At 62.4% G+C, this 57,277-nt stretch carries 52 protein-coding genes and 3 tRNA genes (1 of these 55 cut by a window edge); 45 read left to right on the top strand and 10 right to left on the bottom strand.

Going from position 1 to position 57,277, the window contains the following annotated elements:
- The 9 genes from cobT to gdhA form a co-directional block, all read left to right on the top strand.
- Positions 1-23, top strand: the end of a protein-coding gene (gene cobT, locus ECTPHS_RS05710) for a nicotinate-nucleotide--dimethylbenzimidazole phosphoribosyltransferase (protein WP_008931744.1). It extends 1,039 nt beyond the left edge of the window; the window shows 23 of its 1,062 coding nt (coding positions 1,040-1,062); the start codon falls outside the window, past its left edge; the stop codon is at positions 21-23.
- 17 nt (positions 24-40) lie between these two features.
- Complete coding sequence (locus ECTPHS_RS05705) at positions 41-655, top strand: histidine phosphatase family protein (RefSeq protein ID WP_008931743.1); 615 nt, start codon at positions 41-43, stop codon at positions 653-655.
- Complete coding sequence (locus tag ECTPHS_RS05700) at positions 652-1,383, top strand: adenosylcobinamide-GDP ribazoletransferase (protein WP_008931742.1); 732 nt, start codon at positions 652-654, stop codon at positions 1,381-1,383. Before ECTPHS_RS05705 ends, ECTPHS_RS05700 begins: the two co-directional genes overlap by 4 nt.
- A gap of 90 nt (positions 1,384-1,473) precedes the next feature.
- Positions 1,474-2,880 carry a glutamate--tRNA ligase gene (gltX, locus tag ECTPHS_RS05695; RefSeq protein WP_008931741.1) on the top strand — a complete coding sequence of 469 codons (1,407 nt, stop codon included), beginning with the start codon at positions 1,474-1,476 and terminating at the stop codon, positions 2,878-2,880.
- A gap of 98 nt (positions 2,881-2,978) precedes the next feature.
- Positions 2,979-3,054, top strand: a tRNA-Ala gene (locus ECTPHS_RS05690).
- Positions 3,055-3,371: 317 nt separating this feature from the next.
- Positions 3,372-3,447 (top strand) — tRNA-Glu (locus tag ECTPHS_RS05680).
- Positions 3,448-3,740: 293 nt separating this feature from the next.
- Entirely contained in the window at positions 3,741-6,806 is a 3,066-nt protein-coding gene (locus tag ECTPHS_RS13935; protein WP_168044640.1) for a diguanylate cyclase, read from the top strand.
- 78 nt (positions 6,807-6,884) lie between these two features.
- On the top strand, positions 6,885-7,298 hold the full coding sequence (gene rnk / locus ECTPHS_RS05670) for a nucleoside diphosphate kinase regulator (protein ID WP_008931738.1): 414 nt from the start codon (positions 6,885-6,887) through the stop codon (positions 7,296-7,298).
- A 123-nt stretch (positions 7,299-7,421) separates the two neighbouring features.
- Entirely contained in the window at positions 7,422-8,771 is a 1,350-nt protein-coding gene (gene gdhA / locus ECTPHS_RS05665; protein ID WP_008931737.1) for an NADP-specific glutamate dehydrogenase, read from the top strand.
- Between the two features lie 82 nt (positions 8,772-8,853).
- Here the strand turns inward: gdhA and ECTPHS_RS05660 are convergent, their stop codons facing one another.
- A complete protein-coding gene (locus ECTPHS_RS05660; protein ID WP_008931736.1) occupies positions 8,854-11,451 on the bottom strand; it encodes a PEP/pyruvate-binding domain-containing protein in 2,598 nt (865 codons plus the stop codon).
- 195 nt (positions 11,452-11,646) lie between these two features.
- Between ECTPHS_RS05660 and ECTPHS_RS05655 the strand changes: the two genes are divergently transcribed.
- The 7 genes from ECTPHS_RS05655 (at position 11,647) to pufB (ECTPHS_RS05625) (ending at position 16,357) form a co-directional block, all read left to right on the top strand.
- Positions 11,647-12,072, top strand: a complete 426-nt coding sequence (locus ECTPHS_RS05655; protein WP_008931735.1) for a zinc-ribbon domain-containing protein — start codon at positions 11,647-11,649, stop codon at positions 12,070-12,072.
- A 174-nt stretch (positions 12,073-12,246) separates the two neighbouring features.
- Positions 12,247-13,113 (top strand): ferredoxin:protochlorophyllide reductase (ATP-dependent) iron-sulfur ATP-binding protein, encoded by an 867-nt coding sequence (gene bchL / locus ECTPHS_RS05650; RefSeq protein WP_008931734.1) that lies wholly within the window; start codon positions 12,247-12,249, stop codon positions 13,111-13,113.
- 46 nt (positions 13,114-13,159) lie between these two features.
- Positions 13,160-14,602, top strand: a complete 1,443-nt coding sequence (locus ECTPHS_RS05645) for a BCD family MFS transporter (protein ID WP_008931733.1) — start codon at positions 13,160-13,162, stop codon at positions 14,600-14,602.
- Positions 14,603-14,872: 270 nt separating this feature from the next.
- Entirely contained in the window at positions 14,873-15,022 is a 150-nt protein-coding gene (gene pufB, locus ECTPHS_RS05640) for a light-harvesting antenna LH1, beta subunit (protein WP_008931732.1), read from the top strand.
- 78 nt (positions 15,023-15,100) lie between these two features.
- Complete coding sequence (gene pufA, locus ECTPHS_RS05635; RefSeq protein WP_008931731.1) at positions 15,101-15,307, top strand: light-harvesting antenna LH1, alpha subunit; 207 nt, start codon at positions 15,101-15,103, stop codon at positions 15,305-15,307.
- A gap of 693 nt (positions 15,308-16,000) precedes the next feature.
- Positions 16,001-16,201: a light-harvesting antenna LH1, alpha subunit gene (pufA, locus tag ECTPHS_RS05630; protein WP_008931730.1), complete on the top strand. Its 201-nt coding sequence runs from the start codon at positions 16,001-16,003 to the stop codon at positions 16,199-16,201.
- An 18-nt stretch (positions 16,202-16,219) separates the two neighbouring features.
- Positions 16,220-16,357 carry a light-harvesting antenna LH1, beta subunit gene (gene pufB / locus ECTPHS_RS05625; protein WP_008931729.1) on the top strand — a complete coding sequence of 46 codons (138 nt, stop codon included), beginning with the start codon at positions 16,220-16,222 and terminating at the stop codon, positions 16,355-16,357.
- Between the two features lie 259 nt (positions 16,358-16,616).
- On the opposite strand, the gene ECTPHS_RS05620 is transcribed toward pufB (ECTPHS_RS05625), so the two are convergent.
- From ECTPHS_RS05620 to flgA, 4 genes are all read right to left on the bottom strand, one after another.
- Positions 16,617-17,327, bottom strand: coding sequence for a flagellar brake protein (locus tag ECTPHS_RS05620; RefSeq protein ID WP_008931728.1), 711 nt, complete (start codon positions 17,325-17,327; stop codon positions 16,617-16,619).
- A gap of 205 nt (positions 17,328-17,532) precedes the next feature.
- On the bottom strand, positions 17,533-18,018 hold the full coding sequence (locus ECTPHS_RS05615) for a flagella synthesis protein FlgN (protein ID WP_008931727.1): 486 nt from the start codon (positions 18,016-18,018) through the stop codon (positions 17,533-17,535).
- 2 nt (positions 18,019-18,020) lie between these two features.
- Complete coding sequence (flgM, locus tag ECTPHS_RS05610) at positions 18,021-18,329, bottom strand: flagellar biosynthesis anti-sigma factor FlgM (protein WP_008931726.1); 309 nt, start codon at positions 18,327-18,329, stop codon at positions 18,021-18,023.
- A gap of 101 nt (positions 18,330-18,430) precedes the next feature.
- On the bottom strand, positions 18,431-19,081 hold the full coding sequence (flgA, locus tag ECTPHS_RS05605; RefSeq protein ID WP_040405261.1) for a flagellar basal body P-ring formation chaperone FlgA: 651 nt from the start codon (positions 19,079-19,081) through the stop codon (positions 18,431-18,433).
- A gap of 280 nt (positions 19,082-19,361) precedes the next feature.
- On the opposite strand from flgA, the gene ECTPHS_RS05600 reads away from it, so the two are divergent.
- From ECTPHS_RS05600 to ECTPHS_RS05525, 16 genes are all read left to right on the top strand, one after another.
- Positions 19,362-20,294 (top strand): chemotaxis protein, encoded by a 933-nt coding sequence (locus ECTPHS_RS05600; RefSeq protein WP_008931724.1) that lies wholly within the window; start codon positions 19,362-19,364, stop codon positions 20,292-20,294.
- A 176-nt stretch (positions 20,295-20,470) separates the two neighbouring features.
- Positions 20,471-21,301 carry a protein-glutamate O-methyltransferase CheR gene (locus ECTPHS_RS05595; RefSeq protein ID WP_008931723.1) on the top strand — a complete coding sequence of 277 codons (831 nt, stop codon included), beginning with the start codon at positions 20,471-20,473 and terminating at the stop codon, positions 21,299-21,301.
- A 184-nt stretch (positions 21,302-21,485) separates the two neighbouring features.
- On the top strand, positions 21,486-21,884 hold the full coding sequence (gene flgB / locus ECTPHS_RS05590; protein WP_008931722.1) for a flagellar basal body rod protein FlgB: 399 nt from the start codon (positions 21,486-21,488) through the stop codon (positions 21,882-21,884).
- Positions 21,885-21,900: 16 nt separating this feature from the next.
- The gene (gene flgC, locus ECTPHS_RS05585; RefSeq protein WP_008931721.1) at positions 21,901-22,320 is read left to right on the top strand and encodes a flagellar basal body rod protein FlgC; all 420 of its coding nucleotides are present in this window, start codon (positions 21,901-21,903) and stop codon (positions 22,318-22,320) included.
- Between the two features lie 12 nt (positions 22,321-22,332).
- Complete coding sequence (locus tag ECTPHS_RS05580; RefSeq protein ID WP_008931720.1) at positions 22,333-23,010, top strand: flagellar hook assembly protein FlgD; 678 nt, start codon at positions 22,333-22,335, stop codon at positions 23,008-23,010.
- A 42-nt stretch (positions 23,011-23,052) separates the two neighbouring features.
- The gene (gene flgE, locus ECTPHS_RS05575) at positions 23,053-24,264 is read left to right on the top strand and encodes a flagellar hook protein FlgE (protein WP_008931719.1); all 1,212 of its coding nucleotides are present in this window, start codon (positions 23,053-23,055) and stop codon (positions 24,262-24,264) included.
- A gap of 15 nt (positions 24,265-24,279) precedes the next feature.
- Positions 24,280-25,020 carry a flagellar basal body rod protein FlgF gene (locus ECTPHS_RS05570; RefSeq protein ID WP_008931718.1) on the top strand — a complete coding sequence of 247 codons (741 nt, stop codon included), beginning with the start codon at positions 24,280-24,282 and terminating at the stop codon, positions 25,018-25,020.
- A 33-nt stretch (positions 25,021-25,053) separates the two neighbouring features.
- The gene (flgG, locus tag ECTPHS_RS05565; RefSeq protein WP_008931717.1) at positions 25,054-25,842 is read left to right on the top strand and encodes a flagellar basal-body rod protein FlgG; all 789 of its coding nucleotides are present in this window, start codon (positions 25,054-25,056) and stop codon (positions 25,840-25,842) included.
- Positions 25,843-25,903: 61 nt separating this feature from the next.
- Entirely contained in the window at positions 25,904-26,599 is a 696-nt protein-coding gene (gene flgH / locus ECTPHS_RS05560; RefSeq protein ID WP_008931716.1) for a flagellar basal body L-ring protein FlgH, read from the top strand.
- A 12-nt stretch (positions 26,600-26,611) separates the two neighbouring features.
- Positions 26,612-27,742, top strand: coding sequence for a flagellar basal body P-ring protein FlgI (locus ECTPHS_RS05555; RefSeq protein WP_008931715.1), 1,131 nt, complete (start codon positions 26,612-26,614; stop codon positions 27,740-27,742).
- A 15-nt stretch (positions 27,743-27,757) separates the two neighbouring features.
- Positions 27,758-28,753 carry a flagellar assembly peptidoglycan hydrolase FlgJ gene (gene flgJ / locus ECTPHS_RS05550; RefSeq protein ID WP_008931714.1) on the top strand — a complete coding sequence of 332 codons (996 nt, stop codon included), beginning with the start codon at positions 27,758-27,760 and terminating at the stop codon, positions 28,751-28,753.
- A gap of 67 nt (positions 28,754-28,820) precedes the next feature.
- Complete coding sequence (flgK, locus tag ECTPHS_RS05545; RefSeq protein ID WP_008931713.1) at positions 28,821-30,464, top strand: flagellar hook-associated protein FlgK; 1,644 nt, start codon at positions 28,821-28,823, stop codon at positions 30,462-30,464.
- Positions 30,465-30,466: 2 nt separating this feature from the next.
- The gene (flgL, locus tag ECTPHS_RS05540) at positions 30,467-31,381 is read left to right on the top strand and encodes a flagellar hook-associated protein FlgL (protein ID WP_008931712.1); all 915 of its coding nucleotides are present in this window, start codon (positions 30,467-30,469) and stop codon (positions 31,379-31,381) included.
- 153 nt (positions 31,382-31,534) lie between these two features.
- Positions 31,535-32,633, top strand: a protein-coding gene (prfB, locus tag ECTPHS_RS05535) for a peptide chain release factor 2 (RefSeq protein ID WP_141565269.1) whose coding sequence is annotated in 2 segments (ribosomal slippage) — positions 31,535-31,609 and positions 31,611-32,633 — 1,098 coding nt in all. Because the reading frame shifts where the segments join, the coding sequence is not laid out codon by codon here.
- Between the two features lie 46 nt (positions 32,634-32,679).
- Positions 32,680-34,176 carry a lysine--tRNA ligase gene (lysS, locus tag ECTPHS_RS05530; protein WP_008931709.1) on the top strand — a complete coding sequence of 499 codons (1,497 nt, stop codon included), beginning with the start codon at positions 32,680-32,682 and terminating at the stop codon, positions 34,174-34,176.
- Positions 34,177-34,183: 7 nt separating this feature from the next.
- Entirely contained in the window at positions 34,184-35,350 is a 1,167-nt protein-coding gene (locus tag ECTPHS_RS05525; protein ID WP_008931708.1) for a pyridoxal phosphate-dependent aminotransferase, read from the top strand.
- 49 nt (positions 35,351-35,399) lie between these two features.
- On the opposite strand, the gene pckA is transcribed toward ECTPHS_RS05525, so the two are convergent.
- Positions 35,400-36,983, bottom strand: coding sequence for a phosphoenolpyruvate carboxykinase (ATP) (pckA, locus tag ECTPHS_RS05520; protein WP_008931707.1), 1,584 nt, complete (start codon positions 36,981-36,983; stop codon positions 35,400-35,402).
- Positions 36,984-37,136: 153 nt separating this feature from the next.
- Here pckA and ECTPHS_RS05515 point away from each other — a divergent pair, with 153 nt between their 5' ends.
- Both ECTPHS_RS05515 and ECTPHS_RS05510 read left to right on the top strand, forming a co-directional pair.
- Entirely contained in the window at positions 37,137-38,924 is a 1,788-nt protein-coding gene (locus ECTPHS_RS05515; protein WP_008931706.1) for an ABC transporter ATP-binding protein/permease, read from the top strand.
- Between the two features lie 89 nt (positions 38,925-39,013).
- Positions 39,014-39,301, top strand: coding sequence for a hypothetical protein (locus ECTPHS_RS05510; RefSeq protein WP_008931705.1), 288 nt, complete (start codon positions 39,014-39,016; stop codon positions 39,299-39,301).
- A gap of 122 nt (positions 39,302-39,423) precedes the next feature.
- On the opposite strand, the gene queF is transcribed toward ECTPHS_RS05510, so the two are convergent.
- A complete protein-coding gene (gene queF / locus ECTPHS_RS05505; RefSeq protein ID WP_008931704.1) occupies positions 39,424-39,813 on the bottom strand; it encodes a preQ(1) synthase in 390 nt (129 codons plus the stop codon).
- Positions 39,814-39,917: 104 nt separating this feature from the next.
- Here queF and smc point away from each other — a divergent pair, with 104 nt between their 5' ends.
- The 5 genes from smc to ECTPHS_RS05475 are packed head-to-tail and all read left to right on the top strand — an operon-like array spanning position 39,918 to position 48,147.
- Positions 39,918-43,427 (top strand): chromosome segregation protein SMC, encoded by a 3,510-nt coding sequence (gene smc, locus ECTPHS_RS05500; protein ID WP_008931703.1) that lies wholly within the window; start codon positions 39,918-39,920, stop codon positions 43,425-43,427.
- A gap of 26 nt (positions 43,428-43,453) precedes the next feature.
- Complete coding sequence (gene zipA / locus ECTPHS_RS13930; protein WP_008931702.1) at positions 43,454-44,422, top strand: cell division protein ZipA; 969 nt, start codon at positions 43,454-43,456, stop codon at positions 44,420-44,422.
- Between the two features lie 15 nt (positions 44,423-44,437).
- Positions 44,438-46,474: an NAD-dependent DNA ligase LigA gene (gene ligA, locus ECTPHS_RS05485; RefSeq protein ID WP_008931701.1), complete on the top strand. Its 2,037-nt coding sequence runs from the start codon at positions 44,438-44,440 to the stop codon at positions 46,472-46,474.
- A gap of 43 nt (positions 46,475-46,517) precedes the next feature.
- Positions 46,518-47,342 (top strand): motility protein A, encoded by an 825-nt coding sequence (locus ECTPHS_RS05480; RefSeq protein ID WP_040405249.1) that lies wholly within the window; start codon positions 46,518-46,520, stop codon positions 47,340-47,342.
- Positions 47,299-48,147 (top strand): OmpA family protein, encoded by an 849-nt coding sequence (locus ECTPHS_RS05475; RefSeq protein ID WP_008931699.1) that lies wholly within the window; start codon positions 47,299-47,301, stop codon positions 48,145-48,147. Before ECTPHS_RS05480 ends, ECTPHS_RS05475 begins: the two co-directional genes overlap by 44 nt.
- 16 nt (positions 48,148-48,163) lie before the next feature.
- Here the strand turns inward: ECTPHS_RS05475 and ECTPHS_RS05470 are convergent, their stop codons facing one another.
- The 3 genes from ECTPHS_RS05470 to ECTPHS_RS05460 form a co-directional block, all read right to left on the bottom strand.
- Entirely contained in the window at positions 48,164-48,355 is a 192-nt protein-coding gene (locus tag ECTPHS_RS05470) for a PA3496 family putative envelope integrity protein (protein ID WP_008931698.1), read from the bottom strand.
- Positions 48,356-48,539: 184 nt separating this feature from the next.
- The gene (locus tag ECTPHS_RS05465; protein ID WP_008931697.1) at positions 48,540-50,426 is read right to left on the bottom strand and encodes a DEAD/DEAH box helicase; all 1,887 of its coding nucleotides are present in this window, start codon (positions 50,424-50,426) and stop codon (positions 48,540-48,542) included.
- 158 nt (positions 50,427-50,584) lie between these two features.
- A tRNA-Leu gene (locus ECTPHS_RS05460) sits at positions 50,585-50,671 on the bottom strand.
- A 124-nt stretch (positions 50,672-50,795) separates the two neighbouring features.
- On the opposite strand from ECTPHS_RS05460, the gene queA reads away from it, so the two are divergent.
- From queA to ECTPHS_RS05430, 6 genes are all read left to right on the top strand, one after another.
- A complete protein-coding gene (queA, locus tag ECTPHS_RS05455) occupies positions 50,796-51,839 on the top strand; it encodes a tRNA preQ1(34) S-adenosylmethionine ribosyltransferase-isomerase QueA (protein WP_008931696.1) in 1,044 nt (347 codons plus the stop codon).
- Positions 51,840-51,842: 3 nt separating this feature from the next.
- Positions 51,843-52,958 carry a tRNA guanosine(34) transglycosylase Tgt gene (tgt, locus tag ECTPHS_RS05450; protein WP_008931695.1) on the top strand — a complete coding sequence of 372 codons (1,116 nt, stop codon included), beginning with the start codon at positions 51,843-51,845 and terminating at the stop codon, positions 52,956-52,958.
- Between the two features lie 61 nt (positions 52,959-53,019).
- Positions 53,020-53,349 (top strand): preprotein translocase subunit YajC, encoded by a 330-nt coding sequence (yajC, locus tag ECTPHS_RS05445; protein ID WP_008931694.1) that lies wholly within the window; start codon positions 53,020-53,022, stop codon positions 53,347-53,349.
- Positions 53,350-53,389: 40 nt separating this feature from the next.
- Complete coding sequence (secD, locus tag ECTPHS_RS05440; RefSeq protein ID WP_008931693.1) at positions 53,390-55,252, top strand: protein translocase subunit SecD; 1,863 nt, start codon at positions 53,390-53,392, stop codon at positions 55,250-55,252.
- 13 nt (positions 55,253-55,265) lie between these two features.
- Positions 55,266-56,204, top strand: coding sequence for a protein translocase subunit SecF (gene secF / locus ECTPHS_RS05435; protein ID WP_008931692.1), 939 nt, complete (start codon positions 55,266-55,268; stop codon positions 56,202-56,204).
- Between the two features lie 218 nt (positions 56,205-56,422).
- Positions 56,423-57,277: RNA-guided endonuclease TnpB family protein (locus ECTPHS_RS05430; protein WP_008931691.1), on the top strand; the 855-nt coding region annotated here is incomplete at its 3' end.

Below are 57,277 nucleotides of genomic sequence, written 5' to 3'. Positions count from 1 at the left end.
CCCAGGTGGCGGAGGCGCACTGAAGGTGCCCTTGCCATCCATGCAGATTGATCTGATGCGCCACGGCCAGACCACGGGGGGCTTTGCCTTCCGGGGCAGCCTGGATGATGAACTCACCGACCAGGGGCGCGCCCACATGCAGGCGGGGTACGAGCGCCATGGCCCCTGGGATCGCATCATCACCTCACCCCTGCGGCGCTGCGCGGCCCCGGCCCGGGACTGGGCCGGGGCCGATGTCGTGCCACTGGCCCTGGAATCGGATCTGCGGGAGATGCATTTCGGTGCCTGGGAGGGGCGCACGGCAGCGGAACTGATGGAAACGGAACCGGAGGCCCTGGGCCGCTTCTGGGAAGATCCGCTCAACCACATCCCTCCCGGTGCCGAACCCCTGATGGATTTCCGGGATCGGGTACTGGCGGCCTGGCGACGGCTGTGTGACAGCGCGATGGGTGAGCGGGTGTTGGTGGTGACCCATGGCGGCGTGATCCGTCTGATCCTGCTGCATGTGCAGCAACGCCCCCTGTCGGATCTGTTGCGCCTGGAAGTGCCCCATGCCTGTCTCTATCGCATCACTTCGCCCGCGGGGGCAGGGCAGGGCGCCCAGGTCGTGGCCCTGGGTAACGAACATGGCCCAATCCGGGAGGGGGCGGCATGAAACCCTTTCTCGTGGCCTTGCGTTTTCTGACCCGATTTCCCGTGAGCTGGAACTCGCCCACCGATGAGGAAGTGGGCCGCTCCATGCTGTACTACCCCCTGGTGGGCCTGCTTATGGGGCTACCCCTGGCCGCGTTGGCGTGGGCGCTGGGGGAGGGCGTGCTGGCGGCGGCGCTGATCGTCACCGCCTGGGTGCTGTTGACCGGGCTCTTGCACATGGATGGTCTGGCGGATACCGCCGATGCCTGGATCGGTGGTCTGGGGGACCGGGAGCGGACCCTGGAGATCATGAAGGATCCCCGCTGCGGTCCCGCCGGTGTCACGGCCCTGATCCTGCTGGTGCTGGTGAAGTTTGCCGCCGTGTTCGAACTGCTGGCCCTGACGGGGGGCTGGATGGCCCTGATCCTGGCGCCCCTGCTGGGACGAGCCGCTATCCTGCCGCTGTTCCTGCTGACCGAGTATGTCCGTTCCGCCGGCATGGCCACGTTGCTGGCCCGGCATCTGCCGCGTCGGGGGGCGTGGCTGGTCACTGCGGGGGTGGCGCTGGCCGTCGTCATCCTGGGCGGCATGGCCGGCGTCTGGGCCCTGGCGGGCGCGGCACTGGTCTTCCTGCTCGGTCGGGCCTGGATGGTGCATCGCCTCGGCGGTACCACCGGGGATACGGCCGGGGGACTGATCGAGCTGGTGGAGGCCGGGGTACTGCTCGCCGTCGTGCTGGCCTTGCAATGAGAGGCGCCCTGATTGCAGGCAGCGGGTGAAGCCCCGCAAGTCGTCTGCTACTCTATGCCGCTTCCCATACATCCAAGCCAGAGTGACTCCATGAAAGTTCGCACCCGATTCGCTCCCAGTCCGACCGGTTATCTCCACATCGGCGGTGCCCGCACGGCGTTGTTTTCCTGGCTCTATGCCCGCAAGCACGGTGGCGATTTCGTCCTGCGCATCGAGGATACGGATCTGGCGCGTTCCAATGCGGAATCGGTGAATGCAATCCTGGAAGGCATGAACTGGCTGGGCCTGGAATACGACGAAGGCCCGTTCTACCAGACCCAGCGTTTTGACCGCTACAAAGAGGTGATCCAGCAATTGCTGGATACCGGTCACGCGTATTACTGCTACTGCACCAAGGAAGAGCTGGATGCCATGCGCGATCAGCAGATGGCGATGAAGGTCAAGCCGCGCTACGACGGCCGCTGCCGCCTGCGGGGCGAGCCCCGGGAAGGTGTCAGTCCTGTCATCCGCTTCCGTAACCCCGCCGAAGGCATTACCGTGGTGGACGACATGGTGCGTGGCCGCGTCACCTTCCAGAATACCGAGCTGGATGATCTGATCATCGCCCGTTCCGACGGCACCCCCACCTACAATCTCACCGTGGTGGTGGACGACTGGGACATGCAGATCACCCACGTGATCCGTGGCGATGATCACCTGAACAACACCCCTCGCCAGATCAACATCCTCAAGGCCCTGGGCGTGGAACCGCCCCGCTATGCCCATCTGCCCATGATCCTCGGTCCCGACGGCACCAAGCTGTCCAAGCGCCATGGGGCGGTGAGCGTGATGCAGTACCGGGATGACGGCTATTTGCCCCAGGCGCTGCTCAACTATCTGGTACGACTGGGTTGGTCCCATGGCGATCAGGAAATCTTCAGCCTGGACGAACTGATCGAGCTGTTCGACATCGCCGACGTGAATCATTCTGCCTCGGCCATCAATCCGGAAAAGCTCCTGTGGCTGAACCAGCACTACATCAAGACCCAGACCTCCGACTACGTGGCCCGGCAGTTGTCCTGGCACATGGGCCAGCGGGACGTGGATCCTTCCACGCCGCCGCCCTTGCGTGACGTGGTGGAGATCCTGCGTGACCGCGCCAAGACCCTGGTGGAGATGGCCGACCAGAGCGTGTACTTCTTCAAGGAGTTCGATGAGTATGATGAAAAGGCAGCGCAGAAGAACCTGACGCCTGATGCCCTGCCGGTGCTGCAGGCCCTGCATGCCGCGCTGGATGCCTTGGGAGAGTGGAGCGCGGAGCAGATCCACGAATCCGTAACTGGTGTTTCAGAAAGGTTACAAGTAAAATTGGGCAAGGTCGCTCAGCCGCTGCGTGTGGCGGTGACCGGCGGCTCGGTTTCGCCGTCCATTGATCAGACCCTGATGCTGATCGGACGGGAGCGAACCCTGTCGAGGATTCAGAAAGCTGCCGAATGGATCGCGTCGAAAAAAGTTTAAAAAAACTGTTGACAGCATCCTGAAGGATCCGTATAGTACGCAGCTTCTGAGGGGCATGACCAGCACGGCAACAGCGAAACAACGGTCATGGAACTTTCGGGGCCATAGCTCAGCTGGGAGAGCGCTTGCATGGCATGCAAGAGGTCGGCGGTTCGATCCCGCCTGGCTCCACCAAATTTCCGCTTCGGCGGGCCGGGTAGTGATTCGGCATGCATCGAATAGGTCAGTACTCGATGGTTGTTGGGGCACTGCTTACGTTGGCAGGCATGGTCGTCGGTTTCGGTGCGTTGTTTTACGGAACCGATGAGCTTGCAAAGTATTTTCTGTCTCTGGTGCCTTTGGGTGTTCTGATGGTATTCACCGGGTTGGTCACGGTGGTTTTGACAGAGCAGAGACACGAAAAGCGCCAATAAGAAGTTTAGCTGTAAGGCAGGCAGAGTAAAATAAAAGCTTTTTATTTTCCGCTGATCTGCTATAATGTTGTTTTCTTAGTCCCCATCGTCTAGAGGCCTAGGACACCGCCCTTTCACGGCGGCGACCGGGGTTCGAATCCCCGTGGGGACGCCATAAAAAGGCAAGGTTTCATCCTGATGGATGTTGATCCTGCCAAGGCAGTCAAACAAAAAGACCCCTTTAAAGGGGTCTTTTTGCGTCTGCGTGTCTGAAAAAAACTACCGCTCCTCCTTCATTCTCCGTACGGGATCTGTGAGCACGGGGTTTCTGCTAAAGTGTTGGTAAGTAAGACAGCTTTCCTACATGGCCGTGGAACCGAGGACCCCCGCATGTCCTTGCCAAGAGACTGGTTGCCCCTGCCTCCAGCATCCGCATCCGCCGTGCCTACCGCAAGCACGGACGATGAGGTGTCGTGGCCTGGATTGCCTGTTGCTGAGTTGATGGTGGATGACAGTGGACTGATCCTGCGGGGCAACGCGGCGGCCATGGCCCTGCTGTGGGGGTATGAGGACACGGATCTGCTGGTTCCAGCGCGGAATCTTGCGGATTTCCAGGTACCGCGGGAGGGCTGCGCGCTGATCAGGGATCTCATCTTCCAGGCCGGCAACGCCGGCAGTGTGCTGGTAGAGGATCTACTGTTCAGGAACGGGCAGGGGCGCCTGTTCCATGCCGATGTCCATGTGGCCGGAAGCCCACGCAATTCTTACGGGGCATCCGAATGCTCTCTCGTCACCCTGGCAGAGCGGCCTGCGCGATATTCCCATCAATGTGCCGGCAGTCCCTGGATGGAGTATTTCTACAATCTGCACTTTGTTGCCCTGGGCACGCTCGCCCCGGGGGATTACCGCTGGACCGCGGTGAACCAGCGTCTGGTCGAGATGTTAGGCCGTTCCCGAGATCAACTTCTGGGCATGACCTGGCAGGCGGTTTCCCTGGATGAGGGTCGGGAAGACGAAGTCCGCGAGTTTTCCCGTCTGATATCGGGAAACCGTGATCGATTCGAGCGCAACAACAGGGCTTTTGTGCGCGCAGACGGAAAGGTCGTCCTGGCATCCGTCTTCGTGCGCGTGGTACGCCAGAAGGACGGTGGACCCTGCGCCTATTTGGTTGTTTTGCAGGGCGGTCGGGAGGAAGGCGGTCAGGTTTTGCAGCAACGACTTGAGCAGTCACAGGACATGATGATTCGTGTGAATCAGGCCATTGTCCGCAATCATGATCGCAGGGCGCTGATCAATGCCGTGTGCGAGATCCTGGTGGGCCGGGGCGGTTTCAGCGCAGCGTGGATTGGCCTCTGGGAGACCGGCAATGCCGGCAAGCTGCGCCTGTTTGCCCGCGCGGGTAATGATGTGGGGGATATCGAACCTCATCAATGTTCGATGCGCTGGCTGACCGCGAGTGAAAACGAGGGTGTGCGGCGGGGTAGTACACCCCATATCGTGGTCGATAACCTCAGTGCCGAAAATGCCCGGTCACACGATGCCGAGGAAGCCATGGCGGCGGGGATGCGGTCATTGGCCAGGTTTGCCGTGACACCTTCGGGAATGGTGACTGGGACGCTGAATCTTTTCAGCACTGAACCACGTGCCTTTTCCGGCAGGACGGTGTCCCTGCTGCAGGAAATGGCGCGGGATCTCTCGGTGGCACTGGAGCGCCTTCAGGCCATGGAGTTGCTCAAGGCGGCCAACCGGGTGGTGGAGTCGAGCGCGGTGATACTGTGCCGTTGGCTGGCCGATCCGGGATGGCCGGTGGAGTTTATCTCTGCCACGGTATCCCGCTGGGGATACTCCGCGTCGGAGATGATGTCGGGTGAAAAGCTCTTCATTCATCTGGTTCATCCCGATGATCGGGAGCGTCTGGCCACCGAGGTGGAGCGGTACACACGGCAAGGGCGCAGGCAGTTTCGACAGCAATATCGCATTGTCACCAGAGCGGGAAAGATCTTGTGGGTCGAGGAGCACAGCGGGGTCGAATATGATGCTCGGGGCAAGTTGATTCGCTTCGAGGGCGTGCTGACGGATATCACTGAGCGCAAGCGACACGAGCAGCGCGAGGCGGGAAGGAATCGGGTACTTTCCCTGCTGGCCGGTGGCGCCGAACTGCCCGTGATTCTGGACTCTCTGGCTCGCAGTGTGGAGCTTGAGGATCCCGAGGTCCTGTGTCTCATTACCCTGATGGACGAGACGCAACAGCGCATGGTGCCGGGCGCGGCACCCAGTCTGGATGCGGATTTTCAGCGGGCGGTTTCAGATCATTTCGGTCACGGGGTTGTCGGGCCGCCGGCCTGTGGGTCGGCAGGTCGGCGACAGATCCTCATTTCGACCGACATTCAGTCGGATCCCCGCTGGGTCGGTCTCAAAGGGCCGGCCATGGAGCGCGGACTGGCCTCCTGCTGGTCGGTTCCGATCCCGTCATCACAGGGGGGGCTGCTGGGTCAAGTCAGCCTGTTTCGGCGCCGGATTCATAGCCCGTCTGAAAGTGAAATCCGTGCAATCCGAGAATTTTCCACTCTCGCCGCCATTGCCATCGAGCGCACCGGAAACCTGCAAACTCTGGAGGAAAATGCCGAACGCTGGCGTTTTGCCCTGGAGGCGGCTGGTGATGGCGTTTTTGACTGGAACGTGCAAGCCGATACCTTGATCCAGTCTCGCCGCTGCGGGGAGATGTTGGGATACTCACGAGATGAATTTGCCTGTCTTCGTTCCGAGGACTGGTTCCAGCGGGTGCACCCGGATGACTGTCATCATGTACGGGAGCATCTGCAGCGACATCTGGATGGCAATTCGGCTCATTATGAGACCGAGCATCGCGTGCGTGGTCGGAATGATGTCTGGCATTGGATCCTGGCCCGCGGTCTGGTGGTGAGACGTGATCCGGATGGGCGTCCCCTGCGTATGGTCGGCACCATTTCCGATATCACCGACCGCAAGCGCATGGAGCAGGAACTCAGGGAGATGGCGACCACCGACCATCTCACCGGGCTTGCCAATCGGCGTCATTTTCTCGAACGGATGCGGGAGGAGATCCTGCGAATGGACCGCAATCCCGATCACCAGGCCGCTGTCATGATGCTGGACCTGGATCATTTCAAGCGTGTGAACGACACCCATGGTCATTCTGCCGGCGACACGGTGCTTCGGCATTTTGCGTCACTGCTCCGCTATTGTCTGCGCAAGAGCGATTTTGCCGGTCGCATGGGGGGGGAGGAGTTTGCGGTATTGTTGCCGGATACCGATCTGCAGGCCACGGTCGCCCTGGCTGAGCGTCTTAGAAAACGCATTGCCCGAATCCCGGTGCGTGCTGACGAGCTGGAAATCCCGATCACGGTGAGCATCGGCATTACCGCCCTGTCAGAGCGTGACATCCTGCCGGATCATGCCCTGCAACGCGCTGATGAGGCCTTGTACCGAGCCAAGAATGCCGGTCGCAATCGAGTGGAAGTGAAGGATCTGTCCCTCGTCTCCAGGGGTTCCTGAGGCTGGGGGGCGAAAAATACGGGATTTCGGGATAGAATGTCCCGTCCTCTAATTTAAGGATGTTCAGAGTTCATCAGCGTGAATAGCAAACCCAATATCGTCCTCTCTTCGCAGGATTACGACAGGCTGGACAGCCTGCTGGCCTCGATTTCGGAAACTGCCTTTCCGGGTAAGGCGGCCTTGCAGGCCGAACTGGACCGCGCCGAGGTGCTCGATCCAGAGCAGATTCCGCCGACGGTGGTGACCATGAATTCCACCGTGCGTTTCGTCATGGACAGTACCGGCGAGAGCTTCTGCATGACGCTGGTCTACCCCAAGGACAGCACCGGGCAGGCGGACAAGGTGTCCATCCTGGCCCCGGTGGGTAGCGCGTTGCTGGGGCTGTCCGTCGGCGATCAGATCGAATGGCCCAGGCCGGGAGGCGGGGTCATCAGGGTCCGTATCGATGAAATTCTCTATCAGCCTGAAAGCGCCGGAGATTTCCATCGCTGAAGCTCTGATTTTCTAGTTCCGTATTGTGCTCGCCTCGTACGGGCACAAACGGCTCTCTTCAAACATAACCGCACTCCGTGCTCCGTCCCCTGGTCGAGCCCGGCTGTGCTGGAGAAATAAAATATGGCGGCAGGTCTCGATGAAAAGCTGGAACCCATTTATCAGGAAGTCTTGCGCAGAAACCCGGGGGAAACGGAGTTCCATCAGGCGGTTCGTGAAGTGCTGGAATCCCTTGGTCCGGTCCTGGTGAAGTATCCGGAATTTGCCGATCGCAAGATCATCCAGCTGATCTGTGAGCCCGAGCGGCAGATCATCTTCCGGGTACCGTGGCAGGATGACAAGGGTGTTACCCAGATCAACCGTGCCTTCCGGGTACAGTTCAACAGCGCCCTGGGACCCTACAAGGGCGGTATTCGCTTCCACCCTTCCGTCTACCTGGGCATCATCAAGTTCCTGGGCTTTGAGCAGATCTTCAAGAATGCCCTCACCGGCATGCCCATCGGCGGCGGCAAGGGCGGCAGCGACTTCGATCCCAAGGGACGTTCCGACGGCGAGATCATGCGTTTTTGCCAGAGCATGATGACCGAGCTGTACCGCCATCTGGGTGAGTACACTGACGTGCCGGCCGGCGACATCGGTGTGGGCCAGCGCGAAATCGGCTACTTGTTCGGTCAGTACAAGCGCATCACCAACCGCTATGAATCCGGCGTGTTTACCGGCAAGGGCCTGAACTGGGGCGGCAGCCGTGCCCGCAAGGAAGCCACCGGCTACGGCACCGTCTTCTTCACCGAGGAAATGCTCAAGGTTCGTTCCGATTCCTTCGACGGCAAGACCTGCGTGGTGTCCGGTTCCGGTAACGTGGCCATCTACGCCATGGAGAAGGCCATGTCCCTGGGTGCCAAGGTCATCGCCTGTTCCGATTCCAACGGCGTGATCGTGGACAAGGACGGTATCGATCTGGATCTGGTCAAGCAGATCAAGGAAGTGGAGCGTCGCCGCATCAGTGCCTACGCCGAAGAGAAGAAGAGCGCCAAATATCTGGAAAACGGCAATATCTGGAGTGTGCCCTGCCAGGTGGCGCTGCCCTGCGCCACCCAGAACGAGCTCAACGGTACCGATGCCAAGACCCTGATCAAGAACGGGGTCATCGCCGTGGCGGAAGGTGCCAACATGCCTTCCACCCCGGAGGCCATCCGCTTCTTCACCGAGGCCGGTGTCGCTTTTGGTCCCGGCAAGGCCGCCAATGCGGGCGGCGTGGCCACCAGCGCCCTGGAAATGCAGCAGAACGCCAGCCGCGATTCCTGGACCTTCGAGCACACCGAAGAGCGTCTGCGTGAAATCATGGTGGACATCCATCGCAACTGCCACCAGACCTCCGAAGAGTTCGGTGCCCCCGGCAACTACGTGGTGGGTGCCAACATCGCCGGCTTCGTGAAGGTGGCCGGTGCCATGGTGGCCATGGGCGTCATCTGATCCGTTCGTCCTGATCGGGTCGCAAGACCCCGGCCCCGGGTTCCTCGCGTGGGAACCCGGGGCTTTTTTTCATGTGCGGCGTTCAGATGCGTCTGAATGCACAGCACAGGATCTGCTGGCTGATGACATCCGCCAGAAGTTTCATGTCCAGGGCACGCACATCGTGGATCTCCACGGCCGCGAGTACGGTCTCGTCCAGGCCTTCTACCAGATCGGTATCAATCGCTTCCCGAACGGCCTGGTGGAGCCGGTCCGGCCGGTAGTCCGTATGGGCCTCCCGGGGACGGAGGGCCACATAGGCAATGCCGGATTCCACCAGATCCTGGAAGAAGTGGGAACCATAGGACAAATCCGGAATCACGCCGCCGCCCAGTTCGGCGACCTCGATCAGGACCGCCATACGGCTGATATCGGCAAAACGGATCGGCACGCCCAGTTCCGGCGTGCTGGTGCCCCAGCGTCCCGGGCCGATCAGCAGGGTAGGCTGGTCATCCCGATCCGACATGCGCCGGTTGAGTTGTCCCACCAGACGGGCCACGGTGTATTTTTGTTGCAGAGTCAGGGCGCTGTAGCGTTCACCATCCACGCGGATGATGCGTGCGATGGGTTGATCCAGACTGCCGCCCATGAAGTGCCCCTGGCTGCGGAACAGGATCGCGTCGGCATCGACGGTAGCGGGGATCCGGACCTGGTGGTTGCCGCCCTGGGTCTGCAGGGGGCGGCACTGCACCAGATTGAATGAAGGGCTGCCGTCCGCTCCCAGATGAACGGTGAATTCCACATCCACCGGATAGGCATACACCGACTCCAGTGTCTGTAAAAGCCCTTGAATCATGGACACGAAGGGCGTTTTCTCCAGCAGGGGTCTGAAAGTCAGCCGCCACATCGGTGGTCCACCCAGGCTTCGGGATTGCTCGCTGGCTTCCCGGTCCGGTTCCCCGCACCATTGCAGCACATGATCCATGTCCGCCTCGACCAGATCCCGCAAGGGGCGACTGAGTAGTTCATTGTCCAGCACGTCCAGGGTGTCCACCTTGTGCTGGCAGAAACGACCATCGTCGGCATGGGCAAAGGGCCGCTTGAGCGGGTGATCCAGGGCAATGATGCAGGCATGGTCGCCATCGTTGCGATCCACGGCCCGCGTACCCAGCCCCATGACCAGGCGTACCATGCCCGCCGCCGGGTCCATGTCCCGGTCCCAGGCAAAGATGTTGCGGGAAACACCGACGCCGGCGGCATCCGGCAGGTAGTGGCGGCCATGGTAACGGCCGTTGACCCGCTGCAGCAGCAGGGCCATGGGCTCCTCCAGGTCGGCAAGGCCCCGCTGGCTGCGGTAGACCAGGGCGTCTTCGCTCATGGCGCTGGCAAAGACCCGGCAGATGGCCTGTTCCAGGGCTTCGAGCCGTTCCTCCGGGGTGCCCTGGTTGACGCAGAAGACGCTGTCGTATTTGCCGGCGAAGGCATTGCCGAAGCCATCCTCCAGCAGGCTGCTGGAACGCACCAGGATGGGATACTGGCCGAAGTAGTCCAGCATCCTGGCCAGCTCCTCGCGGATTTCATCGGGCAGGCGACCATGGAGCATGCGCTCGTGCAGGGCCTGGCCCTCGCTGTAATAGCCGTCCGGCGTGCGCTGACGCATGATCCTGGGCCACCAGCCGTTATGTACCAGAAAGTAGTAGTAGACATCGGTGCCCAGAAAGAAGGAATCATGGGGTTCCAGATACCGTTCCCAGGTATCCGGGTTTTCCCGCCGCAGGATCTGTCGGGCCAGGAGCATTCCCACCGCCTTGCCGCCGATATGACCACTGCCGATCATGCGGGCACGGATGGCCATGAGATCTTCCAGGCTGAAATACCGGTGAGCCATGTCGAGGATGCGTTCGTCCCGACCCAGCATCACGCGGCACAGTCGTTCCACCTGGGCGGCTCGTCCGGCCTCGTCACCGGGGGTTTGCAGTTGTGCCGCGGCTTCCAGAAACAGGGCATTCCAGTAGTCCAGATGACGTTGCGGTTCCTGTACATGATCCCGCTCCAGGGCGGTCTGTACCCGGGTGGCATCGCTGCTGTCGATCACGGGGGAAAATCGGTCGTCCCGCCAGCGATGGGGCAGGAACAGGGTGGGCGAGTGGCGCTTCCAGACCTTGACCGGCTGGACATGACATTCCTCGCGGGTGCGGCGCACATCGATCAGGACCTGGGTCGTCCGCCGGATGCGGGCCACGGTGTGATGGGAATGGCGATGGCGCAGAAGACCGAAGTAGGCCACCGTGTCCAGCTCATACAGATAGGGGCAGACCACCTGGAAGAAGTTGCCCACCATCAGGTCCGTGGCCCAGGCGGAGAGCAGGTCGGAGAGACAGTCAAAGACATAGAAGGTTCCCCTGCCATGGTCGGTGATCAACTGGTAGACGTGACAGGTAAAAGCCTCGAAGCCGCACAGGGCATCCAGCTGCACGATATGGACATCGGGCCCGGCCTCCACCAAGGGGGCGTGGCGACCGAAGCGCAGGTAGATGATGGCGCGCCGGCGTTCCCGGGCCGCGGCAAGAAAGGGGTCGATGAAGCGCCGGTAGTCATCCATGTGGTCCACGCGCCAGACCACGTTGTCGCCGATGCGAAGGCTGTCGATCACGGCGTCCAGCCCCGCCAGTCCGGTGGAAACCCTGTTGTCCTGATTCATCAAGTCCTCTCCTGTTGATTGCCCTGCCAATGACCTGTGTCACACCGGTAAAGCCACTTGCCGCCCTGTGCCTATTCACCCGTTGCAGATCGCCTAGTATCATGGCTGGCTACGCCATCTGGCTCGGGTCGGATACACCGTTGTGTTTACCCAGCTGCCGGAATGCATGGCAATCAATTCTACAGGGGATCAGAAATGGCATTGATAGACTGTCCTGAATGCGGACGTCAGGTCTCGGACAAGGCGCCCACCTGCCCGGGTTGCGGTGCGCCCATTGCCCTGGAATCCGCCGAATCCACATCCTGGCAGGATACCGTCCAGGAGTCGGTCCAGCCCACCCCGGCACAGCAAGAGCCGGAGGTGGACGAGGAATGGCTGCGTGGCGAGCAGGAATACCTGGCCTTTACCGACCGGGTTCAGCGCCATCGCATCATGTCGGTGCTGCTGTTCTTCGGTGGCCTTAGCCTGGGTATGGGCATGAAGAGCTTCATGGGGACCAGTGGTGATGAAGGTCGCGCACTGGTCTTCTATATCGCTGATATCATGGTCTATGCGGGTATCATCTGGCTGTTCTACAACGAAGCCAGAAACCTCTGGTATCACCGCAAGCTAGGCGGTTGAAAAAAACCGTCCGGGGCAGCGTTTCTGCCGCACTGGTCCCGGCCCGGGATGGCCGGCAGGCCTTTTTTCCCCGTTTTCCACGTCTCGTTTTTTCGGCGGGATTCCTGATGATCGCGTCGAAGGCATTTCCGAGGAGGCCACTGCGTGAATTCCACTTGCAATAACGACTGCCCCATGCCGCCCGATGGCGAAGGCAGTGTCCAGGTCGCCATGGACCCGAACCTGGACATCGGTTCGGCGCGCGTGTTTGCCATCTACGGCAAGGGCGGCATCGGCAAGAGCACCACGTCTTCCAATCTGTCGGCCGCCTTTTCCCGGCTGGGCAAGCGGGTGCTACAGATTGGTTGTGATCCCAAGCACGACTCCACCTTCACTCTCACCAAGCGCATGGTGCCCACGGTCATCGACGTACTGGAGTCGGTGAACTTCCACGAGGAAGAGTTGCGTCCCGAGGACTTCGTCTTTGAAGGCTATAACGGCGTCATGTGCGTGGAGGCGGGCGGTCCCCCCGCGGGTACCGGCTGTGGTGGTTACGTGGTGGGACAGACGGTGAAACTGCTCAAGCAGCATCATCTGCTGGAGGACACCGACGTGGTGGTGTTCGACGTGCTGGGCGACGTGGTCTGCGGCGGCTTTGCCGCACCGCTCCAGCATGCCCACCAGGCATTGATCGTGACGGCCAACGACTTTGATTCCATCTTTGCCCTGAACCGCATCGCCGCCGCCATCGAGGCCAAGGCCAAGAACTATCAGGTGCGCATCGGCGGCGTCATCGCCAACCGCAGCGTGAACACCGACGAGATCGATCGTTTCAACGAAGCGGTGGGTCTCAAGCGTCTGGCCCATTTTCCGTTGCTGGACGTGATCCGGCGCAGTCGCCTGAAGAAGTCCACCGTGTTCGAAATGCCCCCCGAGGATGAACTCAAGATTGCCCAGGATGAATACATGCGCCTGGCGCAGTCCCTGCTGGACGGTGTGGAATCACAGCGGGCCAAGCCGATGAAGGATCGTGAAATCTTCGATTTCCTGGGATTTGACTGATGAGTGCTAACGTATCCGTTCAATCCACCTACGGGGAGTCCTGGTGATGAGCAAGGGTGTATCCGGTGCTTTCATGGGGCTGCTCGGTCGGTTCGGCACCAAGATCCTGCCGTTTGCCGATGCGGCCACCAAGGAGTTGCCGCTGCCGCGGCTATTACGTCTGGCCCTGTTCCAGGTGGCCGTGGCCATGTCCATGGTACTGCTCACCGGGACCCTGAACCGGGTCATGGTGGTGGAGCAGGGGGTCTCTGCCTGGATCGTGGCCTTGATGGTGTCGTTGCCCCTGTTGTTCGCGCCCTTGCGGGCGTTGATGGGGCATCGATCAGACAATCACCGCTCCGCTTTCGGCTGGCGGAGGGTGCCCTATCTGTGGATGGGGACACTGTTGCAGTTCAGCGGCCTGGCCATCATGCCCTTTGCCCTGCTGGTACTGGCGGACGGCAGCGGACCGGCCTTCCTGGGGCCGCTGTCGGCCGCCATCGCCTTCCTGCTGGTGGGGGCGGGCATGCATATGACCCAGACCGCCGGTCTGGCCCTGGCCACGGACCTGGCGGCTCCCGAGCAGCGTCCCCGTGTCGTGGCATTGCTGTACGTGGTGCTGCTGCTGGGCATGGTGCTGGCGTCCTCCGTCTTCGGTTTCCTGTTGACCGATTACACGCCGGGGCGTCTGATCGAAGTGCTGCAGGGCGTGGCCGTGCTGACCATCCTGCTGAACCTGGCGGCCCTGTGGAAGCAGGAGACCATCAATCAGCAGCGGGCCAAGGCCAGGCATGAGCCCGGTGTTCCCTTCATGGAGGCTTGGCGATCCTTCAGCGGCATCGGGCATATTCGCCGCCTGCTGGTGGTGATCGCCCTGGGAACCGCCGGGTTCAACATGCAGGACATCCTGCTGGAACCCTACGGCGGCGAGATCCTGGGCATGTCGGTGGCGGCCACCACCACCCTGACTGCCACATGGGCCACCGGCATGCTGATCGCGTTTGCACTGGCGGCAAGGTTGCTGACCCGCGGCGCCAATTGCTACAGGATTGCCACCGTGGGGGCCGCAGTCGGCGTTCTGGCCTTCATCGTGGTCGTGATCGCCGTACCGATGGACTCCACCATTGTGTTCCGTGTCGGTGCCTTCCTGATCGGCTTTGGCGGCGGGTTGTTTGCAGTCTCCACCCTGCTGGCCATGATGGGGTTTGCCCGCAATGAGCAAAGCGGCATGGCGGTGGGTGCCTGGGGTGCGGTGCAGGCCACTGCCGCTGGTGGCGCCATTTTCCTGGGTGGTGCCATCCGTGACCTGGTTGGCTGGATCACGGGCAACGGCTGGCTGGGAGAGACCCTGGCGGCGCCGGCCACCGGATACCTGGCGGTCTACTATCTGGAGATCGCCTTGCTGCTGGCCGTGCTGGTGGTGATGATTCCTCTGCTGCGTGCCAAGGAAGAGCCGCCTGCCACCGGTCCACAGGGTAAGTTCGGTATGACCGATTTCCCGACTGTCTGAGGCCGGTTTGAAACCTTTATCCTCCTCTCCCCGTTCCGGTTTATGAACGGGGAGAGGAGGGGAGGCGAAAAACTTGACCCCGGTCAACGGCAGCGTCGCATTTGCTCCGAAACTCTGTTCTCCCCCGTTGACATGGAAATGTGTCAGCGTAGACTTATAGCCAGACTCAAGGCAGGGAATTGAAGCCCGGATTCAGGGCTACGAAGCGAATACCGCTGCTGGAGTCGATGAATTCGAGTAGTCACAGCAAACCCTATGGAGGGTCTTTGAATGTCCGACGAATACGTGCAGAGCATTTCCGGTCTTACCGAAGAGCAGGCCAAGGAATTCCACGAGCAGTTCAAGACCACCTTCACCGTGTTCATGGCTCTGGCCGCTGCTGCTCACTTCCTCGTCTATGTCTGGAGACCGTTCTACTAAGAACGGTACCGGTGCACGGTAATCCCGTGTCACTTTAGAGTGAGTGTCAGTTCGAAACTAATTGATAGGGTGATTTCAATGAGCGAATATAGAGCAAAGCGGCCCAGCAACCCCGCCGACGACTGGAAGCTGTGGCTGGTGGTCAACCCCGGCACTTGGCTGATGCCGATCCTGATGGCCGTTCTGGTGGTGGCCCTGGCTGTGCACGCCTTCGTGTATGCCAATGACGACTACAACCCGCTGCGCAGCGATGTGACCACTGTGCAGGCTGAAGAAGTTGCCTGATTAGCTGATCTGGATTTTCAGTATGGGTGAAAACGGCCGGCGAGAAATCGCCGGCCGTTTTTTTGTCTTCTGGGCGGTTTTGTTCGGTATCGATGACAGTCTTTCCCCGAGGGCGATTTTCGTGACCTGCCAGGCTCGTTTTCCCTCTGGTCTATATGGCCTCCCGCTTCATGGCTCACAAAGTCTGAAAAAGGCTTTCAGGGGGGTTCTATTTAGATTTTCAGTAGGGGCATATTGCACTGAAAAATCTTTGACATGAAGCCGTTTGAAAGCGATGAAAAGTCGGTATCTATAAAACTGATCTGTGTCACTAAAAGATCCGGCGCCTGCAGTCTAGAGGTAGCTCACACCTGGGTTTTTGTGTTTTAAGTTATTGTTTTTATTGTTTTTATTTATTTTTATGAAATATTTTCCGAGAGTGGCAGGCTGCCTTGACATTTAAGCCTGTCAACGTAGAATTACATCCATGCCGCAGCGGTATCCGGTTTCTGAAGTTTCCCCGGGCCGACGCGGAATTATAAAACCCGATCAGGGAGCTTTCGCTTCATGCGTCATGTAAAGTTGATTTACTGATACTTGGGCGAATGGTTTAAGGGCACTTTGAAGCAACCGGGCCGTTTGAAGAAATGGTGGTTGCAAACATCCTGGTCATCATCATGATGGCCAAGGTTATAAAACCAAGAGGGCAATTCAATGAGTGAATACAGACCGAGCAAGCCGAGCAATCCCAAAGACGATTGGAAGCTGTGGCTGGTGGTCAATCCCGGCACCTGGCTGATGCCCATTCTGATGGCCGTTCTCGTCGTCGCTCTGGCTGTGCACGCTTTTGTGTACTCCAACGACAACTACAACCCGCTGACCTTCGACGCCAGCGCTGTTGAAGCTTCTGAGTAACGAGAGAGGATATAGATCATGAATGACAGCATCTCCGGCCTGAGCGAAGAACAAGCCAAGGAATTCCACGAGCAGTTCAAGACCACCTTCACCGTGTTCATGGTGATTGCTGCTGCTGCTCACTTCCTGGTGTTCCTGTGGAGACCCTTCTACTAAGAAGGTCTTTGCAGTTGCAGTATTGCAGTGCGGGTAGAGGTAGCCTGAATCACTCGGAACAGTATGTCGCATCGTGACTTTGCAGAGGCCGATGCCATACGAGTCTTCAGGCACCTCTACCTTCCTTTTTTATATCTACCGCGTCTTATATCCAGTACGTCCGTTTCCTCGCCAGGCTTCTCTTTCTCGTCCCCAGACCAAGTTCCCACAGGGCGTGGCCCTGCAGGAGAGGCGATCGTCATTCTTCACGGACTTTCTACTACTGCCCGGGGGGATGAAAGATTCTGTGTTCCGGCTCACCTTGGTGAACCCTTTCCCGTTCCATGAGGAGCAGGGTCCGCAGCAATGCCTGTTCGTCCGCCTGGGAAAGGTCATAAAACCTCCCTCCGACCAATCTCGCGCCTGTTTCCCTGTCGTCGGAAGCAAAGCGGACCTGAATGCCGCACTGGACAAGTTCGATGTCCGAAAAGGCGAGTTTGCTGAGGGTCAGGAGATCCTTGGCATGGATGGGGGTCTTGAGCGGGAATACGGCACGCAGTCCACCCAGTGATATATCCACCAGACTGCCGATGAACTGGCGTCCGTCCCTGTCCACTAAGGTCACGGGAATGCTCGAGGCGCCATCCATCGGAGCACGGAAATGGGTGCGTTTCTGCTCACTGTCCAGTTCGGTGGGAATGGAGACCACGTGGAAGGCCTCGCCGTCGTGCTCCCCGGAGTGAAGTACCTCGGCCCGGAAGTGCAGGCAGGACTCATTGAATACCGCGTACATGTGGATCTGCTGCCCGGTAGCCATGCGCAGATTGCCCTGGTAAGGGGTCAATTGACTCAGGAAAAGCCAGCCGCGCGATGGGTCCATGCGGTTCAGGGTGCTGTGATAGAACTCCTGATCCTGGCCAAAACGTATGCTGATGGAGGCGCGGCGTGCTTCAAGATCCCGGAGCAGGGTGCCAACACTCTCTTGTCTCATGATGGGGATGCCCCGCGCTCCAGGTATGAGTGGGCAAGCGGTTACCAGTGCTTGATTGCTGGGTTGATTCATGGCCGAACCCTCCGCGCTCCAAGATCTCCGGGAATATGTTTTTTCCGGAGCCTACACTGAGGCTAGCACAGTCTGGAAAAGAATCAGCTCTTTCGTGCGGGCGCAAGGGGCTGCGATGTCGTCCGGGTAGTGGTCAGGCTTTGGTGATAGTGCGGGAATTTGCTCCGGCAGAGGTCGCCTGTCCTCGGGGGCCGTACAGCTCGGTGTGGGCTTCCTCGCCTCGCAGGATGTGCAACGCCTGTTCCACATGGCGTCGCTTGGTTTCCACCACACCGCCGTTGGCAAGGTTCAGTTGCCGGCAGCGCGCCATGACATCCACCAGTCGGTCCCAGATAGGCGCCAGGACACCTTCGGCGTCCCAGTCGCGCAGGCAGTGGGCCATGCCCTGGGCATTGTTCTCATAGCCCTCCCGCTTGAGAAGGGCACCCTGATCACGGGTCAGTTGTTCCAGCCGCTCAACCTGTTGCTGTTTTTGAACGATGGCCAGATTGAGGGTTTCCAGGTCCCGGGTGCTCAGGGCCTGTCCTTCCAGTTGCAGGGCATGTTCCAGGGCAGAGGCCTCCCGCACCGAATGGGTCAGAATCTGATCCAGTTGCTCCGGAAACGAGCGCATGTTCATGGCTAGAACAGGTCTTCAGTCTTCAGGATCTTGTTGGCCACGGACTCGGCGTTGACCTCATACCGCCCTTCCTGGATGGCCTGGCGGATAGCTTCCACCTTTTCCTGATCGACGGAGGGCTGTGCCCTGACGTTCTGCTCCAGCGTGCTCAGACGCCTGGCGGTTTCGGTCAGGGTGACCTTGTCGCCCACCGGACCGGAAAATCCCGTGCCACCGCCCGAGCGCGCGCCTTTGGCCACGTCGGAGGCACCACGGCTCTCCCCGGCGCTGCGCGGCTGAGTCTGGGTTAAATTCTTGATGTCGATGGACATATTGCGTTCCTCGCGTGCACTGAACGGCCACTTCTTAGAAATCGTATCGGCCGATTCGCGGGTTTCTTTAGGGGTAGTAGGGGCAGTCAGTGCAATTTGACTCACATACTAACACCCACCACCCCGGCTGACAGCACTCGACCTTCCACAATGCGCCGGGAGGACAGATTGCGAACCTGAACCCAGTCACCATAGGCGCCGTCCGCGAGCGCCTGTCCCTCCATGCGCACGGAGATGGCGGTATTTTGCGCCACCAGCATGACTTTCTGCCCTCGCTGCACCAGTCGCTGGGGCTCGACCATCTGGGGGCTCAGGGCAGTACCGGCGGGCAAGGCTCGTCTGAGGACCATGTTGGTGACCGCCGTGGGGTCGGTGAGATAGCCACCGTGCATGCTGCCCAGGTCACGCAACTCGAGCCGGATGTCGCCCTCGGAGATCAGGGTGCCTCGAGGCAGGGCTCTTTCCAGAACCACGACCTCGCCACGGACGACAATCTGCATGGGCACGAAAAGGCTCCAGGGCGAAGGGGTGGTGCAGCGAATGCCCACGGTGGTATGACCGGTCATCCTGGTGCCCGGAGGCAGGAAGGTTTCCAGTGGCCCGTCACACGCCCTGAGTCGCAGACGCGGGTCTAGTGAACCCCGGTTGATACGCACATCCACATGCTCGCCGTGATGGGCGCGTGCCTGTTGACCGAGGAACGCGCCTGCAGCCGTCAAAATACTGTCGTGCGACTGCGTTTCGACCGCCATGAGATTGGTGGGGGCGCAGATCAGCACACCCGCGAACAAACTTAGGAGGATCCCGTTGCGGCACTTGCGGAAGCTGAAAAACATCTTAATGCTACCTCGCTGGATGGTTCATCACCTATACCCGGGGGTATTTCAAGAAGCGCCGGATCTGTGGCGCATGATGTCCCTGGGGAGATATTGTGCAAGATGAGGGCCAGAAAAATTTCAAGAAATCTTTGTCGGAGCCGATCATACTCCTGAATGAGCAGGTATGATCTGCTGATACCCGCGGGAGAGCCTGATGAGCAGCTTGCTGGATGACGTCGATCGTCGGACCCAAATGGTGGGGCAGAATCGTCTGGAACTGCTCCTCTTCACTCTGGGCACCCGTCAGTTGTTTGCCATCAATGTATTCAAGGTACGCGAGGTCATCACCTGTCCCGCCTTGAGCCGGCTTCCCAGCGCCCACCCCATCATCCGCGGCGTGGCCACGTTGCGTGGCAAGACGGTGTCCGTGGTCGATCTGGCCCAGGCACTGGGCATGCCCCCGGTTCCCTCCAGGGAGAGCGGGTCCTTCGTCATTCTCACGGAGTTCAACCGTTCCGTGCAGGGGCTTCTGGTGGCGTCGGTGGATCGCATCATCAACCTCAACTGGGATCAGATTCATCCACCTCCCCGGGGCACGCACAAGGACAGTTTCCTGACGGCCGTGACCCAGGTCGATAATCGTCTGGTGGAGATCATCGACGTGGAAAAGGTGCTGGAGATGATCACCGGTCCGGCAAGGGACGTCAGTGACTCGCTGTTGTCCAACATTCAGGAAGGGGGCAAGGTACGCCGTGCCCTGGTCGCTGACGACTCCGCGGTGGCGCGCAGGCAGATCGTGCGCGCCCTGACCCAGATGGGCGTGGAATCCGTGGTGGTGAACGACGGCAGGCAGGCGCTGGACAAGTTGATGGAACTGGCTGCCCAGGGCCCCATCGAGCAACAGATCGGGATGGTGATCTCGGATATCGAGATGCCAGAGATGGATGGTTACACGCTGTCCTCCACCATCCGCAAGGAGCCGGCCTTGTCGAAACTCCACGTGGTGCTGCATTCCTCCCTGAGCGGAACCTTCAATGAGACCCTGGTCCGCAGGGCGGGAGCCAACCGTTTTCTGCCCAAGTTCAGTCCGGATGAACTGGCGGAGGTCGTGTTGGGATACCTGCAGGCGGATGATGCCGTGGAATGATATATAAGCGCGGCCGGCAGGATCATGCCGCCCGGCGGTCATTGCGTTCCCCTTGAACGGCAGTGTGCCATTGCCCCCTTTGGGGACTCTCGAGGGTATACTGTGGGTGCCATCCGTTGCGCTTTTCGATGGCTTGAGCCCTATAACGAAAGATTGATCCATAACAGGAAACCACCTTGTCAGGCCCTATCGAATCTCAGGATTACGAGGATTTCAGGCTGTTTCTGGAGAAGTCCTGTGGACTGGTCCTGGGGGAAAACAAGCACTATCTGGTGAACAGCCGCCTGTCGCGGCTCATGGGCGAGTTCTCGGTTTCTTCCGTGAGCGAGCTGCTCAGGCAGCTCAAGCTGGGGCGGAATCCCGGGCTGCGAGAGCGGATGATCGAGGCCATGACCACCAACGAAACCTACTGGTTTCGGGACGTGTTTCCCTTTGAGATCCTCAAGAACCAGATCTATCCGGAACTGGCAAAGCAGAAGGGGGCGGGATACGCCCCGCGCATCTGGTCTGCCGCCTGCTCATCCGGACAGGAAGCCTATTCCATCAGCATGGGGTTCAGTGAATACCAGCAATCCCGCCCCGGCAGCCTGCGGGATGTGCAGATCCTGGGCACGGACATCTCCGGCGCGGTGCTCAAGGAAGCGCGCGAGGCCAGCTACGATTCCCTGGCCGTCGCCCGCGGCCTGTCCCTTGAGCGACGCCAACGTTTCTTCGTGCAGAATGGCGATCGCTGGTCCCTCCGGCCCGACATCAAGGCCCGTGCTACCTTCCGTGAATTCAATCTCATGGACAGCTACACCCTGTTGGGGCGTTTTGATGTGGTGTTCTGTCGCAATGTCCTGATCTACTTTTCCATTGACTCCAAGAAGCTGATTCTCAAGCGTATCTCCCAGATTCTCAATCCGGGTGGTTATCTTTTCCTGGGGGCCTCCGAGTCCATGGCCAATTATTCCGACGCCTTTGAAATGGTGCGTTGCAATCCGGGCGTTGTATATCGCCTGCGCTGAAAGCACAGGCGTCAATAACCCGACCCGCTCCATGGGTCGGGATCTTGCGAACGGCGGTATCTTGCCGTGACAGCCTCTCCGATTCCGGGTGCCTTTCCCTTAAGTCTCTAAAATAACGAGACTTTCTTTTATGGCACGCTGATTGCATTTTCGACCTTCAGGAACATTTCTTGAGGTCGAGTCCATGCCACTTTCCATAGACAGGGCCATTGGTATCCACGGCGATGCGCTGCAGGTGCGCTCAAAGCGCCTGGAGTTGCTCGCCTCCAACATCGCCAATTCCGACACCCCCAACTACAAGGCACGGGACCTGGATTTTCGCCAGGTGCTCAGTCGTGCGCATCAGCCCGATGCCCTGGGCCTGCGCCTTACCCACGCCGCCCATATTGCCACTGATGCCTCGGGTCAGGCTCTGGACGAGCCGCTCTACCGGGTGCCCACCCAGCCGTCCCTGGACGGCAATACGGTGGACCCCCAGCTGGAGCAGGCGGCCTTTGCCGAAAATACCGTGCAGTATCAGGCCAGCCTGGATTTTCTCAGCAAGAAATTCAGCGGCCTGCGCACGGCCCTCAAAGGCGAATAGGCCGGGAGATTAAGTCATGAGCAACATGTTCAAGATCTTCGACGTCTCCGGTTCGGCGCTGAGCGCCCAGTCGGTACGTTTGAATACCATCGCCAGCAACATGGCCAATGCCCAGGTGGCCAGCACCACCCCCGAGCAGGCCTACCGCTCCAAGCAGCCGGTGTTCCAGACCGTGATGGACCAGTTCGGCGGCAGTGCGTCCACTTCTCCGGTACGGGTGGCCGGCATCGTCGAGAGCCAGGCCGAGCCCTTCGTGAAATATGAGCCCCATCATCCGCTGGCCAATGAACAGGGGTATGTCTACATGCCCAACGTCAATCTGGTGGACGAGATGGCCAACATGATTTCCGCGTCCCGTAGCTACGAGAACAACGTGGAAGTGATGAATACCACCAAGCAATTGCTATTGCGAACCCTGCAACTGGGCCAGTCATAGGAGGGATGAACCATGAGCGTCATTGATGCCAACACCCTAGCCAGTCTGGGCCTGACCTCGGCCGCCGGACAGAAAAAGGAATCCAGCCGGGACGAATTGGGACAGGCGGATTTCTTCAAGCTGATGATCACCCAGTTGCAGAACCAGGATCCCTTCGAACCTATGGAAAGTGGTGATTTTCTGGGCCAGATCGCCCAGTTCGGCACGGTCAACGGGATCGGTGAGTTGCAGAAATCCTTTGAAGGCATTGCCCAGGCCATGCAGGCCAACCAGACCCTGCAGGCCGCCGCCCTGGTGGATCGCGAGGTACTGATTCCGGTGGATCTGGCGGTGCTGGGTGACGAGGGAGGCATCCGCGGCGGAGTGGATCTGAAATCCTCCGCCAATGACTTGACGGTGAATGTGTACAACGAGGCGGGGGTGCTGGTGCGTCGCATCCCCATGGGTGGGCAGGGGAGCGGTATGAAATCCTTCGTCTGGGACGGCATCACCACGGAAGGCGAGCGGGCACCACCGGGGGTGTATGAGTTTCGTGCCGAGGCTCAGCTGGATGGCCAGACCAGCCAGCCCCAGACCCTGCTCAATGCCCGGGTGGACAGCGTCCGTACAGGGCAAGCCGGCGGGGGAATCACGCTGATCGTTGAAGGCTTCGGTGAGATCGACCTGGCCACGGTCCGGCAGATCGGTTGAGACGTGTCTTTAGAAACAAGCCAATAAACTGAGGGTTATACCATGCCATCATTCAACATCGGTCTGACCGGTCTGAACGCGGCCTCATCGGATCTGCAGGTGACGGGTCATAACATTGCCAACTCCTCCACGGCGGGCTTCAAGCGCTCCCGTGCCGAGTTCGCGGACGTGTTCGCATTGTCCTACACCGGGGTCTCCAAGACCGCCACCGGGAGCGGCGTCAACCTGGCGTCCGTGACCCAGCAGTTCACTCAGGGAGACCTGAATTTCAGTGACAATAACCTGGATCTTGCCATCAACGGCCAAGGATTCTTTATTTTAGATCGTGACGGAATAACCGAGTACACTAGGGCCGGTCAGTTTCAAGTCGACAAGGACGGTTTTATTGTCAACTCGGCCGGACAGCGCTTGCAGGGATATCCGCCTGAAGGTGGAAACCTGTTGCAGTCAATGCAGCTTACCATCGGTGATTCCGAACCCCAGCCTACTACGGCCATCAATGCACTCATGAACTTGAGTTCAGATGCGGAGCCTGTTGATGGTCCCATCGATCCAGAGGATCCGGAAACCTACAATTACTCAACATCTCTGACGATTTATGACTCTCTTGGATCAGCGCGTGCAGTCACACTTTTTTTCAGACGTGAGGATCCCCCTGAGAATAAAACTTGGGAGGTTGTTGCCGCCATAAGGGAGCCCGATGGAACCTTGGCAATCGTAGGTAATGACACTCTGGTCTTTAATAATGATGGCACGCTTGCAAGCGGTGAGTTGGAGATCAATTATGCAGATCCACCAAATGGTGCGGACGACCTTGAAATAACTGTCGATTTTGGTGACACCACACAATATGGAAGCCGTTTTAGTGTTGCCGCATTACGTCAGGATGGCTACACAGCAGGGCAGCTTGTAAGTGTTGATGTGGATTCTGATGGAACTATCTTTGCGAGATACTCCAATGGTGCCAATCGCTCCTTGGGGCAGGTCGCCTTGGCTAATTTTGATAACCCGCAAGGCTTGCAGCCGGTGGGGGGTACTAATTGGGTAGTGACGGCCGCCTCTGGCGAGCCCCTTCTGGGCCGCGGTGGTGAATCCAATTTTGGACTGGTCCAGGGCGGTGCCTATGAGGCGGCCAACGTCAACATCGCCGATCAGCTGGTCAAGCTCATCACCGCCCAGCGCAACTTCCAGGCCAATGCCCAGGTGATCAGCACCGCCGACACCCTGACGCAGACCATCATCAACATCCGTTAACGGAGGTAACGACTGATGGACCGCATGCTCTACATCGCCATGACCGGCGCCCGGGAGGCCGCGCACTCCCAGCAGGTCAACACCCACAACCTGGCCAATGCCAACACCACCGGGTTTCGCAAGAGCCTGGAGATGTTCACCAACCATCCCTTGCGGGGGCCGGTGTTCGACAGCCGGGACTATGCCCAGCTTCAGGCCGTGGAGGCGGACTTCACCCACGGTCCGCAGATCGCTACCGGCCGGGATCTGGACGTGGCGGTGCAGGGTGACGGCTGGATTGCGGTTCAGGCCATGGACGGTACCGAGGCCTACACCCGGGCAGGCAATTTCAAGGTGAACAACGTGGGCCTGCTCACCACCGGTGATGACCTGCCGGTGCTGGGCGAGGACGGGCCCATCGCCATCCCGCCCTTCGAGACCATTCTCGTCGGCGGTGACGGCACCATCAGCATCCGGCCCCTCGGCCAGGAGGCCAACGTCCTGGCCGAAGTGGGACGAGTGAAGTTGGTCAATCCGCCCCTGGAGGCACTGGCGCGGGGCGAGGACGGCCTGTTCCGTCGGGGAGACGGCCAGGAGGAGCCGGCCGATGCCGCCGTTTCACTGACCTCCGGGATGCTCGAAGGCAGCAACGTCAACACCGTGGAAGCCATGGTCAACATGATCGAGCTGGCACGGAATTACGAAACCTACGTGAAGCTCATGAAGACCGCCGAAGACCTGGATCGCAGCAGCGCCCAGCTGTTGCGCATGTCCTGATCGGCCGGCCATGCCTAGCAGGAGGACAAGATCATGAATCAAGCACTCTGGATTGCCAAGACCGGGCTGGATGCCCAGCAGACCCGCATGTCGGTGGTCTCCAACAACCTGGCCAACGTGAATACCACGGGCTTCAAGAAGGGGCGCGCCTCGTTCGAGGATCTGATCTACCAGACCGTGCGCCAGCCGGGTGCCCAGGCGGCGCAGAACAATCAGCTGCCCACCGGTCTGATGACCGGGGTAGGGGTGCGCACCGTGGCCACCGACAAGATCTTCACTCAGGGCAACCATATCCAGACCGACAATGCCTTGGACATCTCCGTTCAGGGGCGGGGGTTCTTCGAGATCCTGACTCCCGAGGGCAACATCGCCTATACCCGGGACGGCAGCTTCCAGCTCAATGCCGATGGTCAGGTGGTCATGTCCAACGGCTTTGAGCTGCAGCCGGGCATCTTCATTCCGGAAGGCGCCACCAGCATCACCGTCAGCCAGGACGGTATCGTCAGCGTCACCCTGGCCGGCCAGGAAAATGCCCCGGTGGAAGTGGGCAACATCCAGCTGGCCGACTTCATCAATCCCGCCGGCCTGCAGCCCATCGGCCAGAACCTGTTCATCGAAACCGCCGCCAGCGGCGCGCCCCAGCAGGGCAATCCCGGCCAGGACGGTCTGGGCCGTCTGATGCAAGGCTCCCTGGAGAGTTCCAACGTGAACATCGCCGAGGAGCTGGTGAACATGATCGAGACCCAGCGGGCCTACGAGATCAATTCCAAGGCCATTTCCACCTCCGACCAGATGATGCAGTACATCAACAACAATCTGTGATCCCGGCCCGATTCATGACCGAAGGTAGCCCATCATGAACACCCGAAACCTGAAAACTCCAATGCGGCCGCCGCTTGCCCTTGCGGGCCTGCCCCTGGCATGTCTTCTGGTGGTCATGAGCGGCTGCGCCACGGTGAAGCCGGTGGAGCGGGGCGACAATCCCAACTTCGCCACCGTCATGCCGCCCATGCCCATACCGCCGGAACACAATAACGGCGCCATCTTCCAGCCCACCGCGGTGCAGGGCCTGTTTGCCGACTACAAGGCTCGCCAGGTGGGGGATGTCCTCACGGTACTGCTGGCGGAGCGGACCCAGGCCAGCAAGTCGGCCAGTACCTCCACCAGCAAGGAGTCCAGTGTGAGCATGGCCAACCCCACCATCCTGGGGCGGCCGGTCACCCACAACGGGCGTCCCCTGCTCAACACCGAGATCAGTGGCAACCGGGATTTCGACGGCCAGGGCAATGCTTCCCAGAGCAACCGGCTGGACGGCTCCATCACCGTGATGGTGTCGGAGGTGCTGCCCAACGGCAACCTGGTGGTACAGGGAGAGAAGTGGCTGAAGATCAACCAGGGCGAGGAGTACATCCGGCTAAGGGGAATCGTCCGACCCGTGGACATCCGCGCCGACAACACCATCCTTTCCACCCAGGTGGCCTCTGCCCAGGTGGCCTATGGGGGGCGGGGTGCCCTGGCCGACAGCAACCGCCAGGGCTGGTTGAGCCGATTCTTCAACAGCCCCGTGTGGCCTTTCTAGGAGTGCCGCGCCATGTCTAACAACATACGTACAGTACTGATCGTCTGGGCCGTGACACTGCTGGTGCTGTCCCTGATCCTCCCCTCCGGCGCGGGCGCGGCGGAGCGTGTCAAGGATATGGCCTCGGTGGCCGGCGTCCGAAGCAACCAGCTGGTGGGGTACGGCCTTGTCGTGGGTCTGGACGGCACCGGCGACCAGACCACCCAGGCACCGTTCACGGTGCAAAGCCTCAAGAACATGCTGGGTCAGCTGGGTGTCACCGTGCCGCCCAACGTCAATCCCCAGTTGCGCAACGTGGCGGCGGTGATGATCCATGCCGACCTGCCGCCCTTTGCCAAGCAGGGCCAGACCATCGACGTCACGGTATCTTCCATCGGCAACGCCGGTAGCCTGCGGGGCGGCACCCTGCTCATGACCCCGCTCAAGGGGGCGGATGGCCAGACCTATGCCATTGCCCAGGGCAATCTGATCGTGGGCGGCTTCGGCGTGGCCGGCGCCGATGGCTCCCGGGTCAGCGTGAATGTCCCCAGCGTGGGCCGCATTCCCAACGGTGCCACGGTGGAGCGCGAGGTGCCCTCGGCCTTTGCCCAGGGGGATCACGTCACCCTGAATCTGCACCGCCACGACTTCACCACCGCCAATCGCCTGAGTGATGCCATCAATGATGCCATGGGACCCGGAACCGCCCGGCCGATGGACGGTTCCTCGGTACGGGTCAGCGCCCCGCGGGATCCGGGGCAGCGAGTGTCCTTCATCTCGGTGCTGGAAAACCTGCGGGTCCAGCCCGGTGAGCCGCCGGCCAAGGTGATCGTCAACTCCCGCACCGGCACGGTGGTGATCGGCAGCAATGTACGGGTGATGCCGGCGGCGGTGTCCCACGGCAGCATGACGGTGACCATCACCGAACGTGCCCAGGTCACCCAGCCTGCCCCCTTCGGGCAGGGCGAGACGGTGGTGACGCCGCAAACGGATATCGAGGTGACGGAAGAAGACAGCCGCATGTTCCTGTTCAATCCCGGCGTGACCCTGGACGAAATCGTCCGGGCCGTGAATCAGGTAGGCGCGGCTCCCGGTGATCTGGTCTCCATCCTGGAAGCTTTGCGCGAGGCCGGCGCCCTGCGCGCCGAGCTGATCGTCATCTGACGGGGGGGAGCGCACATGACCAGCCACATCGCCGACAGTTACCACTACACCGACATGCACGGTCTGGCGGAACTGCGTGCCCGTACCCAGTCCGGGTCCGCGGAGGCGTCGGACGAGGTGGCGCGTCAGTTCGAGGCCCTGTTCATCCAGCAGATGCTCAAGAGCATGCGGGCCGCCATGCCCACGGATGGTGGGCTCACCGGCGAGCACACCCGTTTCTTCCAGGGCATGTTCGATCAGCAGATCGCCCTGGACATGGCCCGGGGCAACGGCATCGGTCTGCGGGAGCAGGTCATGCGTGAGCTGACGGGCATCGGCGCCGATGCCGGGTCGATGTCGACGGGAGTGCTGAACATGCCCGTGCACCGGATTCCGGTGATGCGCTCGGCAATCGAAGCAGCCGCCATGACGGATGCCTCGAAGGCGCCCGAGGCAGCGACGGTGAAGGATGCCGCGAGGGCCGCCCGAGCGGGTGATGTAACGACGGCCGACGGTCCCTGGTCGCCGGGTTCTCCGCAAGAATTCATCCGGGACCTCTGGCCCCACGCCCAGCGCGCCGCCAAGGCCCTCGGGGTGGCCCCCGAGGTGCTGGTGGCCCAGTCCGCCCTGGAGACCGGCTGGGGGCGCCACGTCATCCGGCATGGTGATGGCCGCAGCAGTCACAATCTGTTCGGCATCAAGGCCGACCGCCGCTGGGAGGGGGATCGGGCCCATGTGCAGACCCTGGAGTATGTGAATGATGTCCCTGAATTGCAGCGGGCGGCCTTTCGCTCCTACGGCAGCCTGGCGGAAAGCTTTGCCGATTATGTGAATTTCCTGCAGACCAATCCCCGCTATCGCCAGGCCCTGGAAGTGGCGGGGGACGCGGAGGCCTATGTGAGGGGCCTGCAGGCGGCCGGTTATGCCACCGACCCGGCCTATGCCGACAAGATCCTTAATATCCTGGAGCGGGGTACCTTGAGTGACATCCTGGCCACGCTCAAGTCCGGCACCTTGCCGCCGACATCCTGATGGAGGGAAACACCATGTTTAAGCATTTCATCGAGTATCAGGCAAAGTGGTTCGCCGGGAGGCTGTCATGAGCGGCGGCGGACTATTCAATATTGCGACCTCGGGACTCAACACCGCCCAGCGGGCATTGAATACCACGGGGCATAACATTGCCAACGTCAACACGGAAGGCTACAGCCGTCAGCGCGCGGAAGTGGCCACCCGGCCGGCGGGGTTCACGGGCGCCGGTTATATCGGCAACGGCGTGCAGGGCACGACCATCCGCCGCATGTATGACGAATTCATCCAGACCCAACTGCGCAACACCACCTCCACCAGTCGCTACTACGACACGCTTCATGACTCCCTGAGCCGGGTGGACAATCTGGTGGCGGATCCCTCCGTGGGCCTGGCCCCCGCCCTGCAGAACTTCTTTTCCGCGGTGCAGGGCGTGGCGAATGATCCCACCTCCAGCGCCAACCGCACCGTATTGCTGTCGGAAGCCGAATCTCTGGTCGACCGGTTCAATTTTCTGCATCAGCGATTCCAGGACCAGCAGTTCATCGTCGATGGTCAGATCGGCGACTCGGTGCAGGAAATCAACAACATCACCGAAGCCCTTGCCCGCCTGAACGCCCAGATCGTCAGTGCCCAGGGGCGAGGACAGCCACCCAACGATCTCCTGGACAAGCGGGATCAGCTGATCCTGGAACTGTCGGGTTATGTGGATGTGACCACGGTCGAGCAGGACGATGGGGCGATGAATGTCTTCATCGGGCGCGGGCAGGGGGTGGTCCTGGGAGACCGGGCAACGCCCCTGAACGCGGTGCCTTCCACCCCCGGCATGCCCCTGGAAATCCGGCTCGGCACGGGAGACAAGGCCGTCGATATCACCCGTCAGATGACGGGTGGGCAGCTGGGAGGACTGCTGGAAGTCCGCAACAACGTGCTGGATGTGGCGCACAACGAGTTGGGTCGGGTGGCGGTGGGGCTTGCCCTGGCGTTCAATGACCAGCATCGGCAAGGTTACGATCTGCTGGGTGAGACGGACAAGGCGTTTTTCAAAGTGCCGACTCCGGAAGTATTGCCGGGCAAGGGGGTCCCGGGTCCCAATCCCACGGTGACTTTCGATACCGATCCGAGTCAGTGGGGGCAACTCAAGGCCAGCGACTATCGGTTGACCCATGAAGGCGGCGAGTGGCATCTGACCCGCGTGTCGGATGGTCGGAAATTGGGGAGTTACGGCGCGGGGGATGAGATCAAGGTGGACGGTCTGGTCATCACCATGCCTGCCTCGGGGTCCGCTGGAGACAGTTTCCTCATCCGTCCCACCCGCAATGCCTCGGCGGACATTGCCGTGACCATCAAGAACCCCGAGGAGATCGCGGCGGCCGGCCAGCCGGGCGGCGTCGGCGACAACCGCAATGCCCTGGCATTGGCGAAGGTTCAGACCACCAACTTCCTCAATGGCGGTACCACCTCCCTGGAAGGGGCCTATGATGGACTGGTGGGCAGGATCGGTACGAGAACCCGCCAGGCCGAGGTGGCCTCCCTGGCCCAGGAGCGGCTGCTGGCGGATGCCAAGGCCCAGCGGGAAAGCGTGTCCGGCGTGAACCTGGATGAAGAAGCCGCCAACCTGCTGCGCTATCAGCAGGCCTACCAGGCGTCGGCCCAGATCATTGCCATCACCAACACCCTGTTCGATACCCTCATCGGGGCAGTGAGGCGTTAGTCATGCGCATATCCACCAGTCAGATGTTCCAGAATGGCATTGATGTCATTCAGCGCCGGCAGCAGGAACTGGCCAAGACCCAGAACCAGCTCAGTACCGGTCGACGTATCCTGCGGCCGTCCGATGATCCCAGCGGCAGCGTGCAGACCCTCAAGTTCGAGAGCAGCATCGAGCGCACCGAGCAGTACCAGCGCAACGCCACCCTGGCCGAGCAGCGTCTGCGACTGACGGAAAGTACCCTGGGAGGGGTTACCGACGGTCTGCAGCGTATCCGGGAACTGACCGTGCGGGCCAACAACGGCACCGAGACCGACGAAACCCGGCGTTACATCGCCGCCGAGATGCGCCAGGTGCTGGCAGGTCTGGTGGATCTGGCCAATGCCCGGGATGCCAACGGGGAATATATCTTCTCGGGATATGCCTCGGATGCCAGGCCGTTTGATGTCGACATTGATGCCGGTAACTACGCCTATTCCGGCGCGGACATGAGCCGGGAGGTGGACATCAGTCCCGTGCGCCGGGTCAATCTGGGTAACCCCGGCGGCGAGGTGTTCGGTGACGGTGCATCCAACACGGCGTTGTTCGAGGAGATCGGCAAGCTGATCCTGACTCTGGAAGATCCCGCCGCATTTCAGGCCGCCGGGGGCGTGGGTGACAAGCTGACCGAACTGGATCAGAGCCTGGGCCGGATCCTGGACATCCAGGCCACCCTGGGCGCCCGGCTCAACGGCGTGGAAACCCAGGAGAATCTCAACGCCGAGCAGATCCTGCAGCTGGAGACCACATTGTCCCAGATCCGCGACCTGGACTATGCCGAGGCCATCAGCCGATTCAGCCTGCAACAGGTGAGTCTGCAGGCGGCCCAGCAGACCTATGTGCAGGTCCAGCGCCTGTCCCTGTTCGACTACCTGCGTTAGCATCAAAGCACCCAGGTTCAACCACGGATACTCCCTTCTCCCCACCGGGGAGAAGGGGCGGGATGAGGGTAAGGCGTCTCCCCCCGTCCTCCGGCGGCCTCTGCTACAATATCCGGCTTTTCCCCATTCACATCCGCGTTGAAAGGCCGAGCGATGCTGGAACTCAACCCGCTGTTTTCCCAAATCAAGGATCTGCAAGGGCGTGTGGAAGCCCTGAGGGGGTATCTTTGACTTCGATGCCAAGCGCGAGCGCCTGGAAGAAGTCAGTCGGGAACTGGAAGACCCCAACATCTGGAACGACCCCGAAAAAGCCCAGTCCCTGGGGCGCGAGCGTGCCCAGCTGGACCATGTGGTCGGCAACCTGGCCACCCTCACCGATAGCCTGAGCGAGACCCGCGAGCTGCTGGAACTGGCCCAGGAAGAGAACGACGAGGACACCGTCCAGACCGTCGAGGCCGATCTGGAACGGTTTGAACAACAGGTGGGCGAGCTGGAGTTCCAGCGCATGTTCGCCGGCGAGATGGACGGCTGCGCCGCCTTCCTCGACATCCAGGCAGGCTCCGGCGGCACCGAGGCCCAGGACTGGGCGGAGATGCTGCTGCGCATGTACCTGCGCTGGGGTGAGCGTCGCGGCTTCAAGACCGAACTGATGGAAGTCTCCGAAGGGGACGTGGCGGGCATCAAGAGTGCCACCATCCGCTTTGACGGCCCCTATGCCTTCGGCTGGCTGCGCACCGAAACCGGCGTCCACCGTCTGGTGCGAAAGTCCCCCTTTGACTCCGGCAACCGCCGTCATACCTCCTTTACCTCGGTGTTCGTGTCCCCGGAAGTGGATGACGACATCGACATCGAGATCAATCCGGCGGACCTGCGTATCGACGTCTACCGTGCCAGCGGCGCCGGCGGTCAGCACGTGAACCGGACCGAGTCCGCCGTGCGTATCACCCATGTGCCCACCGGCGTGGTGGCGGCCTGCCAGAACGACCGTTCCCAGCACAAGAACAAGGACACGGCCATGAAGCAGCTCAAGGCCAAGCTCTATGAGCTGGAGCTGCAAAAGCGCAACGCCGAGAAGCAGGCCATGGAAGACAATAAGGCCGACATCGGCTGGGGTAGCCAGATCCGTTCCTATGTGCTGGACCAGTCCCGCATCAAGGACCTGCGCACCGGCGTGGAAGTGGGCAACACCCAGGCCGTGCTGGACGGTGATCTGGACCCCTTCATCGAAGCCAGCCTCAAGAGCGGGCTTTGAGCCGCCGTTTCACGCACTGCATTCCCATCAGGACCCGATCAAGCCAATGAACGACCAGACCCAGGACGAAAACAAGCTGATTGCCCAGCGCCGGGAGAAGCTGGGCCGTCTGCGTGAAGGCGGCATCGCCTTCCCCAACGACTTCCGTCGCAACGTCATGGCCGGTGAACTCCACGCCGAATACGACGCGCGGGACGATGCCTTCTTCGAGGAAGCCCCGGTGCGGGTATCCGTGGCCGGTCGCATGATGGCCAAACGGGTCATGGGCAAGGCCAGCTTTGCCCAGGTGCAGGACATGTCCGGGCGTATCCAGCTCTTCGTGCAGCGGGATGCCCTGCCGGAAGGGGTGTACCAGGACTTCAAGTCCTGGGATCTGGGAGACATCCTGGGCGCGGAGGGAACCCTCTTCAAGACCAAGACCGGCGAGCTGTCGGTGCAGGTGGATAGCCTGCGTCTGCTGACCAAGTCCCTGCGGCCCCTGCCGGAGAAGTTCCACGGCCTGTCGGACATGGAAACCCGCTACCGCCAGCGTTACGTGGACCTGATCATGAACGAGCCGGTGCGGGAGACCTTCCGGGTCCGCACCCGCATCATCCAGGCGATCCGTGATTACCTGAACCGTCGTGGGTTCCTGGAAGTGGAAACCCCCATGATGCAGGCCATCCCCGGCGGTGCCACCGCCCGGCCCTTTGCCACCCATCACAATGCCCTGGACATGCAGTTGTTCCTGCGCATTGCCCCGGAGCTGTACCTCAAGCGCCTGGTGGTGGGCGGTTTCGAAAAGGTCTACGAGATCAACCGCAACTTCCGCAACGAGGGGCTCTCCACCCGGCACAACCCCGAATTCACCATGCTGGAGTTCTACGAGGCCTACGTGACCTACCATGAGCTCATGGATCTGACGGAAGACCTGCTGCGCACCCTGGCCCGGGACGTGCTGGGCACCACGTTGGTGAACTACCAGGGCGATACCTATGACTTCGGCCAACCCTTTGCCCGCATGACCGTCAAGGACGCCATCCTGCATTTCAATCCGGCGCTCTCGGCCGCCGACCTGGACGACGAGGCCCGTGCCCGCGAGGTGGCCCGGCAACTGGGCATCCCCCTCAAGGACAGTTACGGTCTGGGCAAGGTGTGGATCGAGATCTTCGAGAAGACGGTGGAACCCCGGCTCAAGGACCCCACCTTCATCACCGCCTATCCCACCGAGGTGTCACCCCTGGCGAGGCGCAACGACGACGACCCCTTCGTCACCGACCGTTTCGAATTCTTCGTCGGTGGCCGGGAGATCGCCAACGGCTTCTCCGAGCTCAACGACTACGAGGACCAGGCGGAGCGTTTCCGGCGCCAGGTGGCGGAGAAAGAGGCCGGTGACGACGAGGCCATGCACTTTGATGCCGATTACCTGCGGGCCCTGGAACACGGCCTGCCGCCGACGGCGGGGGAGGGGATCGGCATCGACCGGCTGGTGATGCTGTTCACCGATTCACCCTCCATCCGTGATGTGCTGTTGTTCCCCCACATGCGGCCCGAGGTGTCCTGACGTCGCCATGTCTCCCGCACGCCCCATCGCCCGGCGGATGGCCCACATCCAGCCCTTTCATGTCATGGACCTGCTGGCCCGCGCCCGGCGTCTGGAAGCTCAGGGACGGGATATCGTCCATCTGGAGATCGGCGAACCGGATTTTCAGACCCCGGCCCCCATCGTGGAGGCCGGTATCCGCGCCCTGCAGGCGGGACACACCCATTACACCCCGGCCACCGGCCTGCCCGCCCTGCGGGAGGCCATCGCCCGCTACTACCAGGATGTCCTGGGCGCGGACGTGGCCCCCGAGCGCATCGTGATCACCCCGGGGGCGTCGGGTGCCTTGCTGCTGGTGATGGGGATCCTGCTCAATCCCGGTGACCAGGTGGTGATGACCGATCCGGGTTACCCCTGCAATCGTCATTTTGTCCGCACCTTTGAAGGCGAGGCGGTATCGGTGCCGGTGGGGCCGGAGACGGATTACCAGCTCACGGCGGCCCACCTGGCCCGGCACTGGTCGGAGCGAACCGTGGCGGCCATGGTGGCCACCCCGTCCAATCCCACCGGCACCCTGGCGGACCGGGCCTTGCTGTCCGAGCTGCTGGACTTCACCCAGGGTCGGGGGGGCGCCCTGATCGTGGACGAGATCTATCAGGGGTTGGTGTATGAAGGGGAGAACGGCACCGCGGCGGCCCTGTCCGAGGACCTGTTCGTCATCAACAGCTTCTCCAAATTCTTCGGCATGACCGGCTGGCGCCTGGGCTGGGTGGTGGCGCCCCGGGACTGTGTGCGGGAGCTGGACAAGCTGGCCCAGAACCTGTTCCTGGCCGCTTCCACGCCGGCCCAGCATGCGGCCCTGGCCGCCTTCACCCCGGCCTGCATGGAGATCCTGGAGGCCAGGAGGGATGCCTTTCGAGCACGGCGGGATTTCCTGTTGCCGGCCCTGCGGGAGTTGGGCCTGAAGGTACCGGCGACGCCTCGTGGTGCCTTCTACCTCTACGGGGATAGCACCGCCTTCGGCGAGGACAGCTTTGCCCTGGCGGAGCGTTGTCTGGAAGTGGCGGGGGTGGCCATCACCCCCGGACTGGATTTTGGCGACCACCTAGCCCGCTCCCATGTGCGGTTTGCCTACACCCGGGATCTGCCGGTGCTGGAGCAGGCGGTGGTGCGGTTGCGGGCTTTCCTGCGGTAGCCCCTCTCCCCTTGTGGGAGAGGGGTTGGGGTGAGGGGAGGAAAAAGACTCACTCCACCCGCGGTGCCGCCGCCAGCAGTTCCGGGCTGGCCTGATCCGCGTAGGTCTTGAAATTCTCGTGGAACAGACGGGCCAGCTTGCGGGCCGTTTCCTGATAGGCCTGCGGGTCCTGCCAGGTGTTGGAAGGCACCAGCACCTCGTCCGGCACGTTGGGGCAGGACACCGGGATGTGCACCCCGAAGATGGGATCCTGCACCGTCTCCACCTGGTCCAGCGAACCGTCATGGATGGCATCGATGATGGCCCGGGTGTGGGCGATGCTCATGCGCTTGCCGACGCCGTAGGGGCCGCCGCTCCAGCCGGTGTTCACCATCCACACGCGCACGTCATGTCGGCGGATGCGTTCCGCCAGCAGTGCCGCGTAGCGGGTCGGGTGCCAGACCAGGAAGGGCGCGCCGAAGCAGGCGGAGAAGGTGGCCTCCGGTTCGGTCACGCCCATTTCGGTGCCCGCCACCTTGGCGGTGTAACCGCTGATGAAGTGGTACATGGCCTGGGCCGGGGTCAGCCGGCTGACCGGCGGCAGCACGCTGAAGGCGTCGCAGGTGAGGAAGATCACGTGGCTCGGGTGCCCACCGGTGCAGGGGATCTTGGCATTGGGAATGAATTCCACCGGGTAGGAGCAGCGGGTGTTTTCGGTGATGGTGCCGTCTTCGTAGTTCACTTCCCGGGTGTCCCGGTCATAGACCACGTTTTCCAGCACGGCACCGAAACGGATGGCATTGAAGATTTCCGGCTCTGCCTTCGGGTCCAGGTTGATGGCCTTGGCATAGCAGCCGCCCTCGATGTTGAAGACCCCCTCGTCGCTCCAGCAGTGCTCGTCGTCACCGATCAGGGCACGGTCCGGATCGGCCGAGAGGGTGGTCTTGCCGGTGCCGGACAAGCCGAAGAAGATGGAAACGTCGCCGTCCTTGCCCTCGTTGGCGGAGCAGTGCATGGAGAGCACGTTCTGCTTGGGCATGATGTAGTTCATGATGGTGAACACGCCCTTCTTCATCTCGCCGGCGTATTCGGTGCCCAGGATCACGAACTCGCGCCGATCAAAGCACAGGCTCACGCTGGTGCTGTTCTTCACACCGGGGATGCCGGTGTCGGCGGCGGCACGGCCGGCGTTGTAGATCACGTAGTCCGGCTCGCCGTAGCTGTCCAGTTCCTCCGCGGTGGGGCGGATCAGCATGTTCTGCATGAACAGGGCGTGGTAGGCCCGCTCGCAGATCACCCGGATGCGGATGCGATAGCGGGGATCCCAGCCGGCAAAGCCGTCGATGACATACAGGCGGCTGCAGGTATTGAGATGGTCCACCGCCTGGGTGCGCAGGCTGTCGAAACTGCCGGCTTCCAGGCCGACGTTGACGGACCCCCACCAGACATCGTCGTTGATGTGGTCATGCTGGACCACGCGCTTGTCCTTGGGGCTACGTCCGGTCTTGGCGCCGGACTTGGCGATGAGGGCGCCGGTGGCGGAGATGGCGGAGCCGTGTTCGTGGGCCAGGGCCTCTTCATAAAGGACTGCCGGGGAGGGGTTGCGCAGCACCTTTGCCACGCTGATGCCATGTTGCTGAAGGCTGAAAGTCATGTTGCGGGTGTTCCTGTGGGGAGGAGAGGGCTGATCCACAAGAGATTATTCAGTTACAGTGCGCAAAACAACAGCAGGCCGGGCATTTTGGAATATTTCCTTGATCGATCTCATTGGGTATAACGGAGGCTTTGCCCTCTTGCCGGAAATCCTGTGAGACATCGCTCCGACTACGCCTACTCCGATCAACCTATCAACTGGCGCATCCTGCGCAGCTTGCTGCCCTACCTGATGGAATTTCGGGGGCGGGTGGCTCTGGCCGTGGTCTTTCTCACCCTGGCCAAGCTGGCCAACGTAGCGATACCGGTGGCCCTCAAGTACATCGTGGACCACTTCGATCCCTCGGTGGAGGCGGCCCTGGTGGCCATTCCCCTGGGGTTGCTGCTGGCCTACGGCCTGCTGCGGTTCGGCTCGGTGTTCTTCGGCGAGTTGCGGGATGCCGTCTTTGCCCGGGTGGCGGAGCGGGCCATGCGGCGGGTTTCCCTGCGAGTATTCGAGCATCTGCACCGGATGGACCTGGGATTTCACCTGTCCCGGCGGACCGGCGGCCTGACCCGCGACATCGAGCGGGGCACCACCGGCATCAGCTTCCTGCTGCGCTTCACCGTCTTCAACATCATCCCCACCCTGTTGGAGATCGCCATGGTGGCGGTGATCCTGATGCTCATCCTGAGTCCGGGTTTTGCCGTGACCATGGTGCTGTCGGTGGGCATCTACGTGATCTTTTCCATCTTCGTGACCGAATGGCGCAACCGCTTCGTGCGTGAGGCCAACCAGATGGACAACCGATCCAACACCCGCGCCGTGGACAGCCTGCTCAACTACGAAACGGTGAAATACTTCGGCAACGAGGCCTTCGAGGCCCGTCGCTATGACGCGGATCTGGAGGCCTGGGAGTCGGCGCGGATGAAGAATCGCCTGTCCCTGGCGGCGCTCAACTCCGGCCAGGCCCTGATCATTGCCGGCGGCATCACGGTCATGATGATCATGGCGTCCTCACGGGTGGCCGCCGGGGAGATGACGGTGGGGGATCTGGTGATGGTCAACGCCTACATGATCCAGCTGTTCATCCCTCTGAACTTCCTGGGCTTTGTGTACCGTGAGATCCGCGAATCCCTGATCAACATCGAGCGTCTGTTCGGTCTCATGGACAAGCCGCCCAAGGTAGTGGATCGCCCCGGGGCGGGCGCGCTGGTGGCCGATGGCGGAGAGATCCGGTTCACGGACGTCTGTTTCGGCTATGGTCCGGATCGGCGGATCCTGAATCGGGTGAGCTTTCATGTGCCCGCCGGGCATAAGGTAGCCATCGTCGGCGCCAGCGGTGCCGGCAAGTCCACCCTGGCCCGGCTGCTGTTCCGGTTTTACGATGTGGATCAGGGCAGTATCTGCATCCATGGGCAGGATATCCGGGACGTGACCCAGGACAGCCTGCGGGCGGCCATCGGCGTGGTGCCCCAGGATACGGTGCTGTTCAACGACAGCATCCGTTACAACATCGCCTACGGCTGCCCCGGCGCCACGGAAGCCGCCGTGCGGCGGGCCGCCCGTCTGGCCCATCTGGAAGACTTCATTGCCCGCCTGCCCCAGGGGTATGACACCGTGGTGGGGGAGCGGGGACTCAAGCTCTCCGGCGGTGAGAAACAGCGCATCGCCATTGCCCGGGTGATCCTCAAGGACCCGCCCATCCTGATCCTTGACGAGGCCACTTCATCCCTGGATTCCCATTCGGAGCAGGCCATCATGGGGGCCTTGAAGGAGATTGCCCGGGCGCGCACCACCCTGGCCATCGCCCATCGGCTCTCCACCATCCAGGATGCGGATCACATCATCGTGCTGGATCAGGGGCAGGTGGTGGAGCAGGGCACCCATGATGCCCTCCTGGCCCGGCAGGGGGTCTATGCCGGACTCTGGCAGAGCCAGCTGCAGCAGTCTGTGAAGTAGGCCCGGATCGGCCGCCCTGCCTATGGTCTAGACTCATGGGACGGTGAAGCAACGCTTGTGCCGTCGATCAATGAATCAAGGAGGTCACCATGAGTCAACGCGAAGCTCACATCGAAAAGCTCAAGGCCAGACTGGATGAGTGGAACGCCGAGATCCACAAGCTGGAGGCCAAGGCCCAGGCCGCCCAGGCGGACATGAAGATCCAGTACGAGGAACAGCTCGCGGCCATGCGGGAGCAGCGGGACAAGGCCCGCGAAAAGATGCACGAGTTGCAGGATGCCAGCGAGGATGCCTGGGAGCACATGCGCGAAGGCATGGAGTCGGCCTGGGAGCACATGTCGAAGGCCTTCAAGGACGCCATGAATCGCTTCCGGTAGGGAAGTGCCGATGCCCCCTCTGCCGTCACTCCCGCGAAAGCGGGAGCCCAGGGGGGGCTGCACACACTGGACTCCCGCTTGTGCGGGAATGACGGACTCAGGTCAACCGGGGCACCCGGCTGTCAGGGCAGCTTCACTTCCAGCGGCGGCTGCCAGTCGGGGGCACGGTGCTCGGCCGTCACGGTGGTATACACACCACCACGTACGTTGAATTCCGCTGTCAGACGCATGAAGCGGGGCGCCGTGGCCGCCACTAGGTCGCCGAGGATGCGGTTGGTCACCGCCTCGTGAAAGGCGCCTTCATCCCTGAATGACCACACATACATCTTCAGAGACTTGAGTTCTACGCACCGCTCATCAGGCACGTATTCCAGTCGCAGCTCGGCAAAGTCCGGCTGGCCGGTCTTGGGGCAGAGGCAGGTGAACTCCGGCACCCGGATGCGAATGGTATAATCCCGATCCTTTTTTGGATTTTCAAAGGTTTCCAGGGTCTTGCTAGGCTGGCTCGACATGCTGTTCGATATCCGGTCATCAGTGGTGGGTACAGCCTGATATTCTACGCCTTTGCACCAATGTGCCGGAACCCGTCTACCGTACTGGGAATAATCGCCTCTCGATGCGACTGAGCAAGATCAAACTGGCCGGCTTTAAATCCTTCGTCGATCCCACCACCATCCTGCTGCCCAGCAACCGGGTGGGCATCGTGGGGCCGAACGGCTGCGGCAAGTCCAATACCATCGATGCCGTGCGATGGGTGATGGGGGAGTCCTCCGCCCGCTATCTGCGCGGCGACTCCATGGACGACGTCATTTTCAACGGCTCCTCCACCCGTCAGCCCGTCGGCCAGGCCTCCATCGAACTGGTGTTCGACAACAGCCAGGGGGTGCTGGGGGGGCAGTACGCCCAGTACGCCGAGATCTCCATCAGGCGCCGCGTCTCGCGGGACGGCCAGTCCCAGTATTTTCTCAACGGCACCCGCTGCCGGCGGCGGGACATCACCGACATCTTCCTGGGCACCGGACTGGGGCCCCGCAGCTACGCCATCATCGAGCAGGGGATGATCTCCCGCATCATCGAGGCCCGGCCGGAAGAGTTGCGGGTCTACCTGGAAGAGGCCGCAGGCATCTCGAAGTACAAGGAACGGCGACGGGAAACCGAAACCCGCATCCGCCATACCCGCGAGAATCTCGAACGCCTGCAGGATCTGCGCGACGAGGTGGACAAGCAGCTGCGCCACCTGCAACGCCAGGCGGACGTGGCCGAGCGCTACAAGGCCTGGCGGGACGAAGAGCGCCGTCTCAAGGCGGAACTGATGGCCCTGCGACTCAGGGATCTGGAAACGGAGTCCGGGCACCGGGAGCAGGAACTGCGGGCGCAGGAAACCCGCCTGGAGGCCACGGTGGCCCGGCAGCGGCAGCTGGAAGCCGGGCTGGAGCAGGACCGGGAGGCCCTGGTGGATGCCAACGAGACCTTCAATGAAGTCCAGGGCCGCTATTACCGCCTGGGCAGCGAAATCTCCCGCACCGAGCAGTCCATCCAGCATCACCGGGAACTGCGGGAACGGCAGTCCCGTGAGCTTGAGCAGGTGCGGGACGGCCTGGCCCAGACCCGGCGCCACATCCAGGATGACGAAGCCCGCCTGGTGGAAGTGCTGACCGAACTGGAATCCCTGGAGCCGGAGCATGACGTGGGCAGCGAGGCTCTGGAAGAGATGGGTGAACGGTTGTTGCAGGCGGAGCAGGCCATGGGGGCCTGGCAGGGCCGCTGGGAAGACTTCAACCGGCGGGCGGCTGAACCCAGCCAGGCGGCCCAGGTGGAGCGGACCCGCATGGAACAACTGGAACGTCAGATTCACGCCGTGGATGAGCGCCTGTCCCGTCTCACCCAGGAGCAGGGAACCCTGTCCACCGATGCCCTGCGCGCCGAGATCCAGACCCTGGAAGACCAGTCCGTGCTGGCCCATGCCCGGGTGGAAACCCTGGACGAGGCGCTGCAGTCGGCCCGCGACCGGATTCATGACAACCGGGAACAGACCCGTCTGCATCAAGGCCAGGTGGATGAACTGCGCCGTCGCATCCAGTCTCTGGGCGGTCGTCTGGCCTCCCTGGAAGCCCTGCAGCAGGCGGCTCTGGGCAAGCAGACCGCCTCGGTGATGGGCTGGCTCAAGCGGCAGGGACTGGCGGATGCCCCCCGTCTGGGAGAAGGGCTGGACGTGACGCCCGGCTGGGAAAAGGCGGTGGAGACGGTGCTGGGCCAGTTCCTGGAAGCGATCTGCGTGCCGGCCCTGGACCCGGTGGCCCAGGTCTGCGCCTCCCTGGAACAGGGGGATCTGCTGGCCTGGGAAACCGACGATATCACCGGCGCCGACGATGCCCCGGCCCCAGACCGACTGGCGGACCGGGTGCGCGGCCCCGTTCCGCTGCTCGACCTGCTGGCGGATGTCCATGTCGCCGCGGACCTTGCGACCGCCCTGGCCCTGCGCCCTCGCCTGGGCCCCGGGGAATCCGTGATCACCCCGGAGGGGATCTGGCTGGGACGGCGCTGGCTCAGAGTGGCCCGGGACCGGGACGAACATGCGGGTCTGATCGGCAGGGACCGGGAACTGCGCCAGCTCAGGGAAGAGATGCAGGCCCTGCAGGAGACGCTGGAGAGCCGGCAGCAGGATCTGGAAGAGGGGCGTGAAGGCCTGCGCGAGCTGGAGGCCGGGCGTGACCAGGCCCAGGTGGAACTGAACCAGGCCCACCGGGCCGCCAGTGAGCTGGATGCCCAGCTCAGCAACCGCCGCACCCGCCTGGAGCAGGTGGAGACCCGCATGCAGCGGGTGGAAGGTGAGATCACCGAGGTGCGTGCCCAGCGCCTGCAGGAACAGGAAGCCCTGCAGCAGGCCACCCGTCGCCGCAATGAGGCCGTTACCCGGATGGAGGTGCTGGCCCGGGAACGGGAGTCCCTGGAGCAGGACCGGGATGGCCTGCGCCGTGACCTGGACATGATCCGGACCGAGGCCCAGGCCCGCCGGGAGGCGGTGCATCGCATGGCCCTGAAGCTGCAGACCCTGCGGGCCGCCCGGGATGCCACCCGTCAGGCCCTGGAGCGCCTGCGGGGCCAATCCGGTCAGCTGCAGGCGCGTCTGGAAGACCTGCAGACCGCCCTGGACGATGCCGAGGCTCCCATCGGTGAGTTGGAAGACACCCTGGCCACCCTGGTGGAGGACCGCATGGACGTGGAACATGCCCTGAGCCAGGCCCGTGCCGGGGTCCAGGCCCTGGAGGCCGGGATGCGGGACAAGGACCAGCAGCGCCTGGGGACCGAGCGGGAGGCGGAAACCCTGCGCGACCGTCTGGATGAATTGCGCATGGCTTGGCAGGAGATTAAGGTGCGCAGACAGACGGTTCTGGAGCAGCTGCAGGACACCGGTTTCACCCTGGCCCCGTTGCTTGAGGACCTGGACCCGGCGGCCACGGTGGCGGATCGGCAACGTCAGGTGGACGATCTGGGGCAGCGGATTGCGCGCCTTGGCCCCATCAACCTGGCGGCCATTGATGAGTACAAGGCCCAGAACGAGCGCAAGACCTACCTGGATGCCCAGTACAATGACCTGATGCAGGCCCTGGAGACCCTGGAAAATGCCATTCAGCGCATCGACCGGGAGACCCGGAGCCGTTTTCGCGATACCTTTGAGCGGGTGAACGGACGGCTGCAGGAGATGTTCCCCCGCCTGTTCGGCGGCGGGCAGGCCCATCTGGAGATGACCGGGGATGATCTGCTGTCCACCGGGATCGCGGTGATGGCCCGTCCGCCGGGCAAGCGTCTGTCCACCATTCACCTCATGTCCGGTGGCGAAAAGGCGCTCACGGCCGTGGCCCTGGTGTTCGCCATCTTCGAGCTTAACCCGGCGCCGTTCTGTATGCTGGACGAGGTGGACGCCCCTCTGGATGAAGCCAACGTGGGGCGTTTTTGCGCATTGGTACGGGAGATGTCGGAACGGGTACAGTTCATCTTCATCACCCACAACAAGACAACCATGGAGTTGGCCGATCAACTGGTGGGCGTGACCATGCGGGAACCGGGGGTTTCCCGTCTGGTGACCGTGGACGTGGAAGAAGCCGCCCAGATGGCCACTGCCTGAAGACACAACCAAGAAGGACCCGGGAGATGGATACGTTGCGCTGGATTCTGTTGATACTGGGGATCATGATTCTTGTCGGCATCTACCTGGCCGGCCGCATGCGGGCGCCCAGGCGACGGCGTGAGTTGCCCCGGGAAAAGCTGGAGCCGGATGAACTAGAGCATGTGCACATCCGGGCCGATGACGGCTTCCAGGAACCGCCTCGCGCGGGAGATGAACTGGACGGCCTGGGGGATCTGGTGGCGGACGAGGTCCGGGACCGACCCGTGGCCATGACCGTGAAGAAGGCCGCGTCCACCGCGCAGACCCGACAGGAAAAGACCGCCCGGTCCGCCGGCAAGGCATCCGGCTCCGGTCTGCTGGGGCGGTTGCCGAAGATCCCCGGCCTGGGCGGGGCGCCGGAGGCGCGTCGACCGGTCCGGGAGACCTCGAAGGCCGGATCGGCGGGCTCGGCGACGTCTTCGGTCGAGCCCGTGGAACCCATCGAGGCCATGGAGCCGCCGCCGGCGTCTGCCCCGGCGGCGCCGGCCGAGCGCCCCGTGAAACCGGAGGTGCCCCGGGAAAAGCTGGTGGTGCTGCATGTGGTCGCCAGCGAGGACGACCGTTTCCTCGGCGTGGACCTGGCCACCGCCCTGACTGCGGAGGGGATGGAGTTCGGCGACATGAACATCTATCACTACCTGGTGACGGACGGCCGGCGCCAGTTGCCGGTCTTCAGCCTGGCCAACATGCTCAACCCGGGGACGTTCGATCCCCAGTTCCTGGATGAATTCACCACCCCGGGGGTGACCCTGTTCCTGCAGCTGCCGGGACCCTGCGACGCGGTGGAGAGTTTCGATGCCATGTACCACTGCGCCGAGGGCTTGGCGGAGCGTCTCAAGGGGCAGGTGCTGGACGCCTCCCGCAGCGTCCTGACCCGTCAGGGCAGCGAACATATCCGCGAGGACATCCGCCGCTGGCAGTTGCGCGCGGGCCTGGGATCGGCGGGGCGATAACGGACCTCACTGCCCATGTCTGCCTCCATTCCCGACACCGTCCGCGACAGGGCGCAAGCTCTGCGCGCCCTGATTGCCCGTCACGATCACCGCTACTACGTCCTGGATGACCCCGAGATACCGGACGCGGCCTATGATGCGCTGCTGCGGGAGCTGCGCGACCTGGAAGCCGGGTATCCGGCGCTGGTCACCCCCGACTCCCCCACCCAGCGGGTGGGCGGGACCCGCCTGGAAGCCTTTCCCGAAGCGGTCCACCTGCTGCCCATGCTGTCCCTGGACAACGCCTTCGAGGAGGCCGACGTGCTGGCCTTCGACCGCCGGGTGCGGGAACGGCTGGAATGGGACGACGACACCCCGGTGGAATACGCCGTCGAACCCAAGCTGGACGGTCTGGCGGTCAGCCTCATCTATGAAGACGGTCTGCTGGTGCGGGGCGCGACCCGGGGAGACGGCACCACCGGCGAGGATGTCACCGTCAATATCCGTACCCTGCGCGCCATTCCCTTGCGCCTGCGGGGGAGCGGTCATCCCCGGCGCCTGGAAGTCCGTGGCGAGGTCTACATGGAGAAGGCCCGCTTCGAGGCCCTCAATGCCCAGGCCCGGGAACGGGGGGAAAAGGTCTTCGTCAACCCCCGCAACGCCGCCGCCGGCAGCCTGCGCCAGCTGGACCCGGAGATCACCGCCCGGCGTCCCCTGAGCTTTTTCGCCTACGGCGTCGGGCATGTGGAAGGCGCCGAGATGCCCGACAACCACGGGGATACCCTGGATCGCCTAGCGGACTGGGGGCTGCGGGTCTGTCCCGAGCGGGATGTGGTCGCGGGCGGGGAGGGTTGTCTGGCCTATTACCGGCGCATCGGTGAGTTGCGGGACACGCTGCCCTACGAGATCGACGGCGTGGTGTACAAGGTGAACCGGTTTTATCTGCAGCGGGCCCTTGGGTTTGTCTCCCGCGCTCCGCGCTGGGCCATCGCCCACAAGTATCCCGCCCAGGAACAGATGACCTGGCTGAGGGAGGTGGAATTCCAGGTGGGACGCACCGGCGCCATCACGCCGGTGGCCCGCCTGGAGCCGGTGTTCGTGGGCGGCGTTACCGTCAGCAATGCCACCTTGCACAACATGGACGAGATCCGGCGCAAGGATGTGCACATCGGCGACCGGGTCATCGTCCGCCGGGCCGGTGACGTGATCCCCGAGGTGGTGGCCGTGGTGGCGGCGGATCGGCCGATGGATGCCCGCCCCATCGTCATGCCCGAGCAATGTCCGGTCTGCGGTTCGACCATTGAGCGTCCCGAAGGGGAGGCGGTGTCCCGCTGCTCCGGGGGGCTGTACTGCGCCGCCCAGCGACGGGAGGCCATCCGCCATTTCGCCTCCCGCCGGGCCATGGATATCGAGGGCCTGGGTGAGCGGCTCATCGAACAGCTGGTGGAACGGGGACTGGTGGAGCATGTGGATGATCTCTACCGCCTGCAGACACCCGCTCTGGCGGCCCTGGAGCGTATGGGAGAGAAGTCCGCGGCCAATCTTGTTCAGGCCCTGGAACGCAGTCGGCACACCCGTCTGGATCGCTTCATCTTCGCCCTGGGTATCCGCGAGGTCGGCGAATCCACGGCACGGGCCCTGGCTGCCCACTTCGGTGGTCTGGATGCCCTGATGCAGGCAGACGAAGCGGCCCTGATGGTGGTCCCGGACGTGGGTCCCAAGGTGGCGGCCCACGTGGCCACCTTCTTTCGTCAGCCCCATAACCGGGAAGTGATCCGGCAACTGCGGGAGGCGGGAGTGCACTGGGAGGAACAGGCACCCCGCAATGCCGATGACCTGCCCCTGGCCGGTCGCACCTATGTGCTGACCGGCACCCTGAGCAGCCTGACCCGGGAGGAGGCGGCCGATCGCCTGCGAGCGCTGGGCGCCAGGGTGTCCGGCAGTGTCTCCCGCAAGACCACCGCCGTGATTGCGGGCGAGGCCGCCGGGTCCAAGCTGGAAAAGGCGCGCGGACTCGGGGTTGACGTCCTGGACGAGGCCGGACTCATGGCGCTGCTGGAGGGCGGCGGGTGATCCTTCTGGTGTTTCACCGTTGCTCCGCATTACACTCGATCCCATGAACCCTTCCACCTTGCTGGGCATGATCGGCGGTGTAGTGCTGCTGGCCAGTGTGATCGCCTTCACCTCCCAGGATCTGGGGGTGTTCCTCAATCTGCCCGGTCTGGGCATCGTGGTGGGCGGCACCATCGCCGCCACCCTGCTCAGTTATCCCCTGCATGAAGTGGTGCGGGTGTTCCGGGTCTTCCTGCTGGTGCTGCGTAATGAGCGCTATTTCTTCCGCGAGGACATGGAAGAGATCGTCGAGGTGTCCAGACTCTGGTTCAGCGGCAAGCTGGCGGCGGTGGACAACCGGCTCGACGGGATTCGCAACCCGTTCCTGCGCACCGGGGTGCAGTTGGTCATCGACGGCACTCCCATGGAAGACATCAACGACCTCCTGCAATGGCGCATGAGCCAGCTGCGGCGGCGCGAGCATGCCGAGGCCCAGATCTTCCGCACCATGGCCATGTATGCCCCCGCCTTCGGCATGCTGGGTACCCTGATCGGCCTGATCAACATGCTGCTGGCCACCGATACCAACGACTTTACGGTGATTGCGGTGAATCTGGGGGTGGCCCTCATCACTACCTTCTACGGACTGATCCTGGCCAATCTGGTCTTCAAGCCCATAGCCATCAAGCTGGAACGACGCACGGAAGAGCGCATCATCCTGATGAACATGGTGCTTGAAGGGGTCACCCTGATGCGCAAGGGGCGTTCCCCGGCCTATATCCGGGAGACCCTCAAGTCCTTCATGGCCCACCATCAGGACGATCTGAGGATGAAGGAGGAACGTCGTGACCCTGCCTCCCCGAAGGCCGGCGCCTCACGCCCCCGTTGATTCGGTTGGGGACGAGGGCGACAGCGAAGATCAGGATCTGCGGCGGCAGCTGCTCAAGGATGAACTGGAGGCCGCGCCCCATTTTCCACCGCCCTGGTCGCGGAGTGCCCTTGCGGAGCCCTTGGGCGAACGGGACGACGATCACGCCTGGCTGCTGATCTATGTGGATCTGCTGACCTTGGTGCTGGTGCTGTTCGTGATCCTGTTGGCCTATACCACCGTGGACGCGGAAAGCCACCTCAAGCTGGTGGACTCCCTGGCGGTGGAACTGGGGTATCCCCGTCAGGAAACCATCGTGCCTCCCATTGTGGAGGCCATCCCTCCGGCCCCTTCCCCCGGCAAGGCAGAGCGCCTGGCCAGGGATCTGACCGAATCCCTGGCCGAGAGCGGTGGCCTGGAGGATGTGGAAGTGCTGACCACGCCGGGTCAGGTGGAGCTGCGGATGCGCGAAGGTATCCTGTTTGCCAGTGGTCGGGCGGAGTTGCTGGGAGAGGGGGTGGCGCTGCTCGGCCGTCTGGCCCCCATCTTCGGGCCCGAGGTGGCGCGGGTGACCGTGGAGGGCCATACGGACAATGTGCCCATCGCCACCGACCGCTTCCCTTCCAACTGGGAGCTGTCCGTGGCCCGGGCCACGGTGGTGGTGCGTCAGCTGATCAGTGAAGGCGTGGCGCCCGAGCGCCTGCAGGCAACGGGGTTCGCCGACACGCAGCCGGTGGCGGATAACGACACCCCTCAGGGCAGGGCACAGAATCGCCGCGTGTCCCTGGTCCTGCAGATGGCGCCGGACGGGCTTCCCGAGCCTTGATCAATTAGCAAACTACTTACCAGTCCAGGTCTTGCAGACCCGAACCATTCTCGTCGAAGGCATCTTCCAGCTGACGCTTCAGGGCCCTGCGCTCCAGAAGCAGCTCCAGGGAGCGGCGCGCCGACAGGCGTGCGGAGCTATCGGATTCCTTCCAGTCAACGCTGTCGTCCTCATCATCCGCCAGAAGGGAATCGGGGGCCCTTGCCATGCTGTCATATCTCCAAGGTTGTTGTGATTTACGACGCCTTATAAACCTTGTGTAGAAAACTGCAACAAGATTTTTTTTATCAGAAAAGTAAGCGTCATTGATGAATGCGGGCAATAAAAAAGCCCGGTCCGCTGATCAGGCGGAACCGGGCCTTGGTCGGTCCGGCCGGAGCCGGATCCGGTGCTTACATGCCGCGACGGCGGGGCTTGCCGGGGCGGTCCATGCCGGGGCGGTCCATGCCGGGGCGGTCCATGCCGGGCTTGCCGGGACGTCCGCCGGGCTTTCTCGGGCCTGCGCCGCGGGGCGGCTTGCCGCCGGGACCACCGGGACCGCGACGGTCACGGAAGCCGCCGCCGAAGCCGCCGACCTCTTCCCGGCCGTCGGCGGGCGCCAGGTTCAGCCGCTGTCCGCACACCCAGACCTGCTTCAGATGTTGCAGCAGCTCCCGGGGCAGGTCGGCCGGCAGGTCCACGGTGGAAGACTCAGGGCCGATGTTGATGCGGCCGATGTGCTGGTTGTCCAGCCCCGCCTCGTTGGCGATGGCGCCCACCAGGTTGCCGGGCTTGAGGCCGTGGACCTGGCCCACATTGACCCGATAGCTCTGCATGCCGGTATCTTCCCCGCCGCGCCCGGCACCCCTGGGGGCGCGACGCGGTCCGGCATCCCGTTCCCTGGGGCCGCGTTCCCGCGCCATGGGGGCTCGCTCCCGCTCCGCGTCCATGGCGCGAGGGGCAGGGTTTGAGCGCTCGTCCAGCAGGAAGGGGGAGTCACCCTGGGCCATGTGGGCCAGGGCGGAGGCCACTTCCCGGGGGTCGGCATCATGTTCCTGAACGTATTCGGCCACCAGATTCTGGAAGAAGGACAGATCCTCGCCCACCAGGGTGTCGGTGATGGTCTGCTTGAAGCGCTCGATGCGACGCTCGTTCACGTCCCGGGCGGAGGGCATGTGCATGGGTTCGATGGGCTGGCGGGTGGCCCGTTCGATGGCCTGCAGCATGCGCTGCTCCCGGGGTGCCACGAACAGGATGGCCTCGCCCTTGCGACCGGCGCGGCCGGTTCGACCGATGCGATGGACATAGGACTCGGTATCGTGGGGGATGTCGTAATTGACCACGTGACTGATGCGTTCCACATCCAGGCCGCGGGCGGCCACGTCCGTGGCCACCACGATATCCAGCTGGGCACGCTTGAGCCGATCCACGGTGCGCTCCCGCAGCTTCTGGGGGATGTCCCCGTTCAGGGCCTCGGCGGCGTAACCCCGGGCGGTGAGCTTTTCAGCGATCTCCACCGTCTCGGTCTTGGTCCGCACGAACACCATCATGGCCTCGAAGTCCTCGTGTTCCAGCAGGCGGGTGAGGGCGTCCAGCTTGTGCAGGCCGCTGACCCGCCAGTAACGCTGGCGAATGGTATTGGCGGTGGTGGTGGTGGCGGCGATGCGCACTTCATGGGGCGATTTCAGGTGCTTGCGCGCCACCCGACGGATCACGTCGGGCATGGTGGCGGAGAACAGGGCCAGCTGGCAGCTCTGGGGGGTCTGTTCCAGCACCCATTCCACATCGTCGATGAAGCCCATGCGCAGCATCTCGTCGGCTTCGTCCAGCACCAGGGCGGTCAGACCCTCCAGATTCAGGGTGCCCCGGCGCATGTGGTCCATGACCCGGCCGGGGGTGCCCACCACCACCTGGGCGCCCCGACGCAACTGACGCAGCTGCACGCTGTAGGACTGGCCACCGTAAATGGGCACGACATGGAAGTCGGGCAGATGCCGGGCATAGGTCTGGAACGCCTCGGCCACCTGGATGGCCAACTCGCGGGTGGGGGCCAGCACCAGGATCTGCGTGTCCTTGCGGCTCAGGTCCAGGCGCGAGAGCAGGGGCAGGGCGAATGCCGCGGTCTTGCCGGTACCGGTCTGGGCCTGGCCCAGCAGGTCCTGTCCGGCGAGCAGCGGCGGGATGCTCTGGGCCTGGATGGGGGTGGGGACTTCATAACCGGCCTCGTTCAGGGCGGTCAGAACGGGCTCAATGAGGCCCAGGGCACGGAAATCGGCCGAATTGGTCTGTACTTGATTCAAGGGAATACCTGCGAAACGCGAAAAGCGGATGGGGATGGATGTCGTGATGAAGCGGACATCCGCGCTCCTCGTGGCGGTGGCCGCTTGAAAGGCCGGAGGTGGCATGGGTGTCCTGTTGTCAGGCACCGTACTGCCACGCAGACCTTTTGGGTTTCTCATGGTGCCGGGAGCGAGAATCGAACTCGCACTCTGTTTCCAGAACCGGATTTTGAGTCCGGCGCGTCTACCAGTTCCGCCATCCCGGCAAGGTGGGGATTGAGCATTATAACGATCCGGCATGGTCTTCGCCAATAGTATTTTGGTACCGACCGATCAGGTCCCTCTCATGTCGATGGCCCCCCCCCACGGTTCCTGATACCATCGCGCGCCATGCAAGTCAGTGACTTTACCTTTGATCTCCCCCCCGAGCTGATCGCCCAGGCGCCATTGCCGGAGCGCAGCGCCTCCCGGTTGCTGCACCTGGACGGCGCCTCCGGCGCGCTGGCCGACCGGCATGTCCGGGACCTGCCGGACCTGCTGCGGCCCGGCGATCTGCTGGTATTCAATGACACCCGCGTGATCCCCGCGCGCCTGCACGGCCGCAAGCGTGACTCCGGCGGACGGGTGGAAGTGCTGGTGGAGCGGCTGGAGGACCGGCATCAGGTGCTGGCCCATCTGCGCGCCAGCAAATCCCCCGGCGCCGGCGTCTGGCTGTGGCTGGAAGAGGCGGCCGAGGCCCAGGTACTGGGCCGGGAGGGTGACCTGTTCCGGCTGCGCTTCACCGATCCGGTGCTGGAGGTGCTGGAGCGCCATGGTCACATGCCGTTACCACCTTATATAGATCGTCCCGATACCCAGGACGACCGCCGGCGCTACCAGACCGTGTTTGCCCGCAGCCCCGGGGCCGTGGCCGCGCCCACGGCCGGCCTGCATTTCGATGAAGCCCTGTTGGAACGGATTCGCGCCCGCGGGGTCGAAACGGCTTCCGTGACCCTGCATGTGGGGGCGGGCACCTTCCAGCCGGTACGGGTGCAGGACATCCGGGAACATGTGATGCACGCCGAATGGGTACAGGTATCGGCACGGACCTGTGATCAGGTGGCGGCCTGCAAGGCCCGGGGTGGCAGGGTGGTGGCGGTGGGCACCACCAGCGTGCGCAGCCTGGAAAGCGCCGCCCGGGGTGGCGCGCTGGCGCCGTTCGAGGGTGATACCCGTTTGTTCATCGTGCCCGGTTACGATTATCGGGTGGTGGACGCCCTGGTGACCAATTTCCATCTGCCCGAATCCACCCTGCTGATGCTGGTGAGTGCCTTTGCCGGCCGGGATCAGGTGCTCGCGGCCTACCGGCACGCGGTGCGCGAGCGTTACCGGTTTTTCAGTTACGGCGACGCCATGTTCATGACCCGCCGGCCCCTTGAACCAACGGAACCTTGATACATGCAGTTTGAATTGATGGCCCGGGACGGGGCTGCGCGCCGCGGGCGCCTGATCTTCGACCGTGGCGTGGTGGATACACCGGCCTTCATGCCCGTGGGCACCTACGGCACGGTCAAGGCCATGACCCCCGAGGAACTGGAGGGTCTGGGTGCCCAGATCATCCTGGGCAACACCTTCCATCTCATGCTCCGGCCCGGTACCGAAGTGATCCGGGCCCATGGGGATCTGCACGACTTCATGCACTGGGAGCGGCCGATCCTGACGGATTCCGGCGGGTTCCAGGTATTTTCCCTGGCCAAGCTGCGCAAGATCACGGAAGAGGGGGTGCGTTTTGCCTCGCCGGTGGACGGCTCGAAGATCCTGCTCACCCCCGAGCGCTCCATGGAAGTCCAGCGGGCGCTGGGTTCGGACATCGTCATGATCTTCGATGAGTGCACGCCCTATCCCGCCACCGAGGACCAGGCCCGCCACTCCATGGAATTGTCCCTGCGCTGGGCGGCCCGTTCCCGGGTGGCCCACGGCGACAATCCGTCGGCCCTGTTCGGCATCGTCCAGGGCGGCATGTACGCCGACCTTCGGCGCCGCTCCCTGGAAGGATTGATGCAGATCGGCTTTGACGGCTACGCCATTGGCGGGCTGTCGGTGGGCGAGCCGGAAGCGGAGCGCAACCGGGTGCTGGACGGGCTCACCCCGCTGATGCCGGTGGATCGGCCCCGCTATCTGATGGGGGTGGGCAAGCCGGAGGATATCGTCGAAGCGGTGCGCCGGGGGGTGGACATGTTCGATTGCGTCATCCCCACCCGCAATGCCCGCAATGGTTTTCTCTATACCCATGACGGGGTGATGCGGATTCGCAATGCCCGGTTCCGGGACGACACCCAGCCCATCGATCCGGAATGCGACTGCTATACCTGTCGCCACTATTCCCGGGCCTATCTGAAGCATCTGGACAAGTGCAACGAGATCCTAGCCAGCCGTCTGGCCACCCTCCACAACCTGCACTACTACCAGACCCTGATGCGGGAGATGCGCCAGGCCATCGCCGCCGGCACCCTGGAGACGTGGGCCCGTGCCTTCCATGAGCGGCGCGCGCAAACCCCACGGTCTGTGACATAATGGCGCCCTTCAAGCATCCCCAACCCTACCGATTATCCATTCAATTCAAGGAGTCCCGCCCATGAACTTCTTCATTTCCGATGCCTACGCCCAGACCGGGCAGCCCGCCGGCGGTGGTTTCATCGAATTCCTGATCATGATCGTGATCTTCTTCGCGATCATGTACTTCCTCATCATCCGCCCCCAGAGCAAGCGCGCCAAGGAACACAAGGCCATGGTGGACGGCCTGAACAAGGGCGACGAGATCGTCACCAACGGCGGCCTGGTGGGCAAGATCACCCAGGTGACCGAAAACTTCATCAAGGTGGAAGTCTCCGAAGGCGTCGTGGTCAACGTCCAGCGCCAGGCCGTGGCCACCGTGATGCCCAAGGGTTCGATCAAGGACATCTGATCCGACCTTATCATTTCATCAGTCCCCATCTGGTCCCGTCATGAACCAATACCCCTACTGGAAGTATGTCCTGATCGTGGTCGTCATGCTGGTGGGCGTGATCTACTCGCTCCCCAACCTGTATCCGGAGGATCCGGTGGTACAGGTGGCCAATTCCGCCACGGACGTAGTGGACGCAGACACCCGACTGCAAATCCAGGCCGTGCTGGAAGGGCGGGGCGTGGACGTGAAGTCCACGGAGTTCGACGGGGCCCAGTTCATGCTGCGCTTCAACAGCGCCGATGACCAGCTGTTGGCGGCGGACATCCTGCGCACGGCCCTGCCGGGGAACCATGTGGTGGGGCTGAACCTGGCCCCCGCCACCCCCGGCTGGCTGCGCGCCATCAACGCCCGCCCCATGTCCCTGGGTCTGGACCTGCGGGGGGGGGTCCATTTCCTGATGGAAGTGGACATGGATGCGGTGGCCGACAACATCTATGAGCGCTACACCAGCGAATTCCGCACCCAGTTGCGGGATGCCCGCATCCGCTACCTGAGCGTGGAGCGGGATGCCGACGGCGTGCATGCCCGCTTTGCCGATGCCGACAGCCGTGACGAGGCCCTGCGGGTACTGCGGCGGGAATACCGGGGGGATCTGGACTTCCGTACCACCCAGTCCGGCGAGGTGTTCCGTCTCAGCGGTACCGTGACCTCCGACTATCTGTCGGCCCAGCGGCGCCTGGCCCTGCAGCAGAACATCACCACCCTGCGCAACCGGGTGGACGAACTGGGCGTGGCGGAACCGGTGATCCAGCAGCAGGGCGAGGACCGCATCGTGGTCCAGTTGCCCGGCGTGCAGGACACCGCCCGGGCCAAGGAAATCCTGGGTGCCACCGCCACCCTGGAATTCCGTCTGGTGGACGAGAGCAACGACCCCTTCACCGCGGCTGAAACCGGACGCTCCCCGGCCAACTCCCGGCTCTATTTCGAACGTGACGGCACCCCGGTGCTGTTGCAGCGCCAGGTGATGCTCACCGGCGACTTCATCAATGATGCCTCTTCCGGCATCGCCCAGGACAGCGGCAGCCCGGCGGTGTTCATCAACCTGGATGCCCAGGGTGCCCGCATCTTCAGCCGGGTCACCGGTGAGAACGTAGGCCGCCTGATGGGCGTGGTCTTCATCGAGACCAGCACCGAGACGGTGGAAGAGGACGGTGAACTGGTCCGGCGCACCATCCGCACGGAAGAGGTCATCAACGTGGCCCGCATTCAGGAACAGCTGGGCCGCCGTTTCCAGATCACCGGGCTTGAAAGCACCCGCGAGGCCCGCAACCTCGCCCTGTTGCTGCGTGCCGGTGCCCTGGCCGCGCCCATGAGCATCGTCGAGGAACGCACCGTCGGCCCGAGCCTGGGTCGCGACAACATCGAGCGGGGGTTCAACTCGGTGGCCATCGGCTTTGTCCTGGTGCTGATTTTCATGGCCCTGTACTACCGGGTGTTCGGCCTGGTGGCCAACGTGGCCCTGACCCTGAACCTGATCCTGATCGTGGCCATCCTGTCCATGCTCCAGGCCACGCTCACCCTGCCGGGGATTGCCGGCATCGTGCTCACGGTGGGCATGGCGGTGGACGCCAACGTACTCATCTTCGAACGCATACGGGAGGAGTTGCGCAACGGCAATTCACCCCAGGCGGCGATCAAGGCCGGCTATGACCGCGCCTTCTCGACCATTGCCGATGCCAACATCACCACCCTGATCGCGGCCCTGGTGCTGTTCATGTTCGGCACCGGTCCCATCAAGGGCTTCGCGGTCACCCTGTCCATCGGCATCCTGGTGTCCATGTTCACGGCCATCGTGGTGACGCGCGCCATCATCAACCTGACCTACGGACGTCAGCGTCGCCTCAAGACGCTGGCCATCTGACCCGGGGACGACCATGAAGCTCAACTTTGCCAAGGCCAATATCGATTTTCTGGGGCAGCGCCGTATCGCCCTGGCGGTCTCGCTGGTGCTCATCGTCGCTTCCCTGCTGCTGCTGGGCTTTCGCGGCCTGAACTTCGGCATCGACTTCACCGGCGGTACCCTCATCGAGGTGGGGTATCCGGAGGTGGTGGAGTTGGAGCAAGTCCGCAGTCAGCTGGAGACGGGCGGCTTCGGCCGGGCCACGGTGCAGTACTTCGGCACCTCCCGTGACGTGCTGATCCGGCTCGCGCCCCGCGAGGGCGAGAACACCGCGGAACTGTCCGAGGAGGTCCTGGACGTGTTGCGAGGCGGCGGTCCGGCGGGCGTGGAGCTGCGCCGGGTGGAGTTCGTCGGCCCCCAGGTGGGCGAGGAGCTGCGGGAGCAGGGCGGTCTGGCGATGATCTACGCCCTCATCGGGATTCTGATCTACGTGGCCCTGCGCTTTGAATGGCGTTTTTCGGTGGGGGCGGTCACCGCCCTGGTCCACGACGTCATCATCACCCTGGGGATCTTCTCCCTGTTCTGGCTGGAATTCGATCTCTCGGTGCTGGCGGCGGTGCTGGCGGTGATCGGTTATTCACTCAACGACACCATCGTGGTCTATGACCGCATCCGCGAGAACTTCCGCAAGCTGCGCAAGCAGGGGGCGGAGCAGGTGATGAACCTCTCCGTGAACGAGACCCTGGCCCGTACCATCATCACCGGCGTGACCACCCTGCTGGTGCTGCTGGCGCTGTACCTGCTGGGCGGCGCCGTGATCCAGAACTTTGCCCTGGCCCTGATCATCGGCATCGTGGTGGGCACCTACTCATCCATTTACGTGGCGGCGGCCGTGGCCCTGGTGATGGGCGTGGATCGCAACGTCATGCTGCCGGTGAAGAAGGAAGGGGCAGAACTGGATGAACGGCCGTGAGGTGACCCCTCATCCTCGGCAAGCCTGTCCCGGTCCCGTCCGTGCCTACCCTGAGCGGAATGCTCGGGGGCGCGTGGCAAACCTGACCTGAAACAGGAAATGGATCACCGTGATGCGCGAGAAGCCCCCGGCTTTAGCCGTGGGGAGGGATAGCGCTCGCCGAAGGCGGCTTTTGTTATAGTATTTTTCATTGCGAAGTAGGCTCTGGAGACCTTGAGTTGACTGATGCCGCCAAAACCATCATCAAGACCCTGAGCGTGCGGGTGAAAGACCGGCACGCCAAGGTGCTTGATCGCATGGGGTTCGAGGTCAATCAGGTTTGGAATCTGGCCAATGAAATGGCCTATGAGGCTTGGCATGTTCCCGTGCCCGAGGTGGGCTGGATTCAGGGAGTGTGGTTGCACCCCTTTGACATCCAGAAAGCATTGGCCGGGATCAACAAGGCCCGTGGATGGCTGATTGGTTCGGCCACGATCCAGGAAGTGATCGCGGTCCACGGCAAGTCTCGAAAACAGTTCAAAAAAAGCAAACTGCGCTGGCGGGTGTCCGGTGGCCCTCGTCGCAGTCTGGGCTGGATTCCGTTCAAGTCCCGTGCCGCGCGGTTTGAAGGCGGCAAGGTGCGTTTTGTCGGGGAAAGTTTTGGGGTATGGGACAGCTACGGGCTTGAAAACTTTAAATTCCGTGCGGGGAGTTTTTCCCAGGATGCCCGAGGCCGTTGGTACTTTAATGTGCAGGTGGGGGTTGCTGCTCAGGAGAGATCGGAAGGTTGCAGTGCGGTGGGCATTGATCTTGGGCTCAAGGATGTGGCCACCTGCTCGGATGGCGGGCGTTTATCGGCCACCCAGCCCTATCGAACTTTGGAAAGAGAGTTGGGCATTGCGCAACGGGCCGGAAAGAAAAAACGGATCAAGGCCATCCACGCAAAAATCAAACACCGGCGCAAGGACGCCATCCATAAATTCAGCAGCATGCTGGTGGAACGGCATGGTGCGATCTTCGTCGGTAACGTGAGCAGTTTCAGTCTGGCTAAAACCCGCATGGCAAAGTCCGTGCTGGATGCCGGATGGGGAATA

This window comes from Ectothiorhodospira sp. PHS-1 (assembly GCF_000225005.1).
In the GTDB taxonomy this organism is placed as follows: Bacteria; Pseudomonadota; Gammaproteobacteria; order Ectothiorhodospirales; family Ectothiorhodospiraceae; genus Ectothiorhodospira.
This window is presented reverse-complemented; position numbering and strand designations above follow the sequence as displayed.

Bases quoted from the DNA above. Each gene is read 5' to 3' on its own strand.
- ECTPHS_RS05655 (WP_008931735.1), top strand. From the start codon at position 11,647: ATGGCATTGATAGACTGTCCTGAATGCGGACGTCAGGTCTCGGACAAG.
- ECTPHS_RS05700 (WP_008931742.1), top strand. From the start codon at position 652: ATGAAACCCTTTCTCGTGGCCTTGCGTTTTCTGACCCGATTTCCCGTG.
- pufB (WP_008931732.1), top strand. From the start codon at position 14,873: ATGTCCGACGAATACGTGCAGAGCATTTCCGGTCTTACCGAAGAGCAG.
- flgA (WP_040405261.1), bottom strand. From the start codon at position 19,081: ATGGCGGTCGAAACGCAGTCGCACGACAGTATTTTGACGGCTGCAGGC.
- pckA (WP_008931707.1), bottom strand. From the start codon at position 36,983: ATGACTTTCAGCCTTCAGCAACATGGCATCAGCGTGGCAAAGGTGCTG.
- flgG (WP_008931717.1), top strand. From the start codon at position 25,054: ATGAATCAAGCACTCTGGATTGCCAAGACCGGGCTGGATGCCCAGCAG.
- bchL (WP_008931734.1), top strand. From the start codon at position 12,247: ATGCCGCCCGATGGCGAAGGCAGTGTCCAGGTCGCCATGGACCCGAAC.
- gltX (WP_008931741.1), top strand. From the start codon at position 1,474: ATGAAAGTTCGCACCCGATTCGCTCCCAGTCCGACCGGTTATCTCCAC.
- ECTPHS_RS05570 (WP_008931718.1), top strand. From the start codon at position 24,280: ATGGACCGCATGCTCTACATCGCCATGACCGGCGCCCGGGAGGCCGCG.
- flgC (WP_008931721.1), top strand. From the start codon at position 21,901: ATGAGCAACATGTTCAAGATCTTCGACGTCTCCGGTTCGGCGCTGAGC.
- lysS (WP_008931709.1), top strand. From the start codon at position 32,680: ATGAACGACCAGACCCAGGACGAAAACAAGCTGATTGCCCAGCGCCGG.
- ECTPHS_RS05555 (WP_008931715.1), top strand. From the start codon at position 26,612: ATGTCTAACAACATACGTACAGTACTGATCGTCTGGGCCGTGACACTG.
- pufA (WP_008931730.1), top strand. From the start codon at position 16,001: ATGAGTGAATACAGACCGAGCAAGCCGAGCAATCCCAAAGACGATTGG.
- secD (WP_008931693.1), top strand. From the start codon at position 53,390: ATGAACCAATACCCCTACTGGAAGTATGTCCTGATCGTGGTCGTCATG.
- flgJ (WP_008931714.1), top strand. From the start codon at position 27,758: ATGACCAGCCACATCGCCGACAGTTACCACTACACCGACATGCACGGT.
- queF (WP_008931704.1), bottom strand. From the start codon at position 39,813: ATGTCGAGCCAGCCTAGCAAGACCCTGGAAACCTTTGAAAATCCAAAA.
- ECTPHS_RS05705 (WP_008931743.1), top strand. From the start codon at position 41: ATGCAGATTGATCTGATGCGCCACGGCCAGACCACGGGGGGCTTTGCC.
- pufB (WP_008931729.1), top strand. From the start codon at position 16,220: ATGAATGACAGCATCTCCGGCCTGAGCGAAGAACAAGCCAAGGAATTC.
- queA (WP_008931696.1), top strand. From the start codon at position 50,796: ATGCAAGTCAGTGACTTTACCTTTGATCTCCCCCCCGAGCTGATCGCC.
- tgt (WP_008931695.1), top strand. From the start codon at position 51,843: ATGCAGTTTGAATTGATGGCCCGGGACGGGGCTGCGCGCCGCGGGCGC.
- ligA (WP_008931701.1), top strand. From the start codon at position 44,438: ATGTCTGCCTCCATTCCCGACACCGTCCGCGACAGGGCGCAAGCTCTG.
- flgM (WP_008931726.1), bottom strand. From the start codon at position 18,329: ATGTCCATCGACATCAAGAATTTAACCCAGACTCAGCCGCGCAGCGCC.
- ECTPHS_RS05470 (WP_008931698.1), bottom strand. From the start codon at position 48,355: ATGGCAAGGGCCCCCGATTCCCTTCTGGCGGATGATGAGGACGACAGC.
- ECTPHS_RS05480 (WP_040405249.1), top strand. From the start codon at position 46,518: ATGAACCCTTCCACCTTGCTGGGCATGATCGGCGGTGTAGTGCTGCTG.
- secF (WP_008931692.1), top strand. From the start codon at position 55,266: ATGAAGCTCAACTTTGCCAAGGCCAATATCGATTTTCTGGGGCAGCGC.
- yajC (WP_008931694.1), top strand. From the start codon at position 53,020: ATGAACTTCTTCATTTCCGATGCCTACGCCCAGACCGGGCAGCCCGCC.
- flgB (WP_008931722.1), top strand. From the start codon at position 21,486: ATGCCACTTTCCATAGACAGGGCCATTGGTATCCACGGCGATGCGCTG.
- ECTPHS_RS05615 (WP_008931727.1), bottom strand. From the start codon at position 18,018: ATGAACATGCGCTCGTTTCCGGAGCAACTGGATCAGATTCTGACCCAT.
- ECTPHS_RS05660 (WP_008931736.1), bottom strand. From the start codon at position 11,451: ATGAATCAGGACAACAGGGTTTCCACCGGACTGGCGGGGCTGGACGCC.
- ECTPHS_RS05645 (WP_008931733.1), top strand. From the start codon at position 13,160: ATGAGCAAGGGTGTATCCGGTGCTTTCATGGGGCTGCTCGGTCGGTTC.
- ECTPHS_RS05525 (WP_008931708.1), top strand. From the start codon at position 34,184: ATGTCTCCCGCACGCCCCATCGCCCGGCGGATGGCCCACATCCAGCCC.
- flgK (WP_008931713.1), top strand. From the start codon at position 28,821: ATGAGCGGCGGCGGACTATTCAATATTGCGACCTCGGGACTCAACACC.
- ECTPHS_RS05580 (WP_008931720.1), top strand. From the start codon at position 22,333: ATGAGCGTCATTGATGCCAACACCCTAGCCAGTCTGGGCCTGACCTCG.
- ECTPHS_RS05600 (WP_008931724.1), top strand. From the start codon at position 19,362: ATGAGCAGCTTGCTGGATGACGTCGATCGTCGGACCCAAATGGTGGGG.
- smc (WP_008931703.1), top strand. From the start codon at position 39,918: ATGCGACTGAGCAAGATCAAACTGGCCGGCTTTAAATCCTTCGTCGAT.
- flgL (WP_008931712.1), top strand. From the start codon at position 30,467: ATGCGCATATCCACCAGTCAGATGTTCCAGAATGGCATTGATGTCATT.
- flgH (WP_008931716.1), top strand. From the start codon at position 25,904: ATGCGGCCGCCGCTTGCCCTTGCGGGCCTGCCCCTGGCATGTCTTCTG.
- pufA (WP_008931731.1), top strand. From the start codon at position 15,101: ATGAGCGAATATAGAGCAAAGCGGCCCAGCAACCCCGCCGACGACTGG.
- flgE (WP_008931719.1), top strand. From the start codon at position 23,053: ATGCCATCATTCAACATCGGTCTGACCGGTCTGAACGCGGCCTCATCG.
- ECTPHS_RS05510 (WP_008931705.1), top strand. From the start codon at position 39,014: ATGAGTCAACGCGAAGCTCACATCGAAAAGCTCAAGGCCAGACTGGAT.
- zipA (WP_008931702.1), top strand. From the start codon at position 43,454: ATGGATACGTTGCGCTGGATTCTGTTGATACTGGGGATCATGATTCTT.
- gdhA (WP_008931737.1), top strand. From the start codon at position 7,422: ATGGCGGCAGGTCTCGATGAAAAGCTGGAACCCATTTATCAGGAAGTC.
- ECTPHS_RS05620 (WP_008931728.1), bottom strand. From the start codon at position 17,327: ATGAGACAAGAGAGTGTTGGCACCCTGCTCCGGGATCTTGAAGCACGC.